Here is a 56887-nt window from a genome sequence, read left to right as displayed (position 1 = left end):
CTGTGCGCCTGTTCGCTGAATCGGGCCTGACCTTCTTCGTCTCCAGCTCGTTCTCCAAATCCTTCTCGCTGTACGGCGAGCGCGTTGGTGCCCTGTCGATCGTCAGCGAATCGAAAGAAGAAAGCGCGCGCGTGCTGTCGCAAGTCAAACGCGTGATCCGCACTAACTACTCCAACCCGCCGACCCACGGTGCAAGCATCGTCGCCGCCGTGCTCAACAGCCCGGTACTGCGCGCACAGTGGGAAGAAGAACTGGCCGAAATGCGCCTGCGGATTCGCGGCATGCGCACCCAGATGGTCGACCTGCTGGCGAAAAACGCACCACAGCGTGATTTCAGCTTCGTCGGTCGTCAGCGCGGCATGTTCTCCTACTCGGGCCTGACCGTTGAGCAAGTCACCCGCTTGCGCAGCGAGTTCGGTATCTACGCCCTGGACACCGGCCGTATTTGCGTGGCTGCGTTGAACCAGAGCAACATTGATGCGGTGACCAAGGCCATCGTTGCAGTGATCTGAGTGGTTGCGTGATATGAAAAACGGGAAGCCAAGTGGCTTCCCGTTTTTATTGCTGGCAGATAATTTTCAATCCGGCGACTGAGCGCTCTAGACTGCACGCAGATCAAATGTGGGAGCTGGCTTGCCTGCGATAGCGGTCGGCCAGCCAACATCAATGTTGAATGTTATGGCCTCATCGCGGGCAAGCCCGCTCCCACAGGTTCTATGTACACCCGAGAAATCTTCAGAGAACCCACATGAAAAACGATGACCTTCGCGCCGACCGTGACGAGCTGGACGATTTCGTCCCTCGCACCCCGGCCAAACGCGGTAACAACCTGGTGCTGCAAGTGGCTGCTGGCGTATTTCTCGGCGGCCTGGCGCTGTGGCTGGTGCAGCTGGGCGCCACGATGCTGTACGCCAAACTGATGCTCGCCACAGTGACGTTCGGCGGTTAAGCCAGTTCGCTGGCTCGCTGACTGGCGGCGTCGTCGTAGGCGACGTAGAGCGATTCGGCAACCTGACTCTTGATCGCCTTGGCGCTTTCCAGACCAAGGACAAAACCTTCAGCCTTGCCGCCCGCACGATTCAGATCGTCTGCGGTGCTGGCCTGGGTGATTGCATCGAACAGTTTCTCGGCATGCGGGCCGACACCTTTAGGCAGGCTGATCTGAGCGATGCTCATGCGAACACCCCGTTGATTTGAGGAGTGAGGATTGGGTGATTCATGGCGCGTACCTTTTCGGCGAATGGCCGGCAGCGCGTGTAACCACTTCCGGGCGGCCATGGTAGACCTCTGAGGCGATTCTGGTAACCGCCCACGGTCGATAAACCACCGTCCGTCCCCATGAACCTGTCATGTTCTACACAAGCGCTTGACTTCTCTTTTTGAATCAGTAACATACACGCCATTCCGCGATAGCTCAGTTGGTAGAGCAAGTGACTGTTAATCACTGGGTCCCTGGTTCGAGTCCAGGTCGTGGAGCCAGACAGCAATATCGAAAAGCCCCTGAATCGAAAGATTCAGGGGCTTTTTTGTGCGTAATGAAAAAGCAGGGGCGTTTGAATGTGTCCTGCCGAGAGTAGGACCAGAAGGCACTGTTGGTAGGCACCATCGACAAACCGGACTCAAGAAAATAAAAACCAAGGCAATAAAAAAGGCGCCCTTGAAGGACGCCTTTTGAATATTTCGAGGAGTAGTCGCAGCGATTCTTTAGCTCCTGGCCACGAATGACCTTGGGTTCAGAATCCGACCGGCATGCCAGTCGTCACTACTTCAGAGGGAGCCAGCTTCTCTGCTGCCAACAAGATGGGGGGCCGATACTGGAGGCCGAGCCCAAGGATGCGCAATTGCAGACCTCGAATCAGATTTTCAGCCATGAGCGGAGCGAGTGTCAACCTGTCACTCGAACCGCCCTTGATTGCTGTCAGACATGCTCACTGCTTTTGGCATGAGCCGCTCGATGCTCACCCGACTCATGCCCCACCTCCACCACCGGAATCTCATTCCCGTCGCAGTCACGCAGTTTGCCTTCGCTGAAATAATCCCCTTCACGCAACGCCGCCAGATCCTGGTAACGCAGGACGCGTTCAGTGCCGGCCGCAAACACCGACTGCTGGTCCGAGTTACCGGCGGTGAGGTGGTTGAAGGTCAGGTTCAGTACGATGGCCATGATCGCCGAAGAGCTGATGCCCGAATGGAAGATGGTCGCGAACCAGCTTGGGAAGTGGTCGTAGAAGTTTGGTGCGGCGATCGGAATCATGCCGAAACCGATGGAGGTGGCAACGATGATCAGGTTGACGTTGTTGCGGTAATCGACCTTGGACAGCGTACGAATACCGCTGGCCGCCACCGTGCCGAAGAGCACGATGCCAGCGCCGCCGAGGACAGACGTCGGTACGGCGGCGATGACGCGGCCCATGAAGGGCAATAGACCGAGGATCACCAGGAACAAGCCACCGGTGGCGACCACGAATCGGCTCTTGATACCGGTGACGGCTACCAGCCCGACGTTCTGGGCGAAGGCGCTTTGGGTGAAGGAGCCGAAGATCGGCGCGATCATGCTCGACAGCATGTCGGCGCGCAGACCATTGCCCAGCCGCTTGGAGTCAACCTTGGTGCCGATGATTTCACCGACGGCGAGGATGTCCGCGGAGGTTTCCACCAGGGTCACCATGACCACGATGCACATCGACAGGATTGCGGCGAAGTGGAACGTCGGTATGCCGAAGTGGAACGGCGTCGGGAAGCCGAACATCGGGCCTTGCGTGACCGACGAGAAGTCCGCCATGCCGAGGAACACCGCGATGACGGTGCCGATCACCATTGCCAGCAGGATCGACAAACGGGAGATGGTCGAGCTGCCGATCTTGCTCAGCAACAGCACCAGCACCAGCGTCACCGCCGCCAGGCCGATGTTGGCCATGCTGCCGAAGTCCGGGGCATGGCTGTTGCCGCCCATGGCCCAGCGAGCGGCTACTGGCATCAGCGTCAGGCCGATGGTGGTGATCACAATGCCCGTGACCAGCGGCGGGAAGAACTTGGTGATTCGCGAGAACACCGGCGTGATCAGCAATCCGATCAGCGACGCGGCAATCACCGCCCCGAGAATCGATTGAAACCCACCCTCCCCGCCACTGCTGACGATTGCCACCATCGTCGCGACGCCCGAGAAAGACACGCCTTGCACCAGCGGCAACTGACAACCGAAAAACGGTAAACCGAGGGTTTGCAGCAATGTCGCCAAGCCCCCCGCGAACAATGAAGCAGCAATCAACAAACCGATGTCCGCCGGCGAAAGCCCGGCTGCCTGACCAATGATCAATGGGACTGCGACGATGCCGCCATACATGGTCAGAACGTGTTGCAGGCCGTAAGCCATATTCGCGCCGACCCCGAGGTTTTCGTCCTCGGGCCGTTGGTGTGAAACATGGGGCGTTTTCATGGTTGGGGGGTTCCCTGGTTTTTTGTTATGCGCACACTGTATGCAAGACTCAGGACAAATGTCCATAGAGTTGTATACAACTCACCAGTCAGATTATGGACATGTGTCCACACAACCCTCTGTCTGCGCGGCCTCCCTCCACGTAAAAATTTTTGAAATACATCCTTCCTCTGTCCACTCCCTTGACCGCTAGTCTTCAAAATTCAAAGCGACCGCCGGCACGGAAGATTCTCTCGTTGTGTGCAATCTAACGTCTATGCCGAGGCAATCAATCGTTCAAGCACCTGTTTCAAGCCCGCATGCTCCGGCAGCAGAATGCCGAACTCACGCTCCAGCACCTCACTCAACTCCTCAACATCCGTCACCTGCCGCCGCTCGCTCTCGGCACCCACCCGATGAATCGCAAAACTGCCGTTGTTCAACGTGCGCCTCCAACCCTCCCCTGTGCGCGCGACCATCAGTTGTTTGGCAAACGATGAGTCGGGATGGGTCGAGACGTACCAGTTGCCGAGGGAGTAATCGATGTTCTCCTGGCGTTGCAGGTCGAAAATGTACATCGCTCGCCATTCGCCGCCGACGTTGGCCCGCAAGGTGTAGCCATCTTCATGGCGCTCGATGCGATACGGTTCGTGTGGCGTGCGTTGTTCGGCATTGGTGTCGAGCACCAGCGGTGCGGTCGGCACCATGCCGCCGAAACCCACGTCTGTGATGTAGCGCACGCCGTCCAGCGTGACCAGGCTCAAGCGATGTGTGCGGGCGGTCCAGGCGCCTTCGGGCTGCCCCATGACCACGCGGCCGGTGATGCCGCGTGCCTCGAAACCCAGCTCCTGGAGCAAGGCCAGGAACGCATTGTTGAGTTCGTAGCAATAACCACCGCGTCCCGTGTGCAGAATTTTCTGCTCGATGGATGGCAGATCGATGAGCACCGGCTCGCCTGACAGCGTGGTGAGGTTTTCGAACGGGAAGGCGCCAGTGTGGCGCAACTGAAGCAGGCGCAGGGTCTCCAGGGTCGGCGCCGGGGGCGCGTCGAAACCCAGGCGTTGCAGGTATAACGCACGGTTCGTCAGGCGTGGCTCGCTCATTGCTCTGTCCTTATGCATGGGGCCGCGGATCTCTCCGCCGATGGGCGCCATGTATAAGGGATAAAGCGGCCCGACTGACAATTGATTTAGCCAATCGCCTGGCTCATTGAAATCAACGCCGCTTGCGCGAACCCAGTCGAATCCACGTCGGTGCGTGATCGCTGGCGTGCGGTTCGTTGCGCACCCACGCATCGACTCCGGCCTCTTGCAGATAAGGACTCAACGCCGGGTTAAGCAGCAGGTGATCGATGCGCAGCCCGGAGTTTTTTTGCCAGTGCTGCCTGAAATAATCCCAGAAGGTGTAAAGCCGATCCTCTGGATACAGATGACGCAGGGAATCGGTCCAGCCCTGGTCCAGCAAGCGCTGGTAACACTCTCGACTTTCCGGTTGCAGCAAGGCGTCCTTGAGCCATGAGCGCGGGTTGTAGATGTCCAGGTCGGTGGGCACGACGTTGTAATCCCCGGCCAGCACCACCGGGTGGTCGCTGCTTTGGAGGTCCTTGGCATAAGCGATCAGCCGCTCAAACCACGCCAGCTTGTAATCGAACTTTGGCCCCGGTTGTGGATTGCCGTTGGGCAAGTACAGGCAACCCACCAAAATTCCGTGCACCGCAGCCTCCAGGTAGCGGCTATGGGTATCGGTGTCATCCCCCGGCAGACCGCGCCGGCTCTCCAGAGGCTGGGCATCACGCGCCAGAATCGCCACCCCGTTCCACGATGACTGGCCTTGCCAGATGGCGCCGTAACCCGCTGCTTCAAGTTCGGCGGCGGGGAATGCGCTGTCGACCGACTTGAGTTCCTGCAAACAGGCAATGTCCGGTTTTTCTCGCTCAAGCCAGGCCAGCAAATTCGGCAAGCGGGCACGCATGCCGTTGACGTTGAAGGTGGCGATTTTCAGGTTCTTCATGGTCCCGGGCTCGTAACGGATTGACGGTATCCAGTTGTGACCGGGGCGCGTCGTGTCAGTTGCCACGACACACCAGGCAGGCGACTAAAGGTGCGGGCCCTGCGTCGGATAATCGTCTTGCGAAGCCCTGAGCAACGGCAGCAACGCCTGTTTTTCCATCGGCCGACTGAGGTAGAAACCCTGCACCTCGTGGCACTCGTCAGAGATCAGGAAGTCCAGTTGCTCCAGCGTCTCGACGCCCTCTGCGGTCACGGTCAGGCCCATCGCCTTGCCCAGGTTGATGATCGCCTGCACCACCGCGCGGTCATTACCGGCACCGCCCATGGAGGAGATGAAACGCTTGTCGATCTTGATCCCGTCGAACGGGTATGTGCGCAAGTAACCCAGCGACGAATACCCGGTGCCAAAGTCGTCCATGTTCAGCCGCACACCCAGTTCTTTCAGTGCGTTCATGGTCGCCAGGGCGCCATCGACATCGTTGAGCATCACGTTTTCGGTGATCTCCAGTTCCAGTCGACTGGCCGGCAACCGGCTAAGGATCAACGCCTCCCTGACATCCTCCACCACGTCACTGCGAATAAACTGCACGGGAGACAGGTTGACCGACACCATCAGCTCCCCCGGCCAGCTCAGTGCCGTCTCGCAAGCTTCGCGCAGCACCCAGCGACCCAACGGCACGATCAGGTCGGTTTGCTCCGCCAATGGAATAAACGTATCGGGCGCCAGCAAGCCCTGCACCGGATGCTGCCAGCGCAACAACGCTTCGACCGAGACGATCTGCTTGCCATCAACGTGATAACGCGGCTGATAGTGCATCACGAACTCGTTGTTCTTGATCGCCTGGCGCAAGTCGTTTTCCAGTTTGCGTCGATGCTGGATCTGATCGTTCATGTGCGGCGCAAAGTAGCACCAGGTTTTCTTGCCGTCGGATTTGGCCTGATACAGCGCGATGTCGGCACACCGGATCAGCTCTTCCGGCATGTGCCCCTGGCGCCGGCTCAAGGCGATCCCGATGCTTGCGCCGATGTGCAGCGTGTGATGGTCATAGTGAATCGGCTGTTGCAGGCTCTCGAGGACACGCTCGCAGATCCGGTCGATTTCCGTGTGGCTGTCCATGCCATTGAGCACCAGCACAAACTCGTCGCCGCCCAGTCGGGCGACCAGATCGATGTCCCGCGTGCACTCACGCAAGCGCGCGGCTACCTCCAGCAATACTGCATCGCCGGCCGGGTGGCCGAGGGAATCATTGATCGGCTTGAAGTTGTCCAGATCGATCATCAGCAACGTCAGCGCCGCCGAATGCTCCCTGAGCACCAAGGCTTCTTCGAGGTAGCGCGCCAGTTTGTTGCGATTGGGCAGGCCGGTCAGGGCATCGTGCAACGACAGGTGCTGGATTTGCGCGTGAGCCGCTACTTCATCGGTGATGTCACTGGCCGTTCCGCGGTAACCCACCACGATGCCTTTGTTATGGATCGGGCGGGCCGACACCCGGCAGATGCGCTGCTGCCCGGATTGATCACGATAGGAGCAACGCAGGTGACTGACGCTGTGTTCTTCATTGAGCCTGTTCAGCCACAGTAACAAGGACGTGGTATCACAAAACAGCAATTGCTCGATGTCCTGCCCCAACCACTGTTGCTCGGAATACCCGGTGACGGCGCCGAAGCGTCCGGACAGGTACGTGATGTGATGCCTGTCGTCAATCTCCCAGATCCAGTCGGAAGCCGCCTCGGCCACCGCGCGAAAACGTTCCTCACTGGCCTCCAGCGCCTGGTTCGAAAGGTCGAGGTTGATGTAACTGGCATCCACATGGCCGGACGCGCGCAACACATAGCGGAAGAAATAAATCGTCAACAACGCAAGGATCAGCAAGGCGCCGCCCAACGGAGGCAGCAGCGACCAGAGCAGTTGATGGCCTGGCTGTTCGAGCCGCGACACCAGGCTGAAACCGGTGCCCGTGAGTACCACAGCAGGCTGGCCGGGAACGAGGGTGTTGTCAGCTGCAAGGCTCAAGTCATGCAAACCGTAATCGGTGCTCAAGTCATTGAGTTTTTGCGGGCTCAATTGATCGACGAACACCAGCACGGAGGTGCTGTGGGGATCGACCGCTGGCCGCTCGTCATTGGGGATGATCGCGGCAGCCGTCAACAACGCCGGCTGGCCTTCGAACAACGTGAACTGGCTGACCGGAACGAGCAGGCTCTCCTGCGCCTGCACAACCTTGATCAGCTGCGCCATCGATGTCGACACTAAGGCAGCAGCGTCATCGTGCGATTGAACGCCGCGCACCACGGCGTATTTGGTCCGCTGAGGATCGACCACCAGGACCGCGTCGTAATGGTCCGTGGTGAACAAGGTTTTACCCATGTTCTGCTCGGTATACGCCCACTGCACATCAACCTCACCGTTCAGGTGATCGTAGGCGGTTGTCCAGGTGGCATAACTGGCGACGTAGTTTTTCGAGGCGGAGATGCGGTTTTCCAGCGCACGCTGGGTGTAGAAAGTGGTCTTGGCCAGGTCCTGGGCATCGAGCCGGCCGGCAATGTTGAACAGTGCAACCAGGGCAATCAGCACCCCAAGGACAAATAACAGCCCGACGGCCCAGACCAGGTTGCGTGTGATCGGCGTATGGCGCGCAGGGGCGGCAGTGGTAACGGCAGTCATTTCCATGCACAAGTCCTGTCAATCGATTGCCTGATCCGGTGCATGACAGGCAAGCGTCCATTGACCATAGCAGTCCTGCCTGGTCATCGCTCCACGACTATTGCCAATTGATAAGCGCTACCTTGTAATGGCGCGTGTCACCTGCCTCCTTTTATGCTGAGAACGCCTCGCCCATGGACACCCTGGAAGGTCAACGCATCATCCTGCGCGCCCTGCACATCAGCGATGCCGATGCACTGGTCAATGCCGCTCGGGATGGCGAACTGTGGAACCTGACAGTCACCGTCGTCCCCTCCCCGACCACCATCGACAGCTACCTTAAAAAAGCCCTCGACGGTCGCGAGGCGGGAACGGTCCTGCCTTTCGTTATCGTGCTCAAGGACACTGGAGAGGTCATCGGGTCGACACGCTTCTGGAAAATCGACCGCCTCAACCGCAAGCTCGAAATCGGCAGCAGCTGGATTTCCGCGCGCTGGCAGAAAACCTTCGTCAACACTGAAGCCAAATACCTGATGTTGCGCTACGCCTTCGAGGTGTTGGATTGTGTGCGGGTGCAATTCACGACCGACGAAAACAATCAGAAATCACGCGCTGCCATCCTGAGGCTCGGGGCGCAACAGGAAGGCATCGTGCGCCACGAACGGATCATGCCGGATGGACGCAAGCGTAACTCCGTGCGCTTCAGCATCATTGATGAGGAATGGCCGCTGGTGCGACAGAATCTTGAGAAGAAGCTGACTGAAAACAGCCGTCGCTGATGCCTCACAGTGCTTGTTCGCGAAGCAGCCACTCGGCATAGCAGGCAAACCAAACGCTTTCCCCCTTGAATAGTCGCCAACAACATGAACGAAAAGGATATCGTCACCGTGTCTATTTACTTCCGCCCCGGCCGCTTAGCTGACGCACTCTGCATCAGTGGCCTCGCAACTCAGGTATTCCTCGACACATATGCCAATGAAGGCATGCGCGCCGATATCGCCGAAGAAGCATTGACGGTGTATGCGCCTGCGCAATTCGAAGCGAGGCTGAGCCATCCAGGCACTCAATTTGTAGTCGCCGAATGCAATGGTCATCTGCTGGGCTTCGCAGAGATTGCCCGTCATGCCGATACCTCCAATCTATTATCGGAAAGCATGGAGCTGGTACGTTTGTATGTGCAGCGACATGCTCAAGGGCAAGGGATCGGGCGTGTTCTGCTCAACCATGCCGAAACGCTGACACGCGAATCCGGACTTCCTTTTTTATGGTTGACAGCCTGGGTTGAAAACCACCGCGCCCTGAGGTTTTACACCGCGCAGGGATACGAAGCGGTGGGCGTTACTCATTATGCATTCGGGGGAAATGCCTATGAGAACCGGATTTTCAGGAAGATCTCGCTTATGCAGGCCGTCGAAAGCACATCCTAGTAGTGTGTTTGTTACACATCGGGCTTGAAAAAGCCCTTAAGCCAACCACTCGTCATCCAGCCAACATCCATCGCCCTCCCCGGCACACCATCATCAGGTAACGACTGATCCTGGGAGGCGTGCCCCGATGAACATCAAAATCACCTCAGTGCTGCTGGTCGGTTTGCTGTGCGCGGCATCCGGGGCCGCTTATGCCGTGTCCGGCGACGGCAATGGCGCTGACGCGACCGGAATCCAGTCCGGCGCAACTCGTGGTTCATCCCTGCCGCCCGACAACACCCCTGGCTCACCGGCATCCGGCAGCAACGCAGGCAATGGCACCGGCACGTCTGGCGGTGCCAGCGGTTCAGGGTCCGGCGCGGGCGGTGGCACGGGGGCCGCTGGTGGCGGGACCGGGGGCGCCGGAGGTGGCACTGGCAGCTGGACGCATAAAAGCAGCCCGTGATTAACATCGTGGGCTGCTTTTTTATGCGCGGTATTTACAGGCGCTTGATAGGAGGTGGGTCCCATTTGCCATTGAGCGCTTCAGGCTTGGGCCCATATAGACGCATGGTCAGGTTGAACGGGCCTTTGGGCGCGGGAAGCCAATTGGCTTCAAGTTCCTTTCCCGGGCTTTCATTCTGGAAGTAGATATCCAGCGATCCATCCGCGTTGGCCTTGAACGGCATCCAGCTACTGACCGCAAAACGGTTGAGCTCATTGCCGACCTGGAAACCTTCAGGGTCGTACAAGGTGATCGACCAGAACGCATTGACCGGCGGCGCTTTACCTTTATCGAAATGCAGCACGTACCGATTAGCCCCCTCGAGCGGTTTGCCGGTGTCGTCGCCTATGTTCAACGGATAAATCGCATCCTCAGGCAAGTTCGCACCCAGCCCCATTTGCGCAACGATCGCGCGCTTGAGGTAGTAGTTGCCATAGACCCCCATCGTGTCGGTGTTCATCGACCAGCCGTTGACCACCCGTGCAAGGGTTGCGACCTTCCACTTCATCAACGCCTGGGCCTCCTCGGGCACTGTTTGAAGCGCTGCCTTAACGTTGGCATCGAGCGCCTCGATGTCGAACGGTTTGCCGGCTTCGATACCGATGCGCTGCATTTGCGCCAGGATCGGTTGGTCGGTGATGTGAGGCGGATGGACCTTGAGCAACGCGGCGGCGTAGGTGAAGTAGTTGGCTGCCGACATCGTATCGACCTGAATCTTCGGCGGCGTTTTCATGTCCACCGTCGGGTCGATGACCACGTTGACCGGTTCAGCTTTTTTGCCCATTTGCGACAACGGGGTCACGGTGTAGCCCGCCTGGATTTTATGCACCGCGTCGTAGTCCGCCGCCCCGTCGGTCTTGGTGCGACCAATGACCCAGACGAAGGGCGTGGGCGCCGGCAATTGATTCAATCCGGGCGGCACCGTTCCGCTCCATCCCGGTGGTGTCACCAGAAACTGACTGGCCTCGGTGCCCGTCGTGCGCCAACCCGGCGAGGCGAACACATCGCTCCACATGTCGAGCATCGGCAACAGGTAAAACCGCCCGGCGGTGTCCGGTGCGCTGATCACCAGCGGCTCCTTGGTCAAGTCGAGCCACGCGATGGAATACAGCGTGTCGAAGTTCGGCCGCACCACGCCCTTGAAATTGGCGGGTGGGTACTGGGGCACACTCACAAACATGTTCATCGGGCCTTTACCGAACTCCTTGCCAGGTTCGATGTTGGTGAACTGCTTGCGGGTGATGTCCATAGTCAACAGCGGATAAAAGTACAGGTAGGCATCAACACCGATGGTGTGAGCTTCTGCGGGTGTGATTTTCGATTGAGCCTGGCTGGCCAATGGGAAGACGGCGCAGGCGGCAAGGCTTAGAGCAACAGCTGTCAATGCTTGAGTGATCAACATGTTGGCAATCGTCCGTGCTGTGGGGAGATCCGCCGGGTTCGGCAGAGCTACCGCAACTCTAGACGATCAAAACAGACGGATATGACAGGGAGACAAACGGCCAAAATCTGTTGCAGGACTGAAACAACCGCCCGAAATTTATCAACGATCCGAACGCATCAGCGCTTCCATCCCGCCTTCCATCGACAACACGGCCACCCGGTTTCGCCCCGAATGCTTGGCCTGATACAACGCCGCATCGGCGCGCTCGATGAACACTTCGATGGCGTCGAGCGCGGTCGGCACAAACGCGTAGCAGCCCAGACTGACCGTCAGGTAGCCCGTCGGTGAACCACTGTGGGTGATGTTCTTGCCCATGACGCTGTGGCGGATCTGTTCGGCAATGACCAGCGCGCCATGAATGTTGGTGTCGGGCAGCAAGACGGCAAACTCCTCACCGCCATAACGCACCGCCAGATCGGCTTTTCGATGACAGCAACTCTTGACCGCCCGCGCCACCTCAGCCAGGCAATGGTCCCCTGCCACGTGACCGTAAGCATCGTTGTAACGCTTGAAATAATCGATATCGAGCATGATCAGGCTCAACGAACTCGACTGCCGGGCACCCCGGCCGAACTCGATGTCCAACGCCTGTTCGAACAGCCGGCGATTGGCCAGCCCCGTCAGGCTATCGTGAGTGGCGATCAGCTTCAGCGCGTCCTTGGCCTTGCGCAAATCCGCCTCGACCCGTTCGCCGAGGCGCACCTGACGCACGAACACCCAACCGAACAGGCCAATGCCCATCAAAACCAGGGCCACGATCACGCTGGATTGAAACGCCGTGCCATACCAATCCTTGAGAATCGAATCCCTGGACGATGCCGCCGACACCACCAGCGGATAAGCATCGAGTTGACGGTAGCCATACAAGCGCACAGTGCCATCCACCACCGAGTTGATCATCGCGTCGCCGGCGGGCGCGTTGGGCAAGTGTTTCTGGAAGATGTCCCCCTTGGCCAGCGAAGTGCCGATCTGCGACTCCACAAACGGCCGGCGCGCCAGTAACGTGCCGTCGGTCAACGCCAAAAACATCGAGCCGTTGTCATCGATGCTGAAGCTTTTGAAGAACTGGTCGAAGTAGGCCATTTTGATCCCGGCCAACAACACGCCCTGGAAGTTGCCGTTCTTGTCGTTCACCCGCTTGGAGACCGGAATGATCCACTCGCCATTCTGCCGACTGCGAATCGCCGGCCCAATATGGGCAATCGTGGAGGCGTTCTGCTGGTGGAATTTGAAGTATTCCCGATCGGCGACGCCCGGGCCTCGGGGCATGTCCTCGAACGAGGTAACAATCCACTGTCCCTGCTTGTCGAACAGGAAAATCCCGTGCAACTGCCCAAGCGCCTGTACCCGCCGGGCCAGGATTTTCTGTAAGCGAGGCCGTTGCGCGGTGCCGTAGCCATCGATCTGGATCCAGTCCACCAGGCTGGTCAACACCAGATCGGCTTTCATGAAAGCGTCTTCGGCCTGCTGCGCCATTGCCCGAGTCAGGTTCGACGACGCCACTCGCGCCAGCTCCAGATCGTGGCGGCGCGATTGCTCCAGCTGCAGATACAGAAGCGCACAGAGACAGAGGCACACCGTCACGATAAACAGCACCGCCGCCTTGAGCAGCGGCAACCGTTTCAACGCACCGCCCGGGGCTTGATGAGGGTCTTGAATGGGGATAGGCAAAAGCTCTTCCTGTAAGGGCAAGGCATGGGCAACGGCCCAAAGCCCTTATTTTTTGTGAGCTTAGTCTACGCAAGTTTTAGGGGCAATTGTCCTTTGGACAGCCGGCGCATCGCGCTGTGCAAATGCGCCCGCGCGCTCTGTTGGAGTTTTTGCGCACAGAGCTAACGGTGTCGCGGAACTGAGCATTTGCCACGACATGATTTGTCACGCTTGTATGGCTGACATGACGCAGGACAAAACCAGGGTGACGTTGAAGCGACTACGATTACTCATAGACCACCACAAGGAATTGAAATGAGTAAGGCAGACGAACTCGCGGCGAAGCTGAGACAAACCCGGCAGCCCCATGCTGAGCAGGTGATCGACAGTTGGCCGGGCCAGGTCTACGAGTTGTATCACCAGATCGAGGCGTGGCTGGTGCCCGTAACCGAAGTGGGCCTGGTCCTGCGGCGCAATCCCACCCATGTCTTTGAGCGCGATTTGGATGGTGAGACGTTCGACTATGCGATCGATCAATTGCTGATCGAGGGCAATGATCACCGCATCACTTTCGATCCTGTTGCGCGCTTCACCGAAGATGGTGCAGGCCGCGTCGAGATTCACGCCAAAAACAGGGAGCTTGCACTACTGCGCACCGTAGGCGAACACGGCGAAACGCATTGGTGGTTGCAGGCGATTGAGCAGTCCGGGCAACAACCGGATGCGGTGGCGTTGACCGAGCATAACCTGCTGGCGGTGGTGCAAGAGGGGCTGGAGCTCTGAGACCTGCGGGCGACCTCAAGGTCGCCCGCTACTACTGCCGCGCCGACGCCACTGAACCCACTGCCGAGTGCAAATCCAGCACGGGCATCGGCGAAGGCCGGTTCAGTGCCCGCAATACCGGTTCGTCGTACCCATACACATCAGGTTTGAACGCCACTCGCCCGTCACTGCCCAGATCAACCGTCCAGTAGGCCAGCAACACCGGCACTTTGACCGGAAGCCGGATGTTCTCGGTCTTGCCGTTGGCCAACTGCTTTTGAATGCCTTCGCGGTTCCATTTAACCGGGTCGTTGAACAACAGCTCCACCAGTTGCAGCGGATTTTCTACCCGAATGCAGCCAGAGCTGGTGGCGCGCACGGTTTTGGCAAACAGTTCGCGGTGCGGTGTGTCGTGAAGGTAAATCGAATATTCGTTGGGAAAGCGGATCACCACCTGACCCAGCGAGCTGTCCGGTCCTGCGTCCTGGCGCAGGGTCAGCCCGCGCGGGTTGCTCCAGTCGACAGTCGAGGGATCAAGCACATTGCCTTCCCGGTCCAGCACGCGAATGCGGTTGGCGGCCAGGTAGCCGGGATTGCTCTGGATCTTGGGCAGCACGTCCTCCTTGAGGATCGTCGGCGGCACGGTCCAGGTCGGGTTGAACGTGATGTAGGTGATCTGCGCCTGGAAGATCGGCGTGTTGCGAGCCGTTTTACCGACCTGCACCCGGGAGCGCCAGATCGGTTGACCATCGCGGTACATCGCCACCTTATAGCCGGCGATATCGACAATGACGAAGGTGCCCTGAAGTTTGTAGAGCAGCCAGCGCGCCCGCTCCATGTTCACCCGCACCTGATCGATTCGCGCCTGCACGGGCACGTTCAGCGCGGCCAGAGTTGTCCCCCCTGCAACGCCGTCCGCCCCCAGGTATTGCTCGTTTTGATACTTTTTCACCGCCGCGGTGACGGCACCGTCGTATTGGGTGCCGTGGATCAATCGTGGGTCGAGAAAACCGGCCGCGACCATCCTCGCACGCAACTGCGCAACAGCCGGTTCGTCCATGCCTGGTTTGAGCGAATGATCCACCGCCACCTTCGGCCAACCGCCCCGGTCCCGAATACCCCGCAATTGCGCCAGGGCCTGACGCAAACCGACGTACACCGCTTCTTGCGGCGGCGCTAGAGCAAACGCCTTCGCCACGTCGTGATGGTCGAGCGCGGCGAAGAAGGTGTTGACGTCGTCACGAGGGTCGACGCCATTGGAATCGAAATTCCAGTGGATATCGAGCCGCGAAGGATCGACCTTGCCCCGGCGCAGCTGCAACAGCGCGGTGATAAACGTATGCGTGGTCGCCACATCGAACGCCGCACGCTGCTCAGGCGTTACCGGGGTCGTCTGCATCGCGGTGTGGGAGCGGACCAATTCATCGACATGAAAATCCGCGGGGATCAAGCCATCGGCGTCGGTCGCGTTCAGGCTGGCGATCAATTGCGCGACATCGCGGTCATCGGTCCACGCGGCGCGATAAGCACGGTGCGTATAAAAATCCATGACCAGGCGACTGACGTCCACCCGCCGATAGCGTGGCGCCGTGAGCAGCGGTGGAAACGCACTTTTCAAAGGCTCGAGCGACGCCTGAATCGATTGAGCGACGTTATCGTCCGCTGCCGCCTCGATAACGGAGATAGGCGCATCTACAGGCTCAATCGGCGAAGTTTCCGCAAAGGCCGCGCCGCTGATCAGAAAGCCCATAAAAAATATGCGGCTTATGAAGAATAACCTTGTTAAAAGCACCATGAATAATCCTTAATCTCCCGCATTCAAGGTCCAGCTTTCAATGTCCCTGCTAGACTCGAACTTAACATGATGAGACATCTATATGGCGCCACTACGTTTTGGCTATCTACTCGCGGGCCTGCTATTTATTGCAATGTCCGTACCGTCAGCCTACGCCGATTCGCTCTCCGCCGCCCTCATCAAAGCGGCTCCGAATGCTAACGCCAACGTCATCAACCTCGCCGTTCGCGCTTCACAATGCAGCATCGCTCAAGGCGCTGGCCCAGTGCAAAGACTGGCGATCATCGATTATTCGCTGCCTTCGACCGAACAACGCCTGTGGGTGTTCGATTTAAAGAAGCGCAAGTTGCTGTTTCATGAACTCGTCGCCCATGGACGCAACAGCGGCGAAAACATGGCCGTCAACTTCTCCAATCAAAACGAGAGCTTTGCCACCAGTCTCGGCCTATATCGTACGCAACAGAGCTATGTCGGACAAAACGGCTACTCGTTGCGCATGGAAGGCCTGGAGCCCGGCTTCAATGACAACGCGCTTGACCGCGCAATCGTCATCCATGGCGCACCTTACGTCAGTCCGGTACTTGCCCGCATCAACGGGCGGATCGGCAGGAGCCTCGGTTGCCCCGCTGTCCGACCGGCGGTAGCTCGTCGACTGATCGATTCGATGAAAGATGGGCAGCTTCTGTTTTCCTATTATCCGGATCAGCGCTGGCTGAAGTCCTCTTCGTACATTAATTGTGGCAGCGGCACGATGGCCTCGGCCGGCAAAAACACTGTGCGCAAGTAAACCCGGCGTGAACCTGTCAAAACTGTAATCCCCGCCTCAGACTTCTGAAAGGCAGCGCTCGTTAGCCTCCCCGTCAACTTCCCACGTTGACGGACCGGGTAAACGGCATGCACTCCAGCACCACAAGACGCACCTTTGTTAAAGGCCTGGCCGCGAGCGGTTTGCTCGCGGGCCTCGGTTTATGGCGCACGCCTGTCTGGGCGGTCACCAGCCCTGGCGAACCTCAAGTGCTGGCGGGCACCGAGTTCGATCTGTCGATCGGCGAAACCGCGGTCAACATTACCGGCCATCCAAGCACCGCCATGACCATCAACGGCGGCCTTCCCGGTCCTCTGCTGCGCTGGCGTGAAGGCGACACCGTCACATTGCGCGTGAAGAACGCACTCAAGGTCGACACCTCCATTCACTGGCACGGCATCCTGCTGCCGGCCAACATGGACGGCGTGCCTGGCCTGAGCTTTCACGGCATCGAACCGGGCGGCGTGTACGTCTACCAATTCAAGGTCAGGCAAAACGGCACTTACTGGTATCACAGCCATTCGGGCTTTCAGGAACAGTCCGGCGTATACGGCCCGCTGGTCATCGATGCCAAGGAGCCGGAACCGTTTCAGTACGACCGCGATTACGTAGTGATGCTGACCGACTGGACCGACGAAGACGCCGTCGGCCTGATGAAGACCCTGAAAAAGCAGTCCGATTACTACAACGAGCACAAGCGCACCGTGGGCGATTTCATCCACGACGTCAGCGAGAAAGGTTGGGGGGCCACGGTCGCCGATCGAACGATGTGGGCCGAGATGAAAATGAACCCCACCGACCTGGCAGACGTCAGCGGCGCAACTTACACCTACTTGATGAACGGCCAGGCACCGGCCATGAACTGGACCGGGGTATTCCGGCCCGGCGAGAAACTGCGCCTGCGGTTTATCAACGGCTCCGCCATGACCTATTTCGACGTGCGCATTCCCGGCCTGAAAATGACCGTGGTCGCAGCGGATGGCCAGCACGTCAAACCGGTGAGCGTCGACGAGTTTCGCATCGCGGTGGCCGAGACGTTTGATGTGATCGTCGAGCCGACCGAAGCGGCTTACACGCTCTTCGCACAATCAATGGATCGCAGCGGTTTTGCACGAGGCACTCTGGCGATTAAAGCCGGTGCGACCGCGCCGGTTCCGGCACTCGCCCCTCGACCGCTGGTGACTATGGACGACATGGGCATGGGCGGCATGGACATGGCCGGCATGGACCACGCCAGCATGGGCGATATGGCGGGCATGGACCACAGCGCCATGGCCGGCATGCAGTCTCACCCGGACACCGAAAAAGACAACCCGCTGGTGGACATGCAAGCCATGAGCCCCACCCCCAAGCTCGACGACCCGGGCCTGGGCCTGCGCAACAATGGCCGCCGCGTCCTGACCTATTCAGACCTGCGCAGCACCTTCGAAGACCCGGATGGTCGCGAGCCCGGTCGCACGATCGAACTGCACCTCACCGGCCACATGGAGAAATTCGCCTGGTCGTTCAATGGCGTGAAATTCTCCGACGCCGCGCCGCTGCGCCTCAAGTACGGCGAACGGGTGCGGGTGGTGCTGGTCAACGACACGATGATGACCCACCCCATCCATCTGCACGGCATGTGGAGCGACCTCGAAGACGAAAACGGCCGGTTCATGGTGCGCAAACACACCATCGACATGCCGCCCGGCACCCGACGCAGCTACCGGGTCACCGCCGATGCGCTTGGCCGCTGGGCCTATCACTGCCACCTCCTGTACCACATGGAAATGGGCATGTTCCGTGAAGTTCGCGTGGAAGAATGAGGTGTACACCATGAACAGACTGACGCTGATTTTTTGCGCACTCGTGACCGCGAGCCTGACGCCTTCGCCGGCGATAGCCGCCACCAACGACATGCAGGGCATGGACCATAGCCAGATGAGCGGCATGGACGACAGCCAATTGCAAAGCATGGACGACGGTCAGATGCAGCCCGCCGCGCCGACTGAAAGCCGCACGCCGATACCGGCACTGACCGAAGCCGACCGCGCTGCCGTATTCACCAGCCCGACCGGCCATGGCGTGCATGACACCGCCCTGAACTATTACTTCCTCGCTGACAAACTCGAATGGCAGGACGCGGACAACGGCAGCGCCTTGGCGTGGGATGTCTCCGGATGGATCGGCGGCGACATCGACCGACTGTGGCTACGCTCCGAAGGCGAACGCCTCAACGGCAAGACCGAGGACGCCGAAATACAAGCCCTTTGGGGGCATGCGATTTCCCCGTGGTGGGACGTGGTGAGTGGCGTGCGCCAGGACTTCAAACCCGGCGCCCCGCAAACCTGGGCCGCCTTCGGCTTGCAAGGCATGGCGCTCTATAACTTTGAAACCGAAGCCACGGCGTTCATCGGTGAAGGTGGCCAAACCGCCGTGCGACTGGAAGGCGACTACGACATCCTGCTCACCAACCGGCTGATTCTGCAGCCGACGGCCGAGCTGAACGTCTATGGCCAAAACGACCCGCAACGGGGTATCGGTTCCGGACTATCCAACACCGAAGCCGGCCTGCGGCTGCGCTATGAAATCCGTCGGGAGTTCGCGCCCTACCTCGGCGTGACCTGGAATCGCACCTACGGCAAAACCGCCGACTACGCCAACGCCGAAGGTGAGGATCGCAGCGAAGCGCGCCTGGTCCTCGGCGTTCGGCTGTGGTTTTAAACGCATTAATCCAACTCCAAAACACAACCGCTCCGAGCGGTAAGAGGCCTTGCATGCGCATGATGAAAACGACAGTTGTTGCCCTTGGGCTGCTGATGAGCGCACTCGCTCAAGCACACCCCAAACTGCTCTCCTCCAACCCGGCCGACGCGGCGGAAGGCGCGGCGCCGAGCACCATCGAACTGCACTTCTCCGAGAACCTGATGACGCAATTTTCCGGGGCGAAACTGGTGATGACTGAAATGCCCGGCATGGCGCATTCCCCGATGCCGATGAAGGCCAAGGTCTCGGGCGGCAGTGACCCGAAAACCATGGTCATCACTCCGCTCACACCACTGTCTGCCGGGAGCTACAAAGTCGACTGGCGCGCAGTGTCTTCCGATACTCATCCGATCACCGGCAACGTCACGTTCAAAGTGAAGTGATTGATGAACGAAGCGCTCGGTATTGCACTGCGGTTGGGTCTGTATGTGGATTTGATGCTGTTGTTCGGGTTGGCGCTGTTTGCGCTGTACAGCCTTGAAGGTCAGGAGCGGCGCTCGGGGACCGTGTTGCCGTTGCGCCCGATGTTGGCGGGCACGGCAGCCTTGGGCGCCCTGCTGTCGGTCGCCAGCCTGGTGGTGATGGCGAGCGCCATGAGCGGTGAGTCGGACATTGCTGAACTGCGTCCGCACATCGAGATGATGATGTTGCAAACGGACGTCGGATTTGCCTGGATCGTGCGTCTCGTCGCCTTGGTCGTCGCCGGCCTGGCGATGTTGTACCACCCTCGTGCGCCAGGTGTCAGCGTGCTGGTGGCGTCGATGGCAGGCGCGATCGCCCTCGCCTCGCTGGCCTGGAGCGGTCATGGGGCGATGGACGAAGGGGGCCGCCGTGCCTGGCATTTCACCATCGATATTCTGCACATGCTGGCGGCAGGCGTGTGGCTGGGGGCTTTGGTGGCGTTTGCGTTGATGGCGAAAATCAATGCCCTGCAAAGCGAAGCACGCATTCGGTTGCTGGCTCGCACGGTGACACGGTTCGAAACGGTCGGTGCATTGATTGTGCTCTTTATCACGGTCACAGGCGTCGTGAACTACCTGTTCATTGTGGGGCCGACGCTCGATGAGGTGTTTCTGAGCACCTACGGGGTGTTGCTGTTCATCAAAGTCGCACTGTTCGCCGGAATGCTGGTGCTCGCCGCGTTGAACCGCTTCCACCTCGGGCCGCTTTTGCAGCAGTCGTTGCGGGACGGGCAGCACCGGGTGGCGGCGAATGCGTTACGGCGCAGCGTGATCGTGGAACTGGTGGCGGCGGTGCTGATTGTAGGGTTGGTCGCCTGGTTGGGAACTTTGAGCCCGGAAAGGGTCGATCCGTAGGAGCGCCTCTTTCCAAGGCAATGCGTGACCTGATGCCTGCGACTATCTAAACTCCCCCGGTGGCCAAAAATACTTTTGGCCCGACCAGGGAAATTCACATGGACCTTCAACATCGCAACAACATAAAAGTGATGGGCGACGGTCCGGCGACGCTGGTCTTCTCCCATGGCTTTGGCTGCGATCAAACCATGTGGCGCTACCTCGTCGATCATTTCACGGGGCGTTGCAGGGTCGTATTGTATGACCTGGTCGGCGCGGGGCAGTCGGACCTCGGGGCGTACGACAAAGAAAAATACAACTCTCTGGCCGGGTATGCCCAGGACCTTGGCGAACTCATCGATCAGTTCGCCACCAGCCCGGTGATTCTGGTGGGACATTCTGTCAGCGCCATGATCGGTGCCCTGGTGGATCGTCAGCGCCCCGGCACCATCGCTGCCCACGTCATGATTGGTCCCTCGCCCTGCTATATCGATGTCGACGACTACGTGGGCGGCTTCAAGCTCGAAGACATCCACTCACTGCTCGACACCCTCGACAGCAACTACCTCGGCTGGTCCAGCACGATGGCTCCGGTGATCATGGGCGCACCCGGGCAGCCAGCGCTGGGCGAAGAGCTCACCAACAGTTTTTGCCGTACGGAACCCGAGATCGCCAAGCAATTTGCCCGCGTCACGTTCATGTCCGACAACCGCGAAGACGTTGCGGGCCTGACCACGCCAACCCTGATCCTGCAATCCAGCGACGACATCATCGCCCCCGTTGCCGTCGGCGAATACCTGCATGGCGTGCTTCCCAACAGCACGCTCTGCCTGGTGGCCAACGTCGGCCATTGTCCCCACATGAGCGCGCCCTGCGCCTGCTCCGAGGCCATGGACAGCTTCCTGTCGCCCTGGATAGACCCGCATGTCGACTGACGAACCGCCACTGCCCGACCCGCATACGCTGTTCGAAGGCGCACCTTGCGGCCTCGTGGTGACGAAAGAAGACGGCACGATGCTGCGTGCCAATCAGACCTTCTGCCACTGGATCGGCTTCGATTCCCAAGCCTTGGTTGGCCGGCGCTTTCAGGACCTGCTGACCATGGGCGGACGCATTTTCCATCAGACGCACTGGGCGCCACTGATGCAGATGCAAGGCTCCGTGGCCGAAGTAAAACTCGACCTGGTTCACCACGACAAACACACGGTCACCATGTTGCTCAACGGGGTCAGACGCGAGCACGCCAACGGTGCGTTTAATGAACTGGCGCTGTTCGGCACCATTGACCGCGACAAGTACGAACGTGAACTGCTCAGTGCGCGCAAACTCGCGGAGGGCCTGTTGTCCGAGAAAATGGCGGCCGATGCCGCCCTTCTCGACGCTCAGACCCAACTGAACCGGGCCTACGAAAAGGCCAAGCGACGCGCCTCGTTCGCCGAACAAATGGTCGCCATCGTCAGCCACGACCTGAAAAACCCGCTGACCGCCATCAAAATGGCCTCGGACATCCTCGCCCAAGGCGAGCGCACTGCCAGGGAAACCAAACTGCTCGGCCACATCAGCCAATCGGCGGAACGCGCGCAGCGCATGATCGCCGACCTCCTGGACTTCGCGCTGGCCAGAGTCGGGCGCGGCATCGGGGTTTCTCCGACTTCGCAGGACTTGCACACGCTCGTCAGACAGAGCGTCGACGAGCTGCGCATGGCATTTCCCGAGGCGACGTTGCTGCATCAGTCCATCGGCACCGGTAACGCAAATCTGGACGCGGATCGGGTGCAGCAGATCATTGGCAATCTGGTTGCCAATAGCGTGGCCTATGGTGACCTGGCGCAGCCGATTACCATTACCTCGCGACTGGAAGAGAATCAGGCCGTGGTGTCGGTGCAAAACCACGGGCCGGTTATTCCAGCATCGTTGATTGCAGTTCTGTTTGAACCGATGACTCGTGGCACAGACACAGACACCGACAGTGATGTACGCAGTGTCGGGCTCGGGTTGTTTATCGTCCGGGAAATCGCCATGGCCCACGGCGGGGATGTTTCGGTGAGTTCGAACCCGGAGGATGGGACAGTATTCAGCGTGTATTTTCCGTCAGGTGCCGTAGCGCAGTAAGCGCCAAGCCGAGAACCTGATCAAATCCATCACGGAAGCCGGATATCAATGAAAACCATAAAAAGCACACTCATCCTCGGCGGCCTGCTCGCGCTATCTCTTGCTGCTCAGGCGGAGCCATCGCATCTGGACAGCGTCATCCAGCAAGGCCAACTGCGGGTTTGCACCACGGGCGATTACAAACCCTATACCTACAAAGCCGAAGACGGCGAATATTCAGGCATCGACATCGCCATGGCCCACACGCTGGCTGACAGCCTGGGCGTCAAGGTCGAGTGGGTGCAGACCACCTGGAAAACCCTGATGCCCGATATGCTGGCGGGCAAGTGCGACATCGGTGTCGGCGGCATCTCGGTCACGCTGGAACGCCAGAAAAAAGCCTTCTTCAGCACCACGCTGGATGTCGACGGCAAGATCCCGCTGGTGCGTTGCGAAGATCAGGCGCTGTACCAGACGGTCGAGCAGATCAACCAGCCTGCGGTTCGCCTGGTTGAACCGGCCGGAGGCACCAACGAAGCGTTTGTCCACGCCTTTCTTCCCAAGGCGCAGTTGAGCCTTCACGACAACGTGACGATCTTTCAGGAGCTGCTGGACAAGAAGGCCGACGTGATGATTACCGATGCGTCGGAAGCGCTGTACCAGCAGAAACTCAAACCCGGTTTGTGCGCGGTGAACCCGAGCCAATTCATGCAGTACGGCGAGAAAGCCTACTTGCTACCCCGTGATGACATCACCTGGAAGTTGTACGTCGATCAGTGGCTGCACTTGGCCAAGGTCACCGGCAACTACCAGAAAATTCTGGGTCAATGGATAGCGACGCCCGCCTCCAAATAGCCGCAAACGCACGATCCCCGCAGCCTGCGTCCGGCTGCGCGGCGGTCGTCGGGGACATCAGGCAATGACGTGAGCCGGCACAGGTCTCCCCCGCCGTCGCGTCACACCTCAGTCATCGTGCAACAACCCCGAACTGTACTCACTGAAACTGTTGCCGATCGCACTTCCACCGAACTTCAACTGGTTGGCACCATGGCCGTCGAAAGATTGGCAACCTTGTGAGAAACACGTGCTGGTACTCACGCCCGAGCAAGCGCTCAACAGCAAAGCACCGGCGATCATCACGACTTTGAGGAGGTTCGGGATCATTTCTCAGTTTCCTGTGGGTTCGACGCGTGGCCATACGAATGTGCGCCCCTCATCCTAGGCCGCAAATGCGTCAGACAAGATGAAATCTGACGGGCCGACAGGATCTGTTCAGCTATTGCGCAAAAGCGCCCGGTAGCCGGGCGCTCATACCGCTTTCGACTTAAGGCAGCGGATCGAACTTCAATTTATCGAGACTTTGTACTTTGTCTTCCCGAACCATTTTGTAGGCAGTGTTCGGGCCGATCCAACGGTCCCAGATCGTGTCAATCTCCCCAGCCTTCTCCATAGACGCCAGCGATTCGTTGACCTTGGCCAGAAACGCCGGCTCATCCCGACGCATGCCCGCACCAATCGGTTCCAGCGCCATCGGCTCCTTGGCCAGTGCCAGTTCGACACCGCTTTCCTTGGCCTGCCCGACCAGTTTCAACGCGGTCATGGTGTTGGTCACCAAACCCACGACTTTATTCTGCTGCAAGGCCATGTAGGCCGAACCGGTGTCCTGGAACGTCACCGGCGTGGCCCCGGCCAGTCGGATCGACTGCTCGGAGGTCGAGCCTTTGGTCGAGCTGATGCGTTTGTCCTTGAAGAAGCTTTTCGGTTGATCGGCGTCGACTGCACGCACTACCAGGGTTTCCTTGGCGATGTAGTACGGATCGCTGAACTGGATCTGTTCGGCCCGGGTCTTGGTGTAGGCCAGGTTAGCGAAGATCACGTCGACGCGGCCCATTTTCACTTCCGGAATCCGTGCTTCGACGGACATTGGCTTGAGCTCCAGTTCGACGCCCATGGTTTTGGCCAATGCTTTGCACAAATCCACATCCATACCCACCAACTCGCGGGTTTTCGGATCCGGCGCCGAGAACGGCGGCACGTCGGCGTACACGCCGCAGCTCAATGATTTCCTGGCCATGATGTCGCTCAATTGATCGGCCTGAGCGACCGCAGCAGCCAAAGGACCTAACGCCAGCGTGACAAACAGATGCTTCATACGCATGGAAAAACTCCGGGGATGAGAAAGTCGGATGGCAGAGTGAGCAAAACCGCAGCGGCTCAATGAGCACGCAGGTCGGCGATAAAGCGTTGCGCGCGCGGGTGCGCCGGCTGGTTGAAAAAGCTTTCGGGCGTGCTCTTTTCCAGAATCTGACCCGCGTCCATAAACCAGATGGTGTCAGCGACTTCACGGGCAAAATTCATCTCGTGGGTCACGCACATCATGGTCATGCCATCCTTGGCCAAGCCTTTCATCACACTCAGCACTTCACCGACCATTTCCGGGTCCAGCGCGCTGGTGGGCTCATCGAACAACATCACCGGCGGCTCCATCGCCAGCGCCCGGGCAATCGCCACCCGTTGCTGCTGGCCGCCGGACAACTGCGCCGGATAAGCGCCGGCCTTGTGCGCCAGCCCGACCCGATCGAGCAATTGCATGGCCTGTTGTTTCGCGACCGAGCCTTTCAGGTTGCGGATTTTGCTCGGCGCCAGGGTGATGTTTTCCAACACCGACAAGTGGGGGAAAAGATTGAAGCTCTGGAACACAAAACCCACCCGGCTGCGCAGTCGATTGATGTGCGCGTCCGTACCGTGCACATCCTGACCGTCGAACAGGATCTGGCCTTTCTGGATGTCTTCCAGACGATTGACCGTGCGGATCAACGTCGACTTGCCGGAACCGGACGGCCCGCACAACACCACCACTTCACCGGGTTTCACCTCGGCGGTGATGTCGGTCAGTGCGTGGTACTCGCCGTACCATTTGTTGATATTCGAAAACATGATCATTGGATGCATGGTCGCAACCCTCTTCAATTATCAGTGGCCAGCAAAGGGTCGGCAGTCACGGCCGGACCGCCGTTGCCCAGACGCTTGCGAGCGATACGGCGCTCCACCCAGCCGGCCAGATGGGTCAGGCCAAAACAGAGCAGGTAGTAGATGATCGCCAGGATGAAAAACACCTGAAACGGCTTGGTCAGCAGTTGGTTGTTGACCTGGTTGGCGGCGAAGGTGACTTCCTGGACGTTGATCACATAGCCCAGCGAGGTTTCCTTGATGATCGAGATGAACTGGCTGATCAGGCTGGGCAATGCGTTGTACAACGCTTGCGGCAAGATCACCCAGACCGTCGTGCGCAGGTAACCGAGGCCCAGTGCGCGGGACGCTTCGTACTGACCCGGCGGTAACGCCTGGATGCCGCCACGGATGATTTCGCACAGGTAGGCGCTCTGGTAGATCACCAGGGTGCAGAGCATGGTGACGAACCCGGTGATGTTGTGGCCGATCAGCAATGGCACCAGGAAGTAGGTCCAGAAAATCACCATCAGCAGCGGAACACCCCGCAGCACATAAACCCATACCGTCGCGGCCCAGCGCAGCCCGGTCCACGGCGAAACACGCGCCAGCGCCAGCAGCAAGCCGAAGGGGAACGCCAGCAACAGCGCCAGCGCCGCCAGAATCAAGGTGCTGGCCAAGCCACCCAACGGGCCATGCGGGTACTGACCAATCAGAAACAGAGTCCAGTTGTTTTGCACAATCGAGAAGAGATCGAACATGCTCGCCTACCTCGCCAGCGCTTTGTTGAAGCGTCGCGCCAACAGCGCGCCGAGCCCCATCAGCAGCAGTGAAAACACCAGGTAGAACACCGTGGCAACCAGGTACGACTCGAAAGTACGGAAGGTATAGTTCTCGACTTCGCGAGTGGCGTAAGTCAGCTCGACCACACCGATGGCCATGGCCAGGCTGGTGTTCTTGAACAACAGCACGGTGTGGTTGATCAGCGATGGCAAACAATTGCGCACGCCTTGGGGCAGGATCACGTAGCGCATCGAGCGCACATAACCCAACCCGAGCGCTCGGGACGCTTCAGTCTGACCGGCCGGGATGGCGCGCAGGCCACTGCGGATGTCTTCACAAAAATACGCGGCCTGGCACAGCCCCAGGGCAATCACCGAGAACAGGTATTCGGTGCTGTAGTTCGCTAGCCATAGCTGGGTGGATTGGCTCAGCAACGTCGGCACGCCGAAGTACCACAGCATTAATTGCACCAGTGTTGGCACGTTACGGTGATAAGACACATAACCCGCCACCAGACGATCAGCGAGCTTGTTGCCGGTCAGGCGCACGGTCACCAGCAACAGCGCCAGGGCCATCGCCAGCAGCCAGGCGAACAGCGCCAGTTGTAGAGTCGTTTCGATGCCCTTGACGATCAGCTCGGCATATTCGCCTTGCAGAACCGCGGCCAAATCGAAGTCATGCTTCATGGTCAATCCCTACGGGCATTGGGCTAGGGCAGAAATAGAAAGCGTCTGGCGAGCCATGACGTGGGTACCGCATGACGGATTGATCCGTTCTTCTGGTGCGTGCTTCGCAGGACGATCTCAGCCCTGGTAATCCTGCGGGCGAGCCGTGGAAAGACCACCGGGCACTTGCAGGGTCGGGGTGATTTCCATGTGCCCGACGTTGACCGCAATCGGCGCGGCAATGGCAAACGCGATGGCGTCGGCGATGTCCTTGGCCTGGGGCAGCTCGAAACCTTCAACGAAGCGCTTGTAGGTCTCTTCGGAGTCGCCGTGAACGTGAGCGAAAATGTCAGTGGCCACCCGCCCCGGACAGATCTCGGTGACCCGGACCCGCTTGCCGAAGGCGTCGATGCGCAATTGTCGCGAGAGCATGCTCACTGCCGCTTTGGTAGCGTGGTACGTCGAGTTGCCGCCAAAGTTGTACGCGGCGGCAATCGAGCTGATGTTGATGATGTGCCCGCAATCACGCTCGACCATCCCCGGCAACGCCAGACGCGCTAGGTGCAGGACCGCCCGCAGGTTGACGTCGATCAGCAAGTCGATGCCTTCGGCATCCGCCTTGAGAATCGAACCCGGTTTATCGACCCCGGCGTTGTTCACCAGAATGTCGAACTGCTGGGTTTCAAACAGACGGGTCAACCCGGCCAAGTCGGTCACGTCGATGGCATGTGCGATGCAGCCGGTTTTCGCAGCGAGTTCTTCGAGCTTGTCAGCGCTGCGAGCCAAGGCATGCACCTGCACGCCTTCCTGGCAGAGGCGCTCGACGACGGCGGCGCCAATCCCGGATGAAGCACCGGTCACCAGCGCGGTTTTGTAATCTGAAAATGGCATGCACGTGTCCTCGTATTACGTGTGCGGATCACTCGGTGATCGCGATGACTTTGACTCTATCCAGCCCTGAAGCCGTGGACCAAGACGGAATGACTGTGTGGTAATAAGCCCTGCTTATGACCGTGCAACCGTTACGCCAACAACTGCGAAATCGGTGTGATGCAACCGCCCGCCTGCTCGATTTCTCGACGGATGGTGCGGGCCAGTTCCACCGCGCCAGGCGTGTCGCCGTGCAACAGGATCGAATGGGCCGGCACTGCGATGTGCTTGCCATTCAGGCTGGTGACGATGCCCTCCTCCAGCAACTGCCGAACCCGCTGCAGCACAGCCGCCGGTTCCTTGATCACCGAGCCCGGCACCTTGCGCGGCACCAGCAGGCAGTCATCGTCGTAAGCGCGGTCGGCCAGGAACGTCGTGGCGACCCGCAAGCCACATTTATCAGCGGCATTTTCGATGGCCCGACTGCTCGATGAGCTGATAATCAGCGTCGGATCGAAGGCCGCCACTGCGCATACCAAGGGCTCTGCCAGCGCTGCGTCGGCGGCGACCATGTTGCCCAGCGCCCCGTGAAAACTCATGTGGGTCATGCGATGGCCGTTGACCGCGGCCATCCCGGCCAGCGCACCGAGCTGATACACCACGTAGGTCGCCAGCTCCTTGAGCTCGATGTTCATTTGTCGCCGGCCGAAACCCATCAAATCAGGGAAGCCGACATGGGCCCCCAGATCGATGCCACCGGCCTTGGCCAGGCGCACGGTGTTGTCCATGATCAGCGGGTCGCCAGCGTGGAAACCGCAGGCAACGTTTGCCGATGAGATCAGGCTCATCAACGCCTCGTCCTCGCCCATGCGCCAAGGCCCGAAGCCCTCGCCCAGATCAGCGTTCAAATCAATTTTCATTGCTTCTTTCCTCGTCGGCTCATGCCGCGTCCAGGCGCATGAACACCTCGCCAAAGCCCACCGTCGTGCCACACACCGTCAACACCGCCGCCAGCCGTCCGGCCTTGTGGCTGCGGACCGGCAACAGAAGATCGCCAACTTGCAACAGCGCGACCAATTGCCCTTGTTCCACTCGACTGCCGACCGAGACCAATACCTCACTCTGGTGCGGGTGCGTCAGCAGCAACCGACCCAGGCCAGGGGTCTTCAACAGCTGCTCATCGGGCACCTTCAAAGGCTCTGGTGTTGTGATCTGTACGGGTGCCGCGACTGCATCGACGTTACGTTTGAGTACCAAGTGCAGCCCCGGACGACGGATTTCCGCGCCAGCCAGGTGAGTCTCCTTGAGCCACACCGCCAACTGGCGGATTTCCTGATTTGTCATGTCTGAATGTCCTTAGCGCGAGGCCAGCCCGTGAAGATCAACCAAGCGGCCGACCTCAGCGAGATAGCGCGAATTGTCTTCCAGGGCAGCGACAGCTTCGGCGTAACTGCACTCGATAAAGCGCACCTTGCTGCCGATCGGCGCCTGGCCCAGACGCCACAGGTCGGCCTCGATCACCGTGCCGAATTTCGGATAACCGCCACTCGGTTGCGCATCGCGCATCTGAATGATCGGCTGGCCACCGTGGGGCACCTGGATCACACCGGGGACGATGCCGTGGGAGCGGATTTCCATCGGCGCCTTGGGCAAGATCGGCGCGCCTTCGAGCCGGTAGCCGTAGCGGTTGCTCTGGGTCGTCACCTTCCACTCGCCAGCCCAAAACGCCGCACGGGATTCGTCGAGAAAACACTCGTATTCCGCCGCAGGCAGTACGCGCATCGCTGGCAATCCATCGAGCTGCAACGCCAGCGTCTGACTCGGGGACACGACGCCGAAATCCGTTGGCAGCGCACTGACGCCTGGACGCAGCGCCGAGATCCGGTCGCCCTGCTGCAACGCCCGCCCTTGCAAACCGCCGAACTCACCGCGTAATTGCGTGCTGCGCGAGCCAAGCACCTGCGGTACATCCACGCCACCAGCCAGACACAGATACGCACGACTGCCAGAGGTGGGATAGCCGAGGTTCAGCACTTGGCCTTCCCGAGCCTGCGCTACCCAGAATGGCAACAATGGCTGACCGTCCAGGGTCGCTTCGCAAGCCGCGCCGGTGAACGCAAACGCGCAGTCCTGCGTAAACCGGACCTCGAACGGAAACAGCGGGATTTCGATGGCCGCCGCGTCTTCGGGATTACCCAGCAGCAGATTGCCCAACGCCAGCGCCAGATGGTCCATCGCGCCAGAGGTTCCAACGCCGTAGCCGAGGCTGCCAAAGCGGCCGAAATCCTGCACCGTGGCCAGGGCGGTTGCCGATAAAATCTCGATCATCGAATGATCCTCTCGATGCGCAAGCGCAACATGTCGCCCGGCCTGAGCATCGCCGGAGGGGTTTGGGTCGGGTCAAAAAACGACATTTCGGTGCGGCCGATGGTGTTCCAGCCGCTGGGACCGGCGGAGGCAGAGACGCCGGTCTGCACCCCGCCAATCGACACCGAGCCGGCGGCAATGCTGATCACCGGCACTTGACGTCGCGGCGTGGCCAGCCGCGAATCCATGCCGCCGAGGTAGCAATAGCCGGGATGGCTGCCCAAGGCATACACCGGGTACAGCGGCTCGCAATGCAGGTTGGCTATGGTCTCGATGTCCAGCCCGGTGTGCGCCACCACATCATTGATGTGTGGACCAAATTCACCGCCATACACCACCGGCAACTCGACGATGCGCCCTTCGAGGGGCAGCGGCGGGCTCTGCTCCCAGGCCTCAAGCAATCGCTCGCACAACCCATTGAGGTCACGCGGCGGCCTGATAAATGTCAGCATCAGGTTATTCATGCCCGGGACCGCTTCGTGAATCTCGGTCCACTCCCCGACCGTCAAGGCCAGGCTCCAAATGCGTTGTTGCGGTGCCAGATCCAGCTCGCCCGGGGCTTCGAACAACAAGGCCGTGGACCCCAGCAAGCTGATGTGCGGACGTGGCGATTCAGGTGCAGTACTCATGTCGGACTCCGTTGTTGCAGCCAGCGCTCCAGGTGATGAATGTCCACGCCCCCGGCACAGAACGCCGGGTCTTCGAGAATGTCGCGGTGCAGGGGGATATTGGTCGAGATGCCTTCCACGACCAGCTCGCTCAGGGCCAGGCGCATCCGCGCCATGGCCTCATCGCGTGTCGCGCCGTGGGTGATGACCTTCGCCACCATCGAGTCGTAGTAAGGCGGCACCCGATACCCGGTGGTGACGTGGGAATCGACCCGTACACCGAAGCCACCAGGGACTTCCCAACGCTGGATCAGCCCCGGCGTCGGCATGAAGGTGATCGGGTCTTCAGCGTTGATCCGGCATTCCAGCGAGTGGCCATTGAGCTGGACGTCCTGCTGACGCAGCTCCAGCATTTCGCCACGGGCCATGCGCAATTGCTGCTGGACGATATCGATGCCGGTGGTCATCTCCGTCACCGGGTGTTCAACTTGCAGCCGGGTGTTCATCTCGATGAAGAAGAACTCGCCGTCCTCGTATAGGAATTCGAAGGTGCCGACGCCCCGATAGCCGATCTGCCGGCACGCGGCAGCACAGCGTTCACCGACCTTGGCGATCAGCTCGGGATCAATGCCCGGCGCCGGCGCTTCTTCCAGGACTTTCTGGTGCCTACGCTGCAACGAACAATCGCGGCAACCCAGCCAGATCGCGTGGCCATGGGCATCGCACAGCACCTGGATTTCGACATGCCGTGGATGGCCGAGAAACTTCTCGATGTAGAGTTCCGGATTGCCGAAGGCCAGCCGCGCTTCTTCACGGGTCAGTGCGATGGCGTCGAGCAATTCGCTCTCTTCCTTCACCACGCGCATGCCACGCCCCCCGCCGCCGCCAGCGGCTTTGACGATCACCGGGTAACCGATTTCACGGGCAATCGCCTGAATACTGGCATCGTCGGTGGGCATCACCGTATCCGGCCCCGGCACGCAGGGCACGCCGGCTTCACGCATCGCCCGTTTAGCCGCGACCTTGTCGCCCATGGTGCGAATGCACGCGGCGCTCGGCCCGATAAAGGTCAGGCCGGCAGCTTCGATGCGCTCGGCAAACCCGGCGTTCTCCGACAGAAAACCGTAACCCGGATGGATCGCCTGTGCACCGCTGACCTTGGCCGCGAACAGCAGCGCCGCCTGGTTCAAGTAACTCTGGCTGGGTGACGCCGGACCGATGCACAGGGCTTGATCGGCGTTTTGCACATACTGTGCGTGACGATCGGCCTCGGAGTGCACGACCACGGTTTGTATCCCCAGGCCGCGGCAGGCACGCTGAATGCGCAGGGCGATTTCGCCACGGTTGGCGATCAGCACTTTGTCGAACATTGAATTCACCTGAAAGAGGATGGGCTTTGGATCAGCCGAGGCGGAACAGCGACTGTCCGGCTTCGACTTCGGTGCCACTGCGGGCAAGGATCGCGGTGACCTGACCGGCGATTTTGGCCTTGACCGGGTGGAACATTTTCATCGCTTCGAGGACCGCCAGGGTTTGCCCTGCTTCGACCTGATCGCCGACAACAACGAAGGGTGCCTCCCCGACGGCAGGCGTCAGATGCAGCACGCCATAAAGGCTCGCCTTGATCTCCGCGGCCGTCACCGACGGGATCGCCACAGTCGGTGATTGCTCGGATGGTAATGGCGATGGATCGGCCTGCGCCTCGGCTGCCACGACTTTTCCAGCCTGCTTGAAAAGGCGAATCGTACTGTCGCCTTCGGTCAGACTCAGTTCGAGCAAATCGGATTCGGCGAGCAAATCGATCAACCCCTTGATGCGTTCTGAATCCATGCGTGGGCCCCTGCCTGTCGAGCGTGTCTGAGTGGATGGGGTCAATGTAGCGAGCCCGTCCAGCGGCGACCAAGACGCTTTGGCTTTGGGGTGATAAGCCGTCCTTATGACCGCTCAGATCAAGCTGCCACGCATCTCCGCGACCAGTTCCAGCAGGATCGCCTTGACTGCCTGGGCGGGCACCGACAACGGCAAGTGACCGGACAGACACAGGGCCAGCGGCGCTTCGACTTCGGGATCGACAATCCGGCACATGTGCATCGACGTACCAGCAACCATTACCCGCGCCGAGGATTCGGGCAGTATCGTCGAGCCGAAGTGCTCGGCAACGGCGGCGGTCAGGGTGATCGACGATTCGATTTCTGCCACCACCCGCGCGCTCATGCCGATGCGCTGGAAGGCTTCGTCTACCAACCGCCGCATGACGTTGTAGGGACGCGGCAGGAGCATGTCCATGTCCGCCAGTTCGGCCAGGGGAATCTCGTCGAGTGTGCTGACAGCAGGATCGGCGCTCACCAGGTAAAGGTTCTCGCGCAGCAGCGAGACGAAGCTCAAGCCATGCACTTCACGCCCGCCATACAGCACGGCCATATCCATCCGACCGTTCATGATCAGTTCGCTCAGGGTGGTACCGAAGTTTTCATTGAGGTACAGCAAAATGCCCGGATGGCGCTCGCGCACCCGGCGCAACAGGGGCAACGACAGTGTCGAGGCGGCAGTGCCCGGCGCCAGGCCGACCGACACCTGGCCGGACAAGGCATGCCCGGTGGCATTGATGTCGCTTTGGGCCTGCTCACACTGACGCAAAATGATTTGCGCATGACCGTAGAGCACCTTCCCGGCTTCAGTCGGGGTGACACCGCGCTTGGTCCGAATCAGCAACTGCTGCTGCAACTCGGCTTCCAGCGTGGCCAATTGTTGACTGAGTGCCGGTTGCGCGACATGCAGCACATCGGCAGCCTGGGTCATGCTTCCGATATCGACGAGTTTCACGAAATACTTCAAGCGGCGCAGGTTCACGTTGGCGGTGCTCTTGCTCGTAAAAGGGGTACAGCCTTCAGGCGTTAGCAAGAGCCAGGCCAGCCCGGACACCGCGCGCGCGGGGTGAATGCCAAGGCCCAGCCATAAGCCTTCGCTATGGCTGGATCGTGGCGACCTCGATCAACCCCCGTCACGCTCATACAGGCTTGATCGCACCAACCTGGTGCAAGCTCTGTTCAGTTCCAGCCATAAGCGATTCCTATCCGACCAGAACGATCTCGTCTTATGGCCGCCCTGTTGGCGGCTCGTACTGTAGGACCTCGTCAACGCCATCAACGAGGAACGACACGTGACCGCTTCCCGCATCGCCACCCGTGTGCAACGCATCAAGCCGTCCCCAAGCAGCGCCGCTTCCGACCGTGCGAACGAACTTCGCCGGCAGGGCAAATCCATCATCAATCTGGTGGTCGGCGAACCGGACTTCGATACCCCGGTGCACATTCGGCAAGCGGCCAGTTCCGCCATCGAACGTGGCGAAACCCGCTACACACAAAATGCCGGTACGCCGCAATTGCGTCAGGCAATCGTCGACAAGCTGGCCCGGGAAAACGGCCTGACTTATGTGGCGAATCAGATTCTGGTCACCAGCGGCGCGAAGAGTGCGATTTTCAATGCCTTTGCAGCCACCCTCGGCGCGGGCGATGAGGTGCTGATTCCGGCGCCGTACTGGGTGTCGTACCCGGACATGGTGCTGGCTTGCGAAGGCGAACCGGTCACCCTCGCCTGCCCGGAAGAACACGCCTTCAAGCTGACCCCGGCGCAACTGCGTGGCGCGATCACCGAACGCACTCGCTGGCTGCTGCTCAATTCACCGAGCAACCCGACCGGCGCCAGCTACAGCGCCGCCGAACTGCGCGCCTTGGCCGATGTGCTGCTCGATCATCCGCAGGTGTTGCTGATGACCGACGACATCTACGAACACATCCGCTATGAAGGTCTGGCCAACCCGCACATCCTCGCCATCGAACCTGCGCTGACCGAGCGCACCCTGGTGGTCAACGGTGTGTCCAAGACCTACGCCATGACCGGTTGGCGAATCGGCTACGCCGCCGGCCCGGCTGATTTGATCGGCGCCATGGCGACCCTGCAATCACAATCCACCAGCAACGCTTGCTCTGTCAGCCAGGCCGCGGCGGTCGAAGCGCTCAACGGCGACCAGACGTTCGTCAAGGAAAGCGTGGCGGTGTATCAGCAGCGCAGGGATCGTTGCCTGGACCTGCTTAACGCAATTGATGGCTTGAGTTGCCGCAAGCCCGATGGCGCGTTTTATCTGTATGTGAACTGCTCGGGGCTGCTGGGCAAATCGACCCCTCAAGGCAAACACCTCGACACTGACTACGACGTGGTCATGTACCTGCTGGAGAGCCAGGGTGTGGCTGTGGTCGCCGGGACCGCGTATGGGCTGGCGCCGTTCTTCCGGATGTCGATCGCCACCGACATAAAGACCCTCGACGAAGGTTGTTCGCGGATTGCCGCTGCCGTCACGGCGTTGAGCTGAGGAACGACCATGACCGTGGCGACCCACCCGCCCCTGAGCTTTCGGCAAGCGTTGCTGGCAATGCTCGGCATCTCACTGGTGCTGATGCTTTCAGCGCTCGACCAGACCGTGATCGGCAATGCCTTGCCGAGCATCGTCGCCGAGCTCAAGGGTTTCGAGCTCTACGCCTGGGTGGCCACGGGGTACATGCTGGCGTCGATTGTCACCATCCCGATCTTCGGTCGACTGGGCGATTATTACGGGCGCAAACCCTTCGTGATCGCCGCCACTGTGATCTTCACCCTGGCGTCGCTCGCCTGCGCCGTGGCCAACGACATGCTGTGGCTGGTGATTGGCCGTGCCTTGCAGGGCGTCGGCGGCGGCATGCTGATCGGCACCGCGTTCGCCTGCATCCCGGAACTGTTTCCCGACACCCGCCAACGCCTGCGCTGGCAAATGTTGCTCAGTGCCTTGTTCAGTGTGGTCAACGCCATCGGGCCTGGACTGGGCGGCTATCTGACCGGGGCCTACGGTTGGCGTTCGGTGTTCTATATCAATCTGCCGCTGGGCTGCCTGGCGCTGTTTTTTGCCTGGCGCTACCTGCCTTATTACCGCCCGCAGCAACGAGCGAAGATCAGCCTCGACTGGCCCGGCGCATTACTGATTGCCTTGGCGCTGGGCAGCCTGCAGTTGTTCGTCGAATGGTTGGGCCACTCCAGTCTGATCCTGAGCGCGGCGCTGGGACTGAGCTGCATCGCGGCCACCCTCGCCTTATGGCACTGGGAACGACGCTGCCAACACGCGCTACTGCCGACAGCGTTACTCGGATTGCCGAGCATGCGCCTGTTGTTTCTGCTGTCGATGGCGGCCGGGGCGATCATGTTTTCGCTGTTGTTCTATCTGCCGCTGTTACTGCAAGGCAGCTATGGCTACACGCCCCAGGATGCCGGCCTGCTGATTACGCCACTGGCGCTGAGCATCACCTTGGGTGCCATCGTCAACAGCCGGATCGTTACCCGTTTGCGCAATCCAAACCTGTTGCCGCTGGGTGGTTTTGTCGCGCTGCTACTGGCTTGCCTCGGGCTGGCCATCGCCGGACGCAGCGCTTCGTTTAATGCACTACTGAGCTTGATCCTGCTGGCGGGCGTTGGCTTGGGCTTCATCCTGCTGAACCTGACCGTCTTCACCCAAACCCTGGCCGAGCGTCAGTTCCTCGGCATCGCTACGGCGCTGACCCAATCGCTGCGCCTGGTCGGTGGTTTGCTGGGAACGGCGGGAATGGGCGTATTGGTCAACCTGCTGTACAGCGCCAACCTGCAACGAATTTTCATGGCCCAAGGGCACCTCGACGGACTGGCCTTGTACGCAGACCCGCAGGTCCTTTTGCGCCCCGAGGCTGACCTGCTCTCACACCCTCAATGGCTGAACCTGGCCCGTGATGCACTGGCCCAGTCAGTGGGCGTCGGCCTGCTGCTGTGCGCCGGGCTCGGCGTGTTGGCGCTGTTCATCCTGTACCGCTTGCCGCCCGTGAGACTGAACGTTTTGCCGGCCACCGCTGCTCCTGAAAAACAATAAAAACCTGACTGCCGCTTTTGACTGCCTCTCACAACATTCAACAACTCATGGGGATGACTCCGATGGAGCTTTTCAATCGCGCACCTAAAGTAGTGGCCGGCATTTGCGGCTTGATTATCGCTCAACAGGGTTACGCCGCCGGCCTGGTAGAAGACAGCAAGCTCAGCGTGCTGGCCCGTAACTTTTTCACTAATGCCGACAACCGCAGCGGTACCGCCGCCCCCAATTACACACAGGAATGGGGCCAGGGTTTCATCGCCAATTTTCAGTCCGGCTTTACTCAGGGCACCGTCGGTTTCGGCATGGATGCGATCGGCATGTTCGGGGTGCGGCTGGACTCAGGCAAAGGCAGGCACTACAACCCCGAAAGCAAGGCCTTCAACGGCAACATCTTCCCGACCGACAGCGACGGCCGTGCGGTGGATGAGTTCGGCAGCCTGGGCCTCACGGCCAAGGCGAAGTTTGCCAACACCGAATTGAAATACGGCACGCTGGTGCCGATGTTGCCGGTGGTGATGTCCACCGATCGCTTGCTGCAACAAACCTTCAATGGTGGACAGATTCAGTCCAGAGATCTGGAGAATTTCACGTTCACTCTCGGCCAGTTGGAGCACGTAAAAGGTCGTGGATCAAGCAACCAGATGGGCATGTCCATTCCGGGGGCGAACAACCCGCAAACCGGCGAGTTCGTGAATAAGTTCTACTACGGCGGCGTGGATTACAAAGCGACCAAAGACCTGACGTTGCAGTACTACTACGGCAATCTGCAGGACTTCTACAAACAGAACTTCCTCGGGCTCAAATACGATATGCCGGTTGGCCCGGGCACCCTGCGTACGGATTTGCGTCATTTCGACAACCGTTCCGATGGCGCCAACGGCCATGACCCTGATTTCTACACCTTCGGCTACTACGGCAATGGCGTTACCAAAGGCAAGGTCGACAGTCGCCTGGACAGCGCACAATTCACTTACCTCTTGAACGGCCACACCTTCGCAGCCGGTTTGCAACAAGTCAGTGGCGACAGCGATGCGGTCTGGTTGAACCAGGGGGACGGTTCCACCGCCTACTTCATGACGGAGTCGATGATCGGCAAGTTCCAGCGCGCCGGGGAAACCACTTGGCAGGTTCGTTATGGCTACGATTTTGCGCGGATCGGGGTTCCGGGCTTGAGCTTCATGGGCATGTACGAAAGCGGCTCGAACATCCGCACCCCGGATGGCGACAAGAAAGAGTGGGAACGTAACCTGACCATGAGCTATGTGGTCCAGCAAGGTCCGCTCAAAGACCTGAGCATTGCCCTGCGCCACGCCTCGCTGCGCACTGGAGTGTCCACGCAACGGGATAGCGACGAACACCGGGTGATCATCAGCTATCCGCTGAACATCCTGTAAAACCTGGAGCACACTGGATGATGCGCATCGTCATCCAGTGTGATTCCATCTTTGAGCCCCAAGCGGTCGATGCCGTTTATTGCTCGCCATTACACAGCGTCTGTTGTGCGATATTTGAGTTCTTGGCAACAGCGGCATTGTCATCGCAATAAGGGCACATCCGATCGCGAGACAAACAGCGCGAGCACCGCTGCCAGTAAAAGAAATACTCCACTTGCGATGAACGTTGCCTGGTAGCCAACTCCGTCATAAAGCAACCCGCCCACGGTCGCGCCGAGTGTGATCGCCAGCTGAATCACCGCCACCATCAGACCACCTCCGGTTTCGGCATCCTCTGGAAGCGTGCGCGATAACCATGTGAACCAGCCGACAGGTGCGCACGTAGCGATCAGGCCCCATACACCCAGCAGAACGGCTGTCGCCCACATTGAGCCGCCAAATACGAGCAGAGCCGCAGCAAGCCCCGACATCAACAATGGGATGATCATCAGCACTCGATGAAGGCTTCTGTGCAACACCGGGCCGATCACCATAGTGCCCACCAATCCTGCCACTCCTATGATCAGCAACAGCAGGGAGAGTCCAGATACATCAACGCAGGTCACCAACTCCAGAAACGGACGCAGATAGGTGAACAACGCGAATTGCCCCATAAACAAAAATGCCACGGCTGCCATGCCCAGCGAGACTTTCGCATTAGCCAATAGCCGAAACACATCCGTTACAGAGCCAGACTCATTTTGGCCAGGCATTTTCGGCAACGTGAATGCTTGCCAACACAGCGCCAACGCGGCGAGCGGAACCACGCAGAAAAACGCACCTCGCCAGCCGATCAACCCACCCATGTAACTGCCAATCGGCGCCGCGACTGCAGTGGCGAGTGCGGTGCCGCCCTGGATCAAAGCGATGGCCTTAGGCACGAAATGCTCAGGTGCAATCCGCATCATGACGGCGGTCGACATTGACCAACTACCACCGATAGCAATTCCCAAAATGGCGCGACCCACCATCAGTGTCGAATAGTTCGGGGCAAAGGCGACGAGCGTGCCCGAGGCAATCATCAAGCCGGTCAGGAAAAGCAAAACGGGCCTTCGGTCGAGTCGACGGATGACTGAAGAAATGAAGAGACTGGTGACGACCGCGAAGAGGCCTGAAATGGAAATCGCTTGTCCGGCCTGCCCCTCCGTCAGCGCGAGATCCGTCGCAATCGGTGTGAGCAAACTCACCGGCAGAAACTCCGAAGTCACCAGGGCAAACGCGCACAGCGACATCGCGAGGACGGCTCCCCATACCTGTCGATTCGCGGCCTGGATAGGAAAGGTGGTGCTGCTCATCTGATGTTCTCCAACACGAAAAGCTCCAACGCCAGCAACGTGCGCGTGGCGTCGGAATCGTTTTTTGGGCACGTAGAGTGATGAAAGATCCGCGGCTCAGCGCGTCACTTGAGGTGGGTCTGGAAGAACGAGGTCAGCTTGGCAAACGGAATAAGGTCGACCCGGTCATAGAGATCCACATGGCCCGCACCTGGAATGATGACAAGCTCTTTCGGTTGACCGGCCAGTCGATAGGCCTCCTCACTGAATTCACGCGAGTGAGCATTTTCCCCGGCAATGAACAGCATTGGGCGCGGCGAGATCGTCTCGATATCGTTGAACGGATAGAAGTTCATGAACTTGGTATTGCTGGTGAGCGTCGGGTGAGTGGTCAGTAACGGTGACTGACCTTTGGGCGTGAACTCTCCGCGTGGTGTGCGGTAGAAATCGTAGAACTCGCGCTCGATGGGGTTGGATGTGTCAGTCATCTCATGGACGCTTCCGCTGGTGTACTGGGTTTCGCCACCTGTGAACTCAACGTATCGCTGCTCGGCAGCGGCGGCGATAGCTTGCTTTCTCTGCTCGACAGTGACGGAATGCTTCAAGCCGTTTCGGTTGGCTGCGCCCATGTCGTACATGCTGACCGTGGCAACGGCCTTCATCCGAGGGTCGATCTTGGCCGCGCTAATGACGAAGCTGCCGCTGCCACAAATGCCCAGGACGCCTATCCGGCTCCGATCAACAAATGTCTGGGTACCGAGGTAATCCACAGCGGCACTGAAGTCTTCAGCATAGATTTCTGGCGCAACCGCGTTTCGCGGTTGCCCCTCACTTTCGCCCCAGAACGACAGATCGATCGCAAGTGTCACGAAGCCCTGCTCCGCCAGTTTCTGGGCATACAGGTTCGAACTCTGCTCTTTGACCGCCCCCATGGGATGGCCAACGATAATCGCTGCGCTTTTGCTGCCGGGCTTCAGAGCTTTAGGGACATACAGATTGCCTACCGTATTCATCCGGTACTGATTTTTGAAGGTCACCTTTTGCATCGTGACCTTCTCGCTTTTGTAAAAATTATCGGCTCCGTTGGACATGTCTGCTCCCAGTGCGGAGAGCGACGCCATCAGAAGGCCGAGCAACAAAACCAGTTTTCTCATGAGGTGCTCCCATCGGTGAATAGCTGCTGACCGACCTGCTTTCCAGGGTCCAAATCAGCGAGTGGTGTGAGCGATACCTGCGACGACAGGCGAGGCTTGCCCTATTCTCTGGGAATACGTCATGCTTGATAATCTAATGAAAGCTTGTTGAAGTTATAAGCACAGCTAATCAATCTGGATAGGCGGGCTTCGATGTCACGGCATAACCTGAACGACCTTCTGGCATTCGTGACAGTCGCCCGAGAAGGCAGCTTTACCCGAGCGGCCGCCCACCTGGGTGTCACGCAGTCCGCCTTGAGCCAGACCATTTCCGGACTGGAAAAACGGCTGAAAATACGCCTGCTTACGCGCACCACTCGTAGCGTTTCGCCGACCAGCGCCGGCGAACGCCTGATGCAAGCCATCGGTCATCGTTTCGACGAAATCGAATCAGAACTGGATGCTTTGACTGAGCTTCGTGACAAGCCTGCAGGTACGGTGCGCATCACCTGCGGAGATTTTGTCCTGAAGACTATCCTCCTTCCGCGACTCACTCCACTGCTCCTCGAATACCCTGACATCAAGGTTGAGTTCGATATCAACTATGGCTTCCGGGACATCGTTGCTGACCGCTTCGATGCGGGCATCCGATTTGGTGACACCGTCGATAAGGATATGATCGCCGCTCCCATCGGACCTCAGGTACGGATGGCTGCCGTGGCATCGCCTGCGTATTTCGCACGCAACGGTATGCCCAGGAAACCGCAGGATCTGGTGAATCACCAATGCATCGACATACGCTTTCCAACCCTTGGCGGAGTCGACGCCTGGGAATTCGAAAAGCGTGGTCGAAAGATCAACGTGCGTGTCACGGGCCAGGTCATTGTGAACACCAGCGCACATGTCCCGGCGGCGGCAATCAGCGGCTTGGGTATCGCCTACTTGCCGGAAGAAGAATTTGCACCGCATATCGAGGATGGCCGCCTGGTACGCGTCCTGGAGGACTGGTGCCCTTTGTTCTCGGGTTATCACCTGTACTACCCGAGCCGTCGCTTGCCAACACCCGCCTTTTCACTGGTGCTGAAGGCTCTACGCGGTGAGTCTTTGGAAGACATGCCAAGGCATGTCTCCTGATATGAGTTGAGTCGACGTTGGGTGCCTGGAGCGATAGTTAACGGGCGCTGTCGATGATTTGGCCGCCGTCAGGCGTGAGGCTGTATCCGGTCAAGAACTGCCCATCCTTGCTGGCGAGGAACAGTACCACCGGCGCGATATCTTCTTCCGGTGATCCATAACGGCCAAGTACGTTAGTGGGCGCAGGCACATCGACCGCTGTCCCCCAAGTATCAGCGACCGGCATGACATTGTTGACCGTGATCTTGTCAGCGCCCCACTCCCTGGCAGCCGAGCGAGTCAAGGCCCGTACCGCCTCCTTGGCCATGTTGTAAGGCGCGTAGCCCTGCATGCCGATAACACCGGCCAGGGAAGCGAAGTTGATCACCCTGCCCTCGCCGCTAGCTTTTAGATGGGGATAGCACGCCTGCATCGTTCGCAGATAAGCGATCGGACCCATTTCAAAATTACGCTGCAACTGCTCGGCGGACAGCTCGAGCACCGATGAAAAAACCACCGAAGGATCGAAAGCATTGTTCACCAGAATGTCGATCCGTCCATAAGCATCCATCACCTTCTCGACAGCGGCGTTAATCTGATCAGGATCAACGATATCGCAAACGATTCCGAGCGCGACGCCGCCTGCCGACTGAATATCAGAAACGACCTGATCGACATTTTCAGCCGTACGCGAAACGACCGCGACTTTCGCGCCCTGCACCGCGAAAAGCTTTGCGATGGCTCGGCCAATACCACGACCGGCGCCGGTGACAATGGCAACTTTTCCACTGAGTCGAGTCATAGCATTCACCATTATTCAAGAGTCGTTTGGATGATCGCCGCCGGTGCGTAAGGCGACGGAAATTCGCGAACGGCGTTTTGTGTCATGAAGGACGCAGTCAGGAGAATGAGCCCCACGGCTGCCGGGATAGCACCTTTGGGCTTGTGAACACCCAGGTGCGCTGAAGCTGAAAGCAGCAGGTGATAAAACATGCCGGCATAAGCGAGATCACTGAGTGCCACATTGAAGCGCCACAAAATAGCGACGGGCCCTAGTAACTTCACCACGATCATCAAAGGCACCAGGTGGGAGGCTGAATAGCCCAACTCCGCCTGTGCGTTTCGAACATAGTCTCCTTTGGCGATGTAAATCGCGGCAGAGGCGAAATAGAGCAGCGAAAGCAACGCCGTGCTGACCCAATAAATATAATTTTCGATCATGAGGTTTTCCTAAGCAGGTATTGTTACGTCAACCGGGTGCAACGATGTCGCCTAACATGAAAACCCACAAGTAGGATGAAAAACTGGCACTTAGTATGGAAAACCAGACTAATGATGATGATCAGATCAACATGCACGAGGAAATGCGCCGCGCGTTTTCGCTGCTTTCAGGCAAGTGGAAGCTGGAAATCATGTGGCTGCTGAATCAGCGCATCTATCGTTTTGGGGAACTGCGCAAGGCGATCACCGGCATCACGCAACACATGCTGACAGCGCAACTTCGGGAGCTTGAAAGTGATGGTCTAATCTCGCGAACGGTCTTCGCCGAGGTGCCCCCGCGCGTTGAATATGAAATGACCGCAAAAGCACGCGCACTCGGGCCGACGATGGAAGCGCTCTCGACATGGTGGAGCGAGTACGGGAAAAGTGTGCCAGTGAAGCCTGCCTCACGTGGCCGTAAAGCAAAAAGCACCTGAGCGAATGACGTACTTTCAGCCGTACGTTCCCGTGCCGGGGCGGCCTGTTTCCGGGCGAATGTCCGGCACTCTTGGTAAACTGGTGACCCTTTGTTTTCAAGGCTGACTAAACACGCCTGAAAACGACCCAGAATGCGCAGAGAAAAATGCTAGCTCAAACAGTGACAAACCCACAAAACACAAGCCCTGCGCTGTCTCGGCGGTTTAGTGTTGCGCCGATGATGGACTGGACCGACCGCCACTGCCGGTTCTTCCTGCGCCTGCTCTCAAAACACGCGCTCCTCTACACCGAAATGGTCACCACTGGCGCCTTACTCAACGGCGATCACGAGCGTTTCCTGCGTCACAACGAAGCCGAGCACCCGCTGGCGCTGCAACTCGGTGGTAGCGTTCCGCTGGACCTGGCCGCGTGCGCGCGCATGGCTCAGGAACATGGTTACGACGAGGTCAATCTGAATGTCGGCTGCCCGAGTGATCGGGTGCAGAACAACATGATTGGTGCGTGCCTGATGGGGCATCCGCAGTTGGTGGCCGATTGTGTGAAGGCGATGCGCGATGCGGTGTCGATTCCGGTGACGGTGAAACATCGGATCGGGATTAACGGGCGCGACAGTTACGAGCAGTTGTGTGATTTCGTCGGCACGGTACGGGATGCCGGGTGCACGAGTTTTACCGTGCATGCGCGGATTGCGATTCTGGAGGGGCTGTCGCCGAAGGAAAACCGTGACATTCCGCCGTTGCGTTATGACGTGGCGGCGCGGCTGAAGGCTGACTTTCCGGAGTTGGAGATCATTCTCAACGGCGGCATCAAGACACTGGAGGCGTGTCATGCGCATTTGCAGACGTTTGACGGCGTGATGCTGGGTCGCGAGGCTTATCACAATCCTTATGTGATGGCTGAAGTGGACCAGCAACTGTTCGGCAGTACGGCCCCGGTGATCAGTCGGGCCGAAGCGCTGGCCCAGTTGCGCCCTTATATCGCCGCGCACATTGATGCCGGTGGTTCGATGCACCACATCACCCGACATGTACTGGGATTGGGCACCGGATTTCCGGGAGCGCGCAAGTTCCGGCAGTTGTTGTCGGTGGATATTCACAAGGCGAAAGAGCCTTTGGCGTTGCTGGATCAGGCAGCGGCGCTGCTTGAAGGGCGTTAACGACTATCCGCGTTACCACCAGGCTGTTGATCGACAGCCTGGCGGTTAGTGTCAGAGCGCTGCAGCTTCAGTCCAGTTAACCCAACCGAACAGCCATGTCGCCAGGATCAATAACCCAAAGACGATCCGGTACCAGGCGAATGCGGCATAACTGTGACTGGCGATGAACTTGAGCAAGCCGCGCACGGCGATCATGGCGAAAAAGAACGCGGTGACGAAACCCAGGGCAAAGACCGGCAGGTCGGCGGCCTGGAACAAATCCCGGTACTTGTAGCCTGAGTAGACCGCCGCACCGACCATGGTTGGCATGGCCAGGAAGAATGAGAACTCGGTGGCGGCCTTGCGTGACAGGCCGAACAGTAGCCCGCCGATGATGGTCGAACCGGAACGAGAGGTGCCCGGTATCATCGCCAGGCATTGGGCGAAACCGACTTTAAGCGCGTCGGTCCAGCGCATATCGTCAACATGGTCGACATACACCACGTGCTCCCGCCGTTCTGCCCACAACATGACGATTCCGCCTACAACCAAAGCCACCGCCACGGTAATTGGGTTAAACAGATACTCGTGAATCGTGTCGGCGAACAATACACCCAAGACAACAGCCGGCATAAAGCCGATCAATACGTTCAAGGTAAAACGTTGGGCGTTACGTTGTGTTGGCAAGCCTTTAATGATCTCGAAGATCTTGCGACGAAACTCCCAGACGACCGCCAGAATGGCACCCAGCTGAATAATGATATTGAACGCCATCGCACGTTCACCGCCGAAGTCGAGCAAGTCCGCGACAATAATCTGGTGCCCTGTACTTGATATTGGCAAAAACTCCGTCAGCCCTTCGACTACGCCTAAAATCAATACCGCAACCGTCGTCCAAAAATCCATTAGTTCCTCTCACTGACAAAAGCACATCAATTGACCTGCTTTAGATGTATCGCCAACGAGAAATTAAAACGCATCCGGCCGCGCATTAAAACTTAATGTTATTAAATGTCCAGCCCCCCTCCATCAAGAGAGATGTTATATAACAACAAATATTAGTTATAGGGAAGTCGACGGAACGCCAAAATCTCTCCGCCAACTAGACCTGTCGCGGCCATTATTAACGCTTCGGAAAATCGGCATGTAACTGAATGTGTGAATCGCGTGTAACGATCTTGATCTGGAAAAGCGAGAGATCACGGAAAAAGATGGCACAATGATACTCTTTTGCCAGCTGTGTGCTGCATGCCGGAACCGCGAAGAATCACGTCGTAGCCACCTGCAATGTTAAAAAAATTGTGATGGTCGCTGGAAAATTCCGTGAAATGTTACCAATTGTCAGTCACAAATGAGAATTGGTGCTTTAACATCCAAATGTCAGCACCCAGCCGAGTCAAAGCATGATGCTTACAGGGAAAATAACGACGACCCGCCACAACCACGTGAAGGAGGTGCCAGGCATTCTCACCATGGGGCGGACCCATTCAATAGCAGAGGATTTCAGAACTTTAGTTGCTAGCCACATTGCGCATGATATACCCGTTGACACAATGTGCTACAACAATTCATTTAGAAAAAACAGGGACACTCAATCGTACCGCGCAATCTTCATTGTGATTGACAGTCCCCAGGTGTTTGTTGAAAGCCTTGCGCTGGTAGAAAGTATTCGCGCACAGAATCAGGCAAGCATTATAGTTGTCGCGATCACAGGAAAAGGCACTTACAACAAGATGAAATATTATCTTGCCGGCGCCGACCACTGCATTAAATTCGCGACATCACCGAATGAAAACTGCGACGTACTTGTTGATTTTTTCGACAGTGCAGAGTGGCAGAAGAAGCACAGTTTGCTCCTCGATCCGACGCGTATGTGCCTGATTGGAGATTATAAAAAGCTCGACGTTTCGTTTCCCGAAATGAAGATTCTTGAAGCGTTTTCTGAAACCAGAAACCAAATATTGAGCCACGACGAAATCGCCAGAATCATGGGCCTAAATATAAATTTTTATGACCCAAGAGCCTTGGAAAAATCAATAAGCCGCCTTCGCGGCAAAATAAAAGGCACGTATGGCACCAACGCCATCCAAAGTATTCGTGGCCATGGATATCGTCTAATCAGGGGTCTGATCGCGACCGCTTGATGAGTTAACAGGCAAGGGAGTTATTGCATTATGAACGCAACGGGGAGCGCGTCTTACGTCTATCCTGCGAGTCATTATTTGTCTCGACAATTGATCCTCACTCGCGATGACTGCCCTTTTGGCAGCGAGATCAGAATACAGTTTGACGACCATCAGGCTCAGCCCGCGCCTGCATGGGTGAACCCGATGAGTAGCCTTTACAGTGAGGTACTCACGCAAACCCGGCAGATTGCCTTCTCGCTTAAAGACCGCAATACCTCAAGCGAAAGCAAGTACCTGAGCCGTCGATTCGTATGCGTCAGGCAGTCGGATCTGGCCAGTTCCGCCCTCACCGAAGAGCTGATCCAGTGCGCCGATGCGCTGGAAAATCTTGGCCAGACGCTGGTGATCGCACTCAATGAGCTGCCCCTCTCGGCGGTCAGTTTCGTCGAAAAAAAGAAAATCCTAAACAACATCTACCTGTTGAAAGATCACGGTATTGAAATCGCCTTCGACGATTACAACATCGACGATGAAAGTATCGAGATGTTTACAACTCTGAATTTATTCGACTATATAAAGATCCCGCTTTCAACCCTAGACTTGAGTCTTAAACTCACTGGCAATCCAGAACTTTTCAATCGACTTCACGAACGCATGACGATGCTGACGCACACCACAAAGGTTGCATTTATTGCGGACAGAGTAGAGCAAGCTGCTAGCCATATACTGGCTCGTGCACTGCCGTTTGAATACTTTCAAGGGAGCCATTACTCCCCTGCCGACATCCTATTAAATTAAAACCGAGCACCCCCTTCAGGAGAGAGACATGGAAAGCAGCACACCCCTCCCCAGAAAATACTTTGTCGTCGTCACCCACAGCCCGGCACTACAACTTGAGCTCGAGGCATTACTCTCGAGCGAGCGATATAACTCATTCGGCACATCACAGGCAAAAATGTTTGTCGAAGGTGTTGCCCTTCCCTCCTCAACGCCAAAAATCATGGAGTTCATCTCCCCTCACCTGGACATTAATGTCCCACCTGTTATCAAACATGATACTCAGCGCATACTTGCGACCTTTGAGTCCGAGTGGTTAGCCGCGCAATCCGACACATCGTTTAATAACACCACTTCGCTGACAGGCGACACGCGGCACGAGTCCGTCTCAATGAACGTAAAAGCCCACTCTCCGTGCTCAGACGCCTGGCAACTGAGCAATGGCAGCGGTGCGCTGATCAAAGATGATGTCGAGATTGTCCTGACCGGCCTTGAGGCGGCGCTGGTCAATAAAATGTTGCACCATGATGACCGAGTGGTCAGCAAAGATGATCTGATCCGCAGCATTGGCAGAGAACCGGAGCACTATCGCGGTCTCGAAATGTGTCTTAGTCGACTACAAGAAAAGTTTAAAAATGCCAGCAATGGCGAGCGACTCTTCCGCGCGGTTCGAAACCGTGGCTATTGCCTGATACAGAAAATCACACGGGGGAAAAATAACACCTGAGCCATACTAATGACCCTCCTGGTAGTGCATTACAAAAACAAGAAAGCACTTCACGACTCTACTTCCCTTTATACCCTTGATTTATTTCCTCCCGCGCTGCGCTGCGCCACCTCCTTTATTGTCGACCATTTCTAACACTGCCCATTCAATCTAACGAAACAGCAACCAGCGACCCGTTAAAAGTCGTCAGACTGCTTTCAGATCGATCAATTAATCTATTCACTGACGAGCGCGCCGCACAGTGGCGTTTCGATCGTCAATGCGACGCCATCTTATAAAAACAATAACGCTTACTCATCAACTTTGGCTGTTGTCTGTCGACGCGCAAATGGACGTATTTTGGGGATATCGCATGGTTAACAATCTTCGTATCAATCGAAATACCCACCTCAAAGGACTGACCTTCTGGGGACAGTGGGCATTGGGTCAGGGCTATGTAACGGCCCTGTTGTTTTTATTGGTTTATAACCAGACCGGAACACTGGAGTTCTATTATCGAGTCTGCGCCATTCTGACGGTATTGGCCTCGGTGCCCGCTTATACATGGTGTGGCGTCTATGCCAAGAAGGACAACTACCTGGCGGGTTTGGGACGTTTGCTGATGGGCTGGTCAATGACACTGGCGGCATTGGCCTGCGTGGCGTTTATCTGCAAGGCTGATGAGCTGTTTTCGCGCCAGATCATCCTGGTGTGGGCGGCCGTCGGCTACCTTGGGCAAGCTCTGTTGTACGTGCCGCTGCATGGATTCGCGCAATACTATCAACGGTCACTTCAGAGCGAGCATAAAACCCTGATCGTCGGCACAGGCGAGTTGGCATTGGGGCTCGCCAGAAAGCTGCGCAGCCTTGAGCACTTTCCGCTGGTGGGTTTGGTCAGCACGGACACCACGGTTCCGCTGGGCTTGGGGGCGCCGCGTATCGTCGGTCCTCAGGAGCAACTGCTGGAGTTGATCAAAGCCCACGATATCCGCCGTTTGTACATCACGCTGCCCCTGAGCGAAGCGGCAAAGATCGAAGCCATGTACATCGATCTGCTGGGGGCCAACGTCGATGTGGTCTGGGTGCCGGACTTGAACAGCCTGACGTTGCTCAATCACTCGGTGCGGGTCGTGGACGGTTTGCCGGCGATCTACTTGAACGAAAGCCCGTTGACCAGCCAGCCCACCGCCGCACTGAGTAAAAGCCTGCTGGAAAAGAGCGTGGCGCTGTTGGCCATTGTCCTGCTCAGCCCCCTGCTGTTGCTGATTGCCCTGGCTGTGAAACTCAACTCTCCAGGGCCGGTGTTCTTCAAACAGGATCGTCACGGCTGGAATGGCAAGGTGATCCAGGTCTGGAAGTTTCGCTCGATGCGCGTGCACGACGACCATGAAGTCAAACAGGCCAGTCGAAACGATTCGCGGATCACCGCGGTTGGGCGGTTTATCCGCCGCACGTCGCTGGATGAGTTGCCGCAACTGTTCAACGTGCTGCAAGGGCATATGGCGCTGGTGGGCCCACGTCCGCACGCGGTTGCGCACAACGATTACTACTCCGGAAAAATTCTCGCCTACATGGCCCGTCACCGAATCAAACCGGGGATTACCGGCCTGGCCCAAATCAACGGATGCCGTGGCGAGACCGACACCCTCGACAAGATGCAGAAACGCGTGGAAATCGACCTCAAGTACATCAACAACTGGTCGCTGTGGCTGGACCTGAAGATCCTGGTGAAGACACCGTTCACCCTGCTCTCCAAAGACATCTATTGATGGCTTAGTGGCCGGGCACTTCAGAATGACAAGGGGACGCAAGTCCCCTTTTTCGTGGGCGTCTATCAGGCTTTGCCGACCTATCAAGGCCATTGACCGAGCGTGAAAGGACCATCGCGGGGGGATCTGGCTTACGGGTTTCAGTGGGTCGGATAACGCAGCGAACGCTGCACAGAAGAGGCTTCAGCGTACGACCGTCAGGGCATGGCCCTTACGGTCGATCGCATCGCGAGCTACAGCGCTGATCGCCCTGTAGCCAGCTCGCTGTCACTCGGTGATCTTGTCGAAGTTGCGGTAGAACATGTCGCTGTCACGGCTATCGGTCATGGAGTGTAGCCAGTAGCTGCGATTGAGCCGCGCGCCACCGTCCCGGGTCAGTGGCGACCAGACGATATTGGCGCGGCGCATGGTCGACATGCTCATGAGTTCGTCGAAAGGAATAGAGAGGTAGATGCCTTTATCGAAACTGCCTTCGCCGTATTCTGCGGTGGTGGCAGTGGTCAACGTGGCCCAGGCACCGAATCGTACGCCGTTGGAAAACTCCCGCGACAGGTCGATCGTGGTGCCCCAATCCCGCGCCAGGTAACGTCCAACGCTGACGGCTGCCTGGGTATCGAAAGGCAAATCGGTGTAGCCGGTGATGTGACCTGTCACGGTCGAGTAATCACGCAGGCCAAAGCCCTGGTTGAACTCGCGCTGACGCACGTAGTTCAGGTCCGCGCCCACCGACCAGCGCTGGCCCGTCGGACGGAACAGCACCTCACCGCCAACGCCGGCGAACATCGATTCCAGATAACCGCCGTAGACCATGCCAAACAGGTCTTTATCAAGCTGTTCGGCGTGGCTGAGCTGAAACGTCGGCATGGTGACGTCCGACGTCGTCAGGTACTTGCGCAGGTCGGTGCGCACCCGTGGCAAGCCGCTCGGGGCGTCGTAGGTGAAGTGGTCGTAGTTGTTCGCCAGATTGGCACTGAGCATGCCACTCCACCACGTGTTGCGCGTGAAGCGATACTCGGCGTCCGCATCGGCACTCAACTGATAGAGCAAGCCATCAGGGCCACCGACGTTCTGTTTGTAGCCCAGCCCGACACCGTAGTTGAACGGATCACGCGCTGCGGTATAGAGCGTGGTCTCGGTGTGTGGCATCGCCGCATTGACCTCGGTGCTGCGGTGCAGGGTTTGCAGCGGCTCCTCGTTGTTGACTACTTCGCGAAAGGTCTCGCGCGGCACGCTGGTTTCTTCCAGCGGCATGTCGTAGCGCTTGTTCACCAGGGTGAACCAGTCGATGTCGTCGTTGACGCTGTTGTCCAGAACCCGGCTGGCGCGGCCGACCGCTTTTGCCGTATAGAAATAATTTGACTGCTCGCCATACACAAACAACTCTGAGCCGCGCTGGCTAATGCGCTCGACTTTGTAGCCGGCGTTTTTCTGCAATCGTTGCGACACGTTGGCCCAATTGACCTGGTCCGGCGCAATGTTGGGTGCGTGTGCCGGCAGACGCTCCGCCGGCGGATCGTAAGTCTTGGCCGGCGCCTTGCGGCTGACGAAGTTGGTGTGCAGGGTAATGCCGAACATCGCAGTATTGCCGCGTTCCCAGCCAGCGCTCAGATCAACCGAATCGGTCAGCTTGAACACCGCGCCCAGGTTGATGGGCGAGTCTTGCTTGATCACGTTGTCCTTCGGTTCGTTTTTATAGTCGTTGCCTTCGTACTCGAGTTTCAGGCTGAGCGGCTCCCAGGGAGTCTGGTAGGTCACGCCACCAAACAACGAGGGACGTCCACGGAAATAAGCGCTGGTATTGACGTCACCGGTGCCCTCGCCCTGCGGCCGGGTCTTGAAGCGATCGTCCGCCCAACCCAGCGGGTTTTCGAAATCGCCTCGATTGCCAATGTAGCCCCAGGCAATGCCCGCGCTGAAATCGAAGTCGTCATAGCGTTTGTTGGCGACCAGGAACTCGCTGGAGAACAGACCGGTGCCGCCTACGTCGCGAAAACCCAGGGCCACATCCGGTGCCCAGTGGGTTTCTTGCCACAGGCGTACCTTGAGATCCACGGCCTTGTCTTTGTAACTCTGGTCGCCACTCAACGATTCGGGACCGTACCTGCGGTTGGTGATAGCGGTGTAGCGAAACGAGCCTTCCAGCCATTCAAACGGCTGCAATGAAACGCTGTAGCGACTGTAGGGGCTGGTCCGACTGGCGTTCACACTCAACTCGCCGGCCGGCGCCATTCGGGCGGTCGGCGTTTGCATCAAGCCCACGCCGCCGAAATCACTCTGAGTCAATCGCGGCTCTGCATGAGCCAGACCACACGGTAATAACAACACTGCTGCAAAACGTAAATTCAAGGAACCACCTCAGCCAGTTGCGTGGCAAGAAATTCGGCCAACTGCTGATTCAGTTCAGGTATAGGCGGATTGAGATCATCGTTTTTGACGGGGACCAGGATCTTGCTGCCCGCGGCAGGCACCTGACCGCTTTCGCGATTCCACGGCGCGATGCCGACTCGTCGGGTGACGCCATCGGGCTGAATGATCCACAGGTAATCAGCTTCGGCGTCGTCGCTCAGCGGCGAACACGCTTGCAGGTAATCACGAGCCTCTTGCATCGGCCGATAGGCGAGCCGGCACGGTTCAGCGACCGCGCCTAACACGTCAACCACATCCGAGCGCATCGGGTAGATCAGGCTGTCGCCATCATCGAGGCGAAAGTTGCGCGCGAACCCGACTTCGACCGCGACCGGATCCAGCACGGCCACCTGACGCCCGGTCACCGGCAAGCGACTGACGTGCTCGTACATCTGCAGCGCCAGTGCCGCACGGCTGGGGCGATCGAAGAGCAATGCCGTGCGCTGCAGCACTTTCAAATCGAACAGGACGCCGGCTTTGAGCCGGGTCTGCTCCTCGAGCAGCGACCGTCGCAACCAGGCCGCCGCGAGCCAGTAGCTTTCGGGGTTGGGCCGCGCCATGCGCATCACGTCCAGCGCGCGGCCACCGGGTTGCAGCTCGACCGGCCCCGGATGGCCGACGTCGCCATCGACGCTGACCGCCGCCTGACTCGCGCCTCCCGCGACCCACAACAGACAAGTGCATAACACCTTTGAAAGCTTCAACGGACCGCCCCGCGTTCAGCGGTCAACTGCACGATCTTCACCCGCAGTTGCGTCGTCAGTTGCTGCTCACTTTGCAGGATGAAACCACTATCGGGATCGACCCAAAAATGATTGGTCGCGCGCAGGCCAATCGCCGGCGCATCAATCTGCTCATCGACACGCAACACAGCGTATTCCTTGTCCAGAATCCTGATGGTTTCCATGGTTTGCCGGGTGAAGCGACTGTTCACCGCGACCCCCACTTCGTAGCCGTGATAGAGATCGATCCAGCGCTGGCTGGTGTACCCGTCGGGCAGCCGATGAAGGCCTTGCCTGAACGGCGAGACCGCTTCAAAACGGGTCCCGTCGAGATCACCACCGAAGCCCAGACCGACAGTGCGAACCGCCAGTCCATCGCGCAGCATCAGCACTTGCTTGCCGGACGCGACCCAGTACTGCAAGTCACCTCGGGCACGCACCATCGCCAACACCCCGACGCCGGAAGGTGTGGTCAGTTTGAGTTGGGGGTATCGAACCGCGGCCACCTGGGCCGGGGTCAGCTCCAGGTCGTCGGGTCCGCTGGCCACGGCTTTGAAGTTCGCCAGCGTGGCCTTCATCAGGGGATTACATCCACACAACAGCAAGGCCGCCATCAAGCAGACGCTAACGTTCAACGTTCTCACAGTGGGACCAGGCCTTATCTGCTGTTGGCTTCACTTAAATTGTTTTGTGCCGCTGCGCCCATACCGAGAATCGAGGCAGATGGCACCAACTGACTGATGAAGCGGTTCCAGCGGGTGACGTTGGCAGGGCCCACGTAGACAATGTCTTGCGGGCGAACATCGAAGTGAGTGGCGAGCGCCATGGCGGACGGCGACTCGGCTTGCAGCTGATAGATTTTTGCGGGTTCTGTATCGAGGTTTTCCACGCCCCGGATGACGTACACGGCATTGCCGTTCGACGTGGTCTGGTTCAGGCCGCCGACCGAGCCGATGACGTCAGACAGATTCATGGTGCGGGTCTTGAACGTCAGCGCGCGCGGCTGATTGACCTCGCCCATCACGTAGATCTTTTTGCTGTCGTTGTATGGCAGGTACAACTGATCACCGCCCTTGAGGTAGACCTTTTGCAGCTCGGCATTCTGTTGGCTGAGCGCATCCAGATTGAGCGGGTACACCCGCCCGTTGCGCGTCAATAGCAGCCCCGACAAGTCGGCATTCACCGGATCGATGCCGGCCGAGCCCAAGGCTTCGACCACATTGAGCGCATTGGTGGAAATCGCTTGCGGGCCGGCTTTCAATACGGCGCCCGAGACCACCACTTTCTGACTGGCAAAGCGCAACACCGCGACATCCACTTGCGGGTCCGAGATGAAGGTCGACAACTTCTCGGCGATATCGGATCGCAGTTGCTGGACGGTCTTGCCGGCGGCCTGGACTTCCTTGATGTAGGGGTAATAGAGCGTGCCGTCAGAACGAACCAGACGGCCGTTGGCATCGATTTGCTGTTGCGCCCCCGAGGGTGCGGTCAGTTCAGGGTGGTCCCACACCGTGATGTACAAGACATCGTTGTTACCGATGCGGTATTCGTCGGGCGGGGTCAACAACTCAGCGGGCAAGGACTCGTGTTTCTGCGTGGCCCTGTCCATGGCAATGAGCTTGGGGGTAATCGGAATAAGTTCGACCCGACTGCTTTCGCTGGCACCTTCGCGCGTAATCTCGCTGGTGCTCAGATGTTGTCCCGGCGAAAACATACAACCTTGCAAAGCAATACTTGCCAGCATTAAAAATGGAACACTACGAATCATAATGGCACTACGCTATTCAAGGGCAAACCCAAAACAAGATCGCCCAGTGTTAGCCGGGCAATCTTGAATGACACCTGCGATATTTATCAGTTACTTGTGCCGGTCGTCCCGGTAGTGCCCGTTGTCCCGGTGCTGCCAGTTCCGCCATTGGAACTTCCGCCGCTGTTGGACGCGGCTACTGCACCGGCCACCAATGCGGTGCTGGCCACCGCCGCTTGACCAGCCGTCACCTCACCCACAACTTTGGTGTCCAGTGTGAGTGCCTCTTCCGCGGCGAGTGCCCAGCCGCTCATCATGGACAACAAGGCACATAACATCATCTTTTTCATATCAAACTCCTTCCGGCGTGTTCTTTATATCTACGGACTTGCGGGCACTGTTTCCAGTCAATTTTCCCGACCTTAATTAACATCGCCGCCAGATATAACAATCGAGTGAAAAACACCCCGTTAAACCCACGCCCATCAGCCTTGATCGAGGTATCCCCGGGGATGCTTCGATTGCCAGCGCCAGGTGTCCGTCATCATTTCCTGCAAACTGCGCGTGGCCTTCCAACCCAGTTCCTTCTGCGCCTTTGAGGAATCAGCCCAACACTCGGCGATATCGCCCGAGCGGCGCGGCATCACGCGATAAGGGACTGGCCGCCCCGACGCCTGCTCGAATGCCCGAACCACCTGCAGCACGCTGTAACCGTCGCCGGTGCCGAGGTTCCAGACATTGATTCCGCTACGCGTCGAGATCGATTGCAGTGCCTTGAGATGCCCGTCCGCCAAGTCCACCACATGAATATAGTCGCGCACCCCGGTGCCATCGACCGTGGGGTAATCGTCGCCGAATATCGACAGCTCCTGCAGACTGCCGACGGCGACCTGACTGATGTAAGGCACCAGGTTATTGGGAATTCCGCTGGGATCTTCACCCATATGCCCACTGGGGTGAGCGCCGATCGGATTGAAGTAACGCAACAGCGCGATGCTCCATTTCGGCTCTGCTGCGCACAGGTCACGCAACACGTTTTCGATGATCAGCTTGGATTGCCCGTAAGGATTGGTGGGCGTGCCCGTGGGGAAATCCTCGCGAATCGGCATCTGTTCCGGCGCGCCATACACCGTGGCCGATGAGCTGAACACCAGCCGGAATACGCCGGCCGCGGCCATCGCCTGGCACAGCGTGATGCTTCCGCAGACGTTGGATTCGTAATACTCAAGCGGCTTGCGCACGCTCTCGCCGACGGCCTTTAGGCCGGCGAAATGCAGGACGGCATCAATGGAATGTTGCTGAAAAATCCGGTCCAGCAAGGGCCTGTCGCACACGTCCCCGTGAATCATTAACGCGGATTTTCCGCAGATGGCTTCTACCGCATGTAGCGCGGCGTCAGAGCTGTTGCACAGGCTGTCCAGCACGACCACTTCGAAGCCCGCTTCAAGCAGCGCAAGTGTGGTGTGAGAACCGATATAACCGGTTCCACCCGTTACCAGAATCTTCATAGAGCGGTCCATAGTGGGGTATTTAAGTGTTCAACTGTCCGCTGCCAGGCCTATAACTCCCGGCACATATCACACAGTGACGCCCACTACTTATTAGCATCTCACCCTAACTAACACTATTATCATACACCGACTAAAACTAACTAAACCAGCACAGACCCGACAACTAATAACATTTACAAAGTTACAAGTGTGCCACTAATTGCCATGAAACCACTGCTGGGGTATTAAAGTGCAAACGCTGTAATACATCGATATTCACAGTCCCGTCTTTCGCGTTCTGTGAACAATGACTTTCCAGGATATATCTATGATTCGTAAATGCTTGTTCCCCGCCGCCGGCTATGGCACGCGCTTCTTGCCTGCTACCAAAGCAATGCCAAAGGAAATGCTGCCGATCGTCAACAAGCCTTTAATTCAATACGCGGTTGAAGAAGCACGAGATGCCGGTTTGCAACACATGGCCATTGTGACTGGCCGGGGCAAACGGGCACTGGAAGACCATTTCGATATCAGCTATGAACTGGAACACCAGATTCGCGGTACCGAAAAAGAAAAGTTTCTGGCCGGCACCCGTGAGTTGATTGAAACCTGCACCTTCGCCTATACC

At 58.4% G+C, this 56887-nt stretch carries 57 protein-coding genes and 1 tRNA gene (2 of these 58 cut by a window edge); 26 read left to right on the top strand and 32 right to left on the bottom strand.

The features are described 5' to 3' along the window. Positions 1-512 carry the 3' end of an amino acid aminotransferase gene (locus K5K95_RS18805; RefSeq protein WP_222585541.1) on the top strand. 685 nt of this gene lie to the left of the window's left edge, so 512 of the gene's 1197 nt are visible here — the last part of the coding sequence; its start codon lies beyond the left edge, outside the window; the stop codon is at positions 510-512. Positions 513-748: 236 nt separating this feature from the next. Continuing rightward, on the top strand, positions 749-949 hold the full coding sequence (locus K5K95_RS18800) for a hypothetical protein (RefSeq protein ID WP_090182254.1): 201 nt from the start codon (positions 749-751) through the stop codon (positions 947-949). On the opposite strand, the gene K5K95_RS18795 is transcribed toward K5K95_RS18800, so the two are convergent. After that, positions 946-1176, bottom strand: coding sequence for a hypothetical protein (locus K5K95_RS18795; protein WP_208672134.1), 231 nt, complete (start codon positions 1174-1176; stop codon positions 946-948). The genes K5K95_RS18800 and K5K95_RS18795 overlap by 4 nt on opposite strands. Before the next feature lie 227 nt (positions 1177-1403). Between K5K95_RS18795 and K5K95_RS18790 the strand changes: the two genes are divergently transcribed. Next, positions 1404-1479 (top strand) — tRNA-Asn (locus K5K95_RS18790). 439 nt (positions 1480-1918) lie between these two features. On the opposite strand, the gene K5K95_RS18785 is transcribed toward K5K95_RS18790, so the two are convergent. The 4 genes from K5K95_RS18785 to K5K95_RS18770 all read right to left on the bottom strand — a co-directional run bounded on the left by K5K95_RS18785 (position 1919) and on the right by K5K95_RS18770 (position 8095). Beyond that, entirely contained in the window at positions 1919-3436 is a 1518-nt protein-coding gene (locus K5K95_RS18785; protein WP_222585540.1) for a nucleobase:cation symporter-2 family protein, read from the bottom strand. Positions 3437-3690: 254 nt separating this feature from the next. Then, positions 3691-4518: an arylamine N-acetyltransferase family protein gene (locus tag K5K95_RS18780; protein ID WP_222585539.1), complete on the bottom strand. Its 828-nt coding sequence runs from the start codon at positions 4516-4518 to the stop codon at positions 3691-3693. Positions 4519-4630: 112 nt separating this feature from the next. Next, on the bottom strand, positions 4631-5425 hold the full coding sequence (xth, locus tag K5K95_RS18775; protein WP_222585538.1) for an exodeoxyribonuclease III: 795 nt from the start codon (positions 5423-5425) through the stop codon (positions 4631-4633). Between the two features lie 84 nt (positions 5426-5509). Continuing rightward, positions 5510-8095 (bottom strand): EAL domain-containing protein, encoded by a 2586-nt coding sequence (locus tag K5K95_RS18770; protein WP_222585537.1) that lies wholly within the window; start codon positions 8093-8095, stop codon positions 5510-5512. A gap of 167 nt (positions 8096-8262) precedes the next feature. Between K5K95_RS18770 and K5K95_RS18765 the strand changes: the two genes are divergently transcribed. From K5K95_RS18765 to K5K95_RS18755, 3 genes are all read left to right on the top strand, one after another. Continuing rightward, positions 8263-8847, top strand: a complete 585-nt coding sequence (locus tag K5K95_RS18765; RefSeq protein WP_222585536.1) for a GNAT family N-acetyltransferase — start codon at positions 8263-8265, stop codon at positions 8845-8847. A gap of 84 nt (positions 8848-8931) precedes the next feature. Beyond that, positions 8932-9495: a GNAT family N-acetyltransferase gene (locus tag K5K95_RS18760; protein WP_222585535.1), complete on the top strand. Its 564-nt coding sequence runs from the start codon at positions 8932-8934 to the stop codon at positions 9493-9495. Positions 9496-9622: 127 nt separating this feature from the next. After that, a complete protein-coding gene (locus K5K95_RS18755) occupies positions 9623-9940 on the top strand; it encodes a hypothetical protein (protein WP_222585534.1) in 318 nt (105 codons plus the stop codon). Between the two features lie 34 nt (positions 9941-9974). Here the strand turns inward: K5K95_RS18755 and K5K95_RS18750 are convergent, their stop codons facing one another. Continuing rightward, positions 9975-11381 (bottom strand): DUF1254 domain-containing protein, encoded by a 1407-nt coding sequence (locus tag K5K95_RS18750; RefSeq protein WP_222585533.1) that lies wholly within the window; start codon positions 11379-11381, stop codon positions 9975-9977. Between the two features lie 141 nt (positions 11382-11522). Further along, on the bottom strand, positions 11523-13094 hold the full coding sequence (locus K5K95_RS18745) for a GGDEF domain-containing protein (protein ID WP_222585532.1): 1572 nt from the start codon (positions 13092-13094) through the stop codon (positions 11523-11525). A 294-nt stretch (positions 13095-13388) separates the two neighbouring features. Between K5K95_RS18745 and K5K95_RS18740 the strand changes: the two genes are divergently transcribed. Then, complete coding sequence (locus K5K95_RS18740; protein ID WP_222585531.1) at positions 13389-13856, top strand: hypothetical protein; 468 nt, start codon at positions 13389-13391, stop codon at positions 13854-13856. A 31-nt stretch (positions 13857-13887) separates the two neighbouring features. Here the strand turns inward: K5K95_RS18740 and K5K95_RS18735 are convergent, their stop codons facing one another. Next, complete coding sequence (locus K5K95_RS18735; RefSeq protein WP_222585530.1) at positions 13888-15630, bottom strand: murein L,D-transpeptidase; 1743 nt, start codon at positions 15628-15630, stop codon at positions 13888-13890. Between the two features lie 82 nt (positions 15631-15712). Between K5K95_RS18735 and K5K95_RS18730 the strand changes: the two genes are divergently transcribed. From K5K95_RS18730 to K5K95_RS18695, 8 genes are all read left to right on the top strand, one after another. Then, positions 15713-16417 carry a murein L,D-transpeptidase catalytic domain family protein gene (locus K5K95_RS18730; RefSeq protein ID WP_222585529.1) on the top strand — a complete coding sequence of 235 codons (705 nt, stop codon included), beginning with the start codon at positions 15713-15715 and terminating at the stop codon, positions 16415-16417. Positions 16418-16524: 107 nt separating this feature from the next. After that, positions 16525-18240, top strand: a complete 1716-nt coding sequence (locus K5K95_RS18725; protein ID WP_222585528.1) for a copper resistance system multicopper oxidase — start codon at positions 16525-16527, stop codon at positions 18238-18240. Between the two features lie 10 nt (positions 18241-18250). Further along, the gene (locus tag K5K95_RS18720) at positions 18251-19138 is read left to right on the top strand and encodes a copper resistance protein B (protein WP_222585527.1); all 888 of its coding nucleotides are present in this window, start codon (positions 18251-18253) and stop codon (positions 19136-19138) included. Between the two features lie 53 nt (positions 19139-19191). Next, positions 19192-19563 carry a copper homeostasis periplasmic binding protein CopC gene (gene copC / locus K5K95_RS18715; protein WP_222585526.1) on the top strand — a complete coding sequence of 124 codons (372 nt, stop codon included), beginning with the start codon at positions 19192-19194 and terminating at the stop codon, positions 19561-19563. Between the two features lie 3 nt (positions 19564-19566). After that, a complete protein-coding gene (copD, locus tag K5K95_RS18710; RefSeq protein ID WP_222585525.1) occupies positions 19567-20496 on the top strand; it encodes a copper homeostasis membrane protein CopD in 930 nt (309 codons plus the stop codon). Between the two features lie 98 nt (positions 20497-20594). Then, positions 20595-21410 (top strand): alpha/beta fold hydrolase, encoded by an 816-nt coding sequence (locus tag K5K95_RS18705; protein WP_222585524.1) that lies wholly within the window; start codon positions 20595-20597, stop codon positions 21408-21410. After that, positions 21400-22587: a PAS domain-containing sensor histidine kinase gene (locus K5K95_RS18700; protein ID WP_222585523.1), complete on the top strand. Its 1188-nt coding sequence runs from the start codon at positions 21400-21402 to the stop codon at positions 22585-22587. The genes K5K95_RS18705 and K5K95_RS18700 overlap by 11 nt, the downstream gene beginning before the upstream one ends. 48 nt (positions 22588-22635) lie before the next feature. Beyond that, positions 22636-23421, top strand: a complete 786-nt coding sequence (locus K5K95_RS18695) for a transporter substrate-binding domain-containing protein (protein WP_222585522.1) — start codon at positions 22636-22638, stop codon at positions 23419-23421. Positions 23422-23529: 108 nt separating this feature from the next. Here K5K95_RS18695 and K5K95_RS18690 read toward each other — a convergent pair whose 3' ends face one another. From K5K95_RS18690 to nac, 13 genes are all read right to left on the bottom strand, one after another. After that, positions 23530-23730 carry a hypothetical protein gene (locus K5K95_RS18690; RefSeq protein ID WP_222585521.1) on the bottom strand — a complete coding sequence of 67 codons (201 nt, stop codon included), beginning with the start codon at positions 23728-23730 and terminating at the stop codon, positions 23530-23532. Between the two features lie 160 nt (positions 23731-23890). Beyond that, positions 23891-24724 (bottom strand): ABC transporter substrate-binding protein, encoded by an 834-nt coding sequence (locus K5K95_RS18685; RefSeq protein ID WP_222585520.1) that lies wholly within the window; start codon positions 24722-24724, stop codon positions 23891-23893. 56 nt (positions 24725-24780) lie between these two features. Beyond that, positions 24781-25509, bottom strand: a complete 729-nt coding sequence (locus K5K95_RS18680) for an amino acid ABC transporter ATP-binding protein (RefSeq protein WP_222590367.1) — start codon at positions 25507-25509, stop codon at positions 24781-24783. Between the two features lie 23 nt (positions 25510-25532). Beyond that, on the bottom strand, positions 25533-26276 hold the full coding sequence (locus K5K95_RS18675) for an amino acid ABC transporter permease (RefSeq protein ID WP_222585519.1): 744 nt from the start codon (positions 26274-26276) through the stop codon (positions 25533-25535). Positions 26277-26282: 6 nt separating this feature from the next. After that, positions 26283-26984 carry an amino acid ABC transporter permease gene (locus K5K95_RS18670; RefSeq protein ID WP_222585518.1) on the bottom strand — a complete coding sequence of 234 codons (702 nt, stop codon included), beginning with the start codon at positions 26982-26984 and terminating at the stop codon, positions 26283-26285. Between the two features lie 117 nt (positions 26985-27101). Continuing rightward, positions 27102-27854, bottom strand: coding sequence for an SDR family oxidoreductase (locus K5K95_RS18665; protein WP_208672112.1), 753 nt, complete (start codon positions 27852-27854; stop codon positions 27102-27104). A gap of 131 nt (positions 27855-27985) precedes the next feature. Beyond that, on the bottom strand, positions 27986-28753 hold the full coding sequence (locus K5K95_RS18660; RefSeq protein WP_222585517.1) for a LamB/YcsF family protein: 768 nt from the start codon (positions 28751-28753) through the stop codon (positions 27986-27988). A gap of 19 nt (positions 28754-28772) precedes the next feature. Next, entirely contained in the window at positions 28773-29177 is a 405-nt protein-coding gene (locus K5K95_RS18655; protein WP_222585516.1) for an acetyl-CoA carboxylase biotin carboxyl carrier protein, read from the bottom strand. 12 nt (positions 29178-29189) lie between these two features. Next, complete coding sequence (locus K5K95_RS18650; protein WP_222585515.1) at positions 29190-30161, bottom strand: biotin-dependent carboxyltransferase family protein; 972 nt, start codon at positions 30159-30161, stop codon at positions 29190-29192. Next, complete coding sequence (pxpB, locus tag K5K95_RS18645) at positions 30158-30829, bottom strand: 5-oxoprolinase subunit PxpB (RefSeq protein ID WP_222585514.1); 672 nt, start codon at positions 30827-30829, stop codon at positions 30158-30160. Before pxpB ends, K5K95_RS18650 begins: the two co-directional genes overlap by 4 nt. Continuing rightward, complete coding sequence (accC, locus tag K5K95_RS18640; protein WP_222585513.1) at positions 30826-32178, bottom strand: acetyl-CoA carboxylase biotin carboxylase subunit; 1353 nt, start codon at positions 32176-32178, stop codon at positions 30826-30828. The genes pxpB and accC overlap by 4 nt, the downstream gene beginning before the upstream one ends. 31 nt (positions 32179-32209) lie before the next feature. Next, positions 32210-32638, bottom strand: coding sequence for an acetyl-CoA carboxylase biotin carboxyl carrier protein (locus tag K5K95_RS18635; RefSeq protein WP_222585512.1), 429 nt, complete (start codon positions 32636-32638; stop codon positions 32210-32212). 114 nt (positions 32639-32752) lie between these two features. Then, the gene (gene nac / locus K5K95_RS18630) at positions 32753-33658 is read right to left on the bottom strand and encodes a nitrogen assimilation transcriptional regulator NAC (RefSeq protein ID WP_222585511.1); all 906 of its coding nucleotides are present in this window, start codon (positions 33656-33658) and stop codon (positions 32753-32755) included. A gap of 310 nt (positions 33659-33968) precedes the next feature. Here nac and K5K95_RS18625 point away from each other — a divergent pair, with 310 nt between their 5' ends. From K5K95_RS18625 to K5K95_RS18615, 3 genes are all read left to right on the top strand, one after another. Continuing rightward, a complete protein-coding gene (locus K5K95_RS18625) occupies positions 33969-35177 on the top strand; it encodes an aspartate transaminase (protein WP_222585510.1) in 1209 nt (402 codons plus the stop codon). A 9-nt stretch (positions 35178-35186) separates the two neighbouring features. After that, on the top strand, positions 35187-36731 hold the full coding sequence (locus K5K95_RS18620) for an MFS transporter (RefSeq protein WP_222585509.1): 1545 nt from the start codon (positions 35187-35189) through the stop codon (positions 36729-36731). A 62-nt stretch (positions 36732-36793) separates the two neighbouring features. Further along, positions 36794-38125, top strand: coding sequence for an OprD family porin (locus K5K95_RS18615; protein WP_222585508.1), 1332 nt, complete (start codon positions 36794-36796; stop codon positions 38123-38125). 140 nt (positions 38126-38265) lie between these two features. Here the strand turns inward: K5K95_RS18615 and K5K95_RS18610 are convergent, their stop codons facing one another. Next, a complete protein-coding gene (locus tag K5K95_RS18610) occupies positions 38266-39459 on the bottom strand; it encodes an MFS transporter (RefSeq protein ID WP_222585507.1) in 1194 nt (397 codons plus the stop codon). 104 nt (positions 39460-39563) lie between these two features. Beyond that, complete coding sequence (locus tag K5K95_RS18605; RefSeq protein ID WP_222585506.1) at positions 39564-40592, bottom strand: alpha/beta hydrolase; 1029 nt, start codon at positions 40590-40592, stop codon at positions 39564-39566. Between the two features lie 192 nt (positions 40593-40784). Here K5K95_RS18605 and K5K95_RS18600 point away from each other — a divergent pair, with 192 nt between their 5' ends. Beyond that, on the top strand, positions 40785-41705 hold the full coding sequence (locus tag K5K95_RS18600; protein WP_222585505.1) for a LysR family transcriptional regulator: 921 nt from the start codon (positions 40785-40787) through the stop codon (positions 41703-41705). Positions 41706-41742: 37 nt separating this feature from the next. Here the strand turns inward: K5K95_RS18600 and K5K95_RS18595 are convergent, their stop codons facing one another. Both K5K95_RS18595 and K5K95_RS18590 read right to left on the bottom strand, forming a co-directional pair. After that, positions 41743-42486, bottom strand: a complete 744-nt coding sequence (locus K5K95_RS18595) for an SDR family NAD(P)-dependent oxidoreductase (RefSeq protein ID WP_222585504.1) — start codon at positions 42484-42486, stop codon at positions 41743-41745. A gap of 11 nt (positions 42487-42497) precedes the next feature. Then, a complete protein-coding gene (locus tag K5K95_RS18590) occupies positions 42498-42905 on the bottom strand; it encodes a DoxX family protein (protein ID WP_222585503.1) in 408 nt (135 codons plus the stop codon). A gap of 95 nt (positions 42906-43000) precedes the next feature. Between K5K95_RS18590 and K5K95_RS18585 the strand changes: the two genes are divergently transcribed. Together K5K95_RS18585 and dusA are read left to right on the top strand one after the other, a co-directional pair. Next, positions 43001-43381, top strand: coding sequence for a winged helix-turn-helix transcriptional regulator (locus K5K95_RS18585; protein WP_222585502.1), 381 nt, complete (start codon positions 43001-43003; stop codon positions 43379-43381). A gap of 146 nt (positions 43382-43527) precedes the next feature. Further along, positions 43528-44538, top strand: coding sequence for a tRNA dihydrouridine(20/20a) synthase DusA (dusA, locus tag K5K95_RS18580; RefSeq protein WP_222585501.1), 1011 nt, complete (start codon positions 43528-43530; stop codon positions 44536-44538). A gap of 51 nt (positions 44539-44589) precedes the next feature. Here the strand turns inward: dusA and K5K95_RS18575 are convergent, their stop codons facing one another. Beyond that, positions 44590-45423 carry an undecaprenyl-diphosphate phosphatase gene (locus K5K95_RS18575; RefSeq protein WP_222585500.1) on the bottom strand — a complete coding sequence of 278 codons (834 nt, stop codon included), beginning with the start codon at positions 45421-45423 and terminating at the stop codon, positions 44590-44592. Positions 45424-45920: 497 nt separating this feature from the next. On the opposite strand from K5K95_RS18575, the gene K5K95_RS18570 reads away from it, so the two are divergent. The 4 genes from K5K95_RS18570 (at position 45921) to K5K95_RS18555 (ending at position 49894) form a co-directional block, all read left to right on the top strand. After that, entirely contained in the window at positions 45921-46661 is a 741-nt protein-coding gene (locus tag K5K95_RS18570; RefSeq protein ID WP_222585499.1) for a winged helix-turn-helix domain-containing protein, read from the top strand. A gap of 30 nt (positions 46662-46691) precedes the next feature. Continuing rightward, the gene (locus K5K95_RS18565) at positions 46692-47441 is read left to right on the top strand and encodes an EAL domain-containing protein (protein ID WP_222585498.1); all 750 of its coding nucleotides are present in this window, start codon (positions 46692-46694) and stop codon (positions 47439-47441) included. A 28-nt stretch (positions 47442-47469) separates the two neighbouring features. Beyond that, complete coding sequence (locus K5K95_RS18560) at positions 47470-48147, top strand: transcriptional regulator (RefSeq protein ID WP_222585497.1); 678 nt, start codon at positions 47470-47472, stop codon at positions 48145-48147. Positions 48148-48499: 352 nt separating this feature from the next. After that, on the top strand, positions 48500-49894 hold the full coding sequence (locus tag K5K95_RS18555; RefSeq protein WP_222585496.1) for an undecaprenyl-phosphate glucose phosphotransferase: 1395 nt from the start codon (positions 48500-48502) through the stop codon (positions 49892-49894). A 267-nt stretch (positions 49895-50161) separates the two neighbouring features. Here K5K95_RS18555 and K5K95_RS18550 read toward each other — a convergent pair whose 3' ends face one another. The 6 genes from K5K95_RS18550 to galE form a co-directional block, all read right to left on the bottom strand. Continuing rightward, complete coding sequence (locus tag K5K95_RS18550; RefSeq protein ID WP_222585495.1) at positions 50162-52240, bottom strand: YjbH domain-containing protein; 2079 nt, start codon at positions 52238-52240, stop codon at positions 50162-50164. Continuing rightward, positions 52237-53004: a capsule biosynthesis GfcC family protein gene (locus K5K95_RS18545; RefSeq protein WP_222585494.1), complete on the bottom strand. Its 768-nt coding sequence runs from the start codon at positions 53002-53004 to the stop codon at positions 52237-52239. Before K5K95_RS18545 ends, K5K95_RS18550 begins: the two co-directional genes overlap by 4 nt. Continuing rightward, complete coding sequence (locus K5K95_RS18540; RefSeq protein WP_222585493.1) at positions 53001-53666, bottom strand: YjbF family lipoprotein; 666 nt, start codon at positions 53664-53666, stop codon at positions 53001-53003. Before K5K95_RS18540 ends, K5K95_RS18545 begins: the two co-directional genes overlap by 4 nt. 14 nt (positions 53667-53680) lie before the next feature. Next, entirely contained in the window at positions 53681-54736 is a 1056-nt protein-coding gene (locus K5K95_RS18535) for a polysaccharide biosynthesis/export family protein (protein ID WP_222585492.1), read from the bottom strand. 140 nt (positions 54737-54876) lie between these two features. After that, the gene (locus tag K5K95_RS18530) at positions 54877-55119 is read right to left on the bottom strand and encodes a hypothetical protein (RefSeq protein ID WP_222585491.1); all 243 of its coding nucleotides are present in this window, start codon (positions 55117-55119) and stop codon (positions 54877-54879) included. 135 nt (positions 55120-55254) lie between these two features. Continuing rightward, positions 55255-56277: a UDP-glucose 4-epimerase GalE gene (gene galE / locus K5K95_RS18525; RefSeq protein ID WP_222585490.1), complete on the bottom strand. Its 1023-nt coding sequence runs from the start codon at positions 56275-56277 to the stop codon at positions 55255-55257. Positions 56278-56587: 310 nt separating this feature from the next. Between galE and galU the strand changes: the two genes are divergently transcribed. Beyond that, positions 56588-56887, top strand: partial view of a UTP--glucose-1-phosphate uridylyltransferase GalU gene (gene galU, locus K5K95_RS18520; RefSeq protein ID WP_222585489.1) — the beginning only. The gene runs 534 nt beyond the window's last position; the window shows 300 of its 834 coding nt (coding positions 1-300); it begins with the start codon at positions 56588-56590; its stop codon lies beyond the right edge, outside the window.

The sequence above is a fragment of the Pseudomonas sp. DR48 genome (assembly GCF_019823085.1).
Taxonomy (GTDB): Bacteria; Pseudomonadota; Gammaproteobacteria; order Pseudomonadales; family Pseudomonadaceae; genus Aquipseudomonas.
This window is presented reverse-complemented; position numbering and strand designations above follow the sequence as displayed.

Bases quoted from the DNA above. Each gene is read 5' to 3' on its own strand.
- dusA (WP_222585501.1), top strand. From the start codon at position 43,528: ATGCTAGCTCAAACAGTGACAAACCCACAAAACACAAGCCCTGCGCTG.
- K5K95_RS18530 (WP_222585491.1), bottom strand. From the start codon at position 55,119: ATGAAAAAGATGATGTTATGTGCCTTGTTGTCCATGATGAGCGGCTGG.
- K5K95_RS18695 (WP_222585522.1), top strand. From the start codon at position 22,636: ATGAAAACCATAAAAAGCACACTCATCCTCGGCGGCCTGCTCGCGCTA.
- accC (WP_222585513.1), bottom strand. From the start codon at position 32,178: ATGTTCGACAAAGTGCTGATCGCCAACCGTGGCGAAATCGCCCTGCGC.
- K5K95_RS18735 (WP_222585530.1), bottom strand. From the start codon at position 15,630: ATGGTGCTTTTAACAAGGTTATTCTTCATAAGCCGCATATTTTTTATG.
- K5K95_RS18610 (WP_222585507.1), bottom strand. From the start codon at position 39,459: ATGAGCAGCACCACCTTTCCTATCCAGGCCGCGAATCGACAGGTATGG.
- K5K95_RS18795 (WP_208672134.1), bottom strand. From the start codon at position 1,176: ATGAGCATCGCTCAGATCAGCCTGCCTAAAGGTGTCGGCCCGCATGCC.
- K5K95_RS18755 (WP_222585534.1), top strand. From the start codon at position 9,623: ATGAACATCAAAATCACCTCAGTGCTGCTGGTCGGTTTGCTGTGCGCG.
- xth (WP_222585538.1), bottom strand. From the start codon at position 5,425: ATGAAGAACCTGAAAATCGCCACCTTCAACGTCAACGGCATGCGTGCC.
- K5K95_RS18670 (WP_222585518.1), bottom strand. From the start codon at position 26,984: ATGAAGCATGACTTCGATTTGGCCGCGGTTCTGCAAGGCGAATATGCC.
- K5K95_RS18635 (WP_222585512.1), bottom strand. From the start codon at position 32,638: ATGGATTCAGAACGCATCAAGGGGTTGATCGATTTGCTCGCCGAATCC.
- K5K95_RS18720 (WP_222585527.1), top strand. From the start codon at position 18,251: ATGAACAGACTGACGCTGATTTTTTGCGCACTCGTGACCGCGAGCCTG.
- K5K95_RS18780 (WP_222585539.1), bottom strand. From the start codon at position 4,518: ATGAGCGAGCCACGCCTGACGAACCGTGCGTTATACCTGCAACGCCTG.
- copC (WP_222585526.1), top strand. From the start codon at position 19,192: ATGCGCATGATGAAAACGACAGTTGTTGCCCTTGGGCTGCTGATGAGC.
- K5K95_RS18585 (WP_222585502.1), top strand. From the start codon at position 43,001: ATGGAAAACCAGACTAATGATGATGATCAGATCAACATGCACGAGGAA.
- K5K95_RS18675 (WP_222585519.1), bottom strand. From the start codon at position 26,276: ATGTTCGATCTCTTCTCGATTGTGCAAAACAACTGGACTCTGTTTCTG.
- galE (WP_222585490.1), bottom strand. From the start codon at position 56,277: ATGAAGATTCTGGTAACGGGTGGAACCGGTTATATCGGTTCTCACACC.
- K5K95_RS18600 (WP_222585505.1), top strand. From the start codon at position 40,785: ATGTCACGGCATAACCTGAACGACCTTCTGGCATTCGTGACAGTCGCC.
- K5K95_RS18590 (WP_222585503.1), bottom strand. From the start codon at position 42,905: ATGATCGAAAATTATATTTATTGGGTCAGCACGGCGTTGCTTTCGCTG.
- K5K95_RS18620 (WP_222585509.1), top strand. From the start codon at position 35,187: ATGACCGTGGCGACCCACCCGCCCCTGAGCTTTCGGCAAGCGTTGCTG.
- K5K95_RS18765 (WP_222585536.1), top strand. From the start codon at position 8,263: ATGGACACCCTGGAAGGTCAACGCATCATCCTGCGCGCCCTGCACATC.
- K5K95_RS18700 (WP_222585523.1), top strand. From the start codon at position 21,400: ATGTCGACTGACGAACCGCCACTGCCCGACCCGCATACGCTGTTCGAA.
- K5K95_RS18605 (WP_222585506.1), bottom strand. From the start codon at position 40,592: ATGAGAAAACTGGTTTTGTTGCTCGGCCTTCTGATGGCGTCGCTCTCC.
- K5K95_RS18705 (WP_222585524.1), top strand. From the start codon at position 20,595: ATGGACCTTCAACATCGCAACAACATAAAAGTGATGGGCGACGGTCCG.
- K5K95_RS18690 (WP_222585521.1), bottom strand. From the start codon at position 23,730: ATGATCCCGAACCTCCTCAAAGTCGTGATGATCGCCGGTGCTTTGCTG.
- K5K95_RS18650 (WP_222585515.1), bottom strand. From the start codon at position 30,161: ATGATCGAGATTTTATCGGCAACCGCCCTGGCCACGGTGCAGGATTTC.
- K5K95_RS18570 (WP_222585499.1), top strand. From the start codon at position 45,921: ATGATGCTTACAGGGAAAATAACGACGACCCGCCACAACCACGTGAAG.
- K5K95_RS18660 (WP_222585517.1), bottom strand. From the start codon at position 28,753: ATGAAAATTGATTTGAACGCTGATCTGGGCGAGGGCTTCGGGCCTTGG.
- K5K95_RS18740 (WP_222585531.1), top strand. From the start codon at position 13,389: ATGAGTAAGGCAGACGAACTCGCGGCGAAGCTGAGACAAACCCGGCAG.
- K5K95_RS18750 (WP_222585533.1), bottom strand. From the start codon at position 11,381: ATGTTGATCACTCAAGCATTGACAGCTGTTGCTCTAAGCCTTGCCGCC.
- K5K95_RS18685 (WP_222585520.1), bottom strand. From the start codon at position 24,724: ATGCGTATGAAGCATCTGTTTGTCACGCTGGCGTTAGGTCCTTTGGCT.
- K5K95_RS18730 (WP_222585529.1), top strand. From the start codon at position 15,713: ATGGCGCCACTACGTTTTGGCTATCTACTCGCGGGCCTGCTATTTATT.
- K5K95_RS18615 (WP_222585508.1), top strand. From the start codon at position 36,794: ATGGAGCTTTTCAATCGCGCACCTAAAGTAGTGGCCGGCATTTGCGGC.
- K5K95_RS18725 (WP_222585528.1), top strand. From the start codon at position 16,525: ATGCACTCCAGCACCACAAGACGCACCTTTGTTAAAGGCCTGGCCGCG.
- K5K95_RS18665 (WP_208672112.1), bottom strand. From the start codon at position 27,854: ATGCCATTTTCAGATTACAAAACCGCGCTGGTGACCGGTGCTTCATCC.
- copD (WP_222585525.1), top strand. From the start codon at position 19,567: ATGAACGAAGCGCTCGGTATTGCACTGCGGTTGGGTCTGTATGTGGAT.
- K5K95_RS18555 (WP_222585496.1), top strand. From the start codon at position 48,500: ATGGTTAACAATCTTCGTATCAATCGAAATACCCACCTCAAAGGACTG.
- K5K95_RS18760 (WP_222585535.1), top strand. From the start codon at position 8,932: ATGAACGAAAAGGATATCGTCACCGTGTCTATTTACTTCCGCCCCGGC.
- K5K95_RS18535 (WP_222585492.1), bottom strand. From the start codon at position 54,736: ATGTTTTCGCCGGGACAACATCTGAGCACCAGCGAGATTACGCGCGAA.
- K5K95_RS18565 (WP_222585498.1), top strand. From the start codon at position 46,692: ATGAACGCAACGGGGAGCGCGTCTTACGTCTATCCTGCGAGTCATTAT.
- K5K95_RS18800 (WP_090182254.1), top strand. From the start codon at position 749: ATGAAAAACGATGACCTTCGCGCCGACCGTGACGAGCTGGACGATTTC.
- pxpB (WP_222585514.1), bottom strand. From the start codon at position 30,829: ATGAGTACTGCACCTGAATCGCCACGTCCGCACATCAGCTTGCTGGGG.
- K5K95_RS18575 (WP_222585500.1), bottom strand. From the start codon at position 45,423: ATGGATTTTTGGACGACGGTTGCGGTATTGATTTTAGGCGTAGTCGAA.
- K5K95_RS18560 (WP_222585497.1), top strand. From the start codon at position 47,470: ATGGAAAGCAGCACACCCCTCCCCAGAAAATACTTTGTCGTCGTCACC.
- K5K95_RS18680 (WP_222590367.1), bottom strand. From the start codon at position 25,509: ATGATCATGTTTTCGAATATCAACAAATGGTACGGCGAGTACCACGCA.
- K5K95_RS18785 (WP_222585540.1), bottom strand. From the start codon at position 3,436: ATGAAAACGCCCCATGTTTCACACCAACGGCCCGAGGACGAAAACCTC.
- K5K95_RS18770 (WP_222585537.1), bottom strand. From the start codon at position 8,095: ATGGAAATGACTGCCGTTACCACTGCCGCCCCTGCGCGCCATACGCCG.
- K5K95_RS18595 (WP_222585504.1), bottom strand. From the start codon at position 42,486: ATGACTCGACTCAGTGGAAAAGTTGCCATTGTCACCGGCGCCGGTCGT.
- K5K95_RS18655 (WP_222585516.1), bottom strand. From the start codon at position 29,177: ATGACAAATCAGGAAATCCGCCAGTTGGCGGTGTGGCTCAAGGAGACT.